This window comes from Streptomyces kronopolitis (assembly GCF_014646275.1).
Classification (GTDB): domain Bacteria; phylum Actinomycetota; class Actinomycetes; order Streptomycetales; family Streptomycetaceae; genus Streptomyces; species Streptomyces kronopolitis.
On the sequence record NZ_BMND01000024.1, the window covers coordinates 1 to 57,230 of the forward strand.

The window sequence follows — 57,230 nt, forward strand, 5'->3', positions numbered from 1 at the left end:
CGCCCGGCGCGGGGGCGGCGGCCTGCGGGGGCATCGGGGCCGACCACGGGGGCCGGGGCGGGTGTGCGGGGGCGCCGGGTGCCGTCCGCGGGGTGGCGGGGGCGGGTTCGCCGGTGGCCGGCGGGGCGCCCCGGCCGCTCCAAAGGTCCTGGCTGTGGGCCAGGTGGAAGGCGGCGGTGTCGCGGAAGGCATCGGGACGGGCGTCGGGGCGCGGCGGGGCGGCGGGGGCCGGCACACCGGGCGCGCGGTCCGGGCGGGGCGGCAGCGGGGCACCGGCGGCGGGCGGCGGGGCGGTGGGACGCGGCGGCACGGAGGGGGCGCCCGGCGCGGGTCGCCGGGGCGGCTGCGGGGGCGGCTGCGGAATGCGTCGTGCGTCGGCGAATTCGGCGTCGGTGCTCACCCGCGCTCCCCCCTGCACCGCTGGCTGCCGTGCCCCGATCCGGAATCGGGGCACGGCGGTTCGTATCCGGACAACACGCCGCTGACCTGGCGGTTGCGGTGTCGAGCCACTCTAAGGGCTGGCGGTGTCGGTGCTCCAACCCCCTGTCCGGTCTGTGGCCAACTCTCCCCCTACCCAGCGGTAGGCGGTCGTGGCAGGCTGCGGCCATGTCACCGCAGACCGCCGACGCACCGGGCGACGGGGACCTCCCCACCGCTCCCGGCCCCTCCCCCGCCCCCGGCGCCGCGCACGCGGCGCGGACCCCCCTCGACCGGGCGACCGCGCACCTCGACGCCCCGCTGGCCGTCGTCGACCTGCGGGCCTTCGACGCCAACGCCGCCGATCTGGTGCGCCGTTCGAAGGGCAAGCCGATCCGGGTGGCGAGCAAGTCGGTGCGCTGCCGGGCGCTGCTGGAGCGGGTGCTGGCGCGCGAGGGCTTCGCGGGGATCATGAGCTTCACGCTGGCCGAGTCGCTGTGGCTGGCCCGCTCGGGCTTCCGCGACGTGCTGCTGGCCTATCCGACGGCGGACCGGGCGGGCCTGGCCGAGCTGACCGCCGATCCCGAACTGGCCGCCGCGGTCACGGTGATGGCCGACGACCCCGCGCAGCTGGATCTGATCGACGCGGCCCGCCCGGACGGCGGGCGCGGCGGCGCGCGGGTGCGGGTGTGCCTGGAGCTGGACACCTCCTTCCGGCTGCTGGGCGGGGCGGTCCGGGTCGGCGCGCGCCGCTCCCCGCTGCGCACGCCGGACCAACTGGCCGCGCTGGCCCGGGCGATGGTGCGCCGCCCCGGGTTCGAGCTGGTGGGGCTGATGGCGTACGAGGGGCATCTGGCGGGGGTGGGCGACGATGTCGCCGGCAAGCCGGTGTTCTCGCGGACGGTGCGGGTGATGCAGGCGGCGGCGCGCAAGGAGCTGGCGCGGCGGCGCTGGGAGGCGGTGCGGGCGGTGCGGGCGGTGGCGCCGCGGCTGGAGTTCGTCAACGGCGGCGGGACCGGCAGTGTGCAGCACACCGCGGCGGAGGCGGCGGTCACCGAGATCGCGGCCGGTTCGGGGCTGTACGTCCCGCGGCTGTTCGACAACTTCCGCTCGTTCAGCGGGCGTCCGGCGGCGCTGTTCGCCCAGCCGGTGGTGCGCCGCCCCGGCCCCGGCGTGGTGACGGTGCTGGGCGGCGGCTATCCGGCGTCGGGGGCGGCGGGCGCGGACCGGCTGCCGGTGCCGTATCTGCCGGCCGGGCTGCGCTACGACCCGCAGGAGGGCCCCGGCGAGGTGCAGACCCCGCTGCTGGGGCCGGCCGCCGACGGGCTGGGGATCGGCGACAAGGTGTGGTTCCGGCACGCGAAGGCCGGTGAGCTGTGCGAGCGGTTCACCGCGCTGCACCTGGTCGACGGGGACCGGGTGGTGGACACGGTGCCGACGTACCGCGGGGAGGGCCGCGCCTTCCTCTGAGCGGCGCGGCCCTCCCCGGTGAGCGGTGTGTTCAGTACACCGTGTCCTCAGTACACCGTGTCCTTCTGGTCCGGGATCACCGAGCCGTCGGGGCGGCGGGCCGGCGCGAGGGTGCCGTCCGGCCGGGTGTATCCCTCGCTCGCGCACGGGTACGGGTCGGCCTGCTTCTTCTTCGGCGCGATGAACATCGGGTTGACCAGCCAGCGGTGGTCGCCGTTGTCGTACGCCCGGCACATCAGCTCGGCCTTGTTGCGGTTGATGGCCAGGTGCCCGGAGGTGGCGTCGCCGACGAAGGTCACATCGGTCTCGGCGTCGCCCGCCGCGAAGGCGGGGCGGTGCGCCGGGTCCTGCTGCTGCCAGGCCTTGGCGCCCTTGACGTGGTAGATCTCCTGGTTGATCCAGCAGCGCTTGCCGTCCATGTACGTCAGGACCTCGCCGTTGGTGTCCTTGACGTCGCCGCAGCCCTGGACGCCGGTGGTGAGCCGGCCGTCGCGGACGAGGTTGCGGATGCCGATGGTGTGCGCGCGGTCGATGCCCACACCGGGCGCCCAGGCGCGGACCAGCGGCTCGGAGGAGGCGGAGACGATGTAGACGTCGAAGTCGGCCTTCTTGAGGGTGCGGATGAGGTCGCGCTGCTGTGCGTAGTAGCGGACGTACCCCTCCATCGTGTGCGTGCCGACCTTCTGCTGCGTGCCGACCGGCGCGGCGAGGTTCTGGGCGCGGGCGGCGCGGGCGTACTCGGTCAGCTTCGCGGGGCTGTGGCCGGCGAACAGCTGGGTGATCCAGACGTACGAGGGCACCGTGCGGCGGTGGTTCCACTCGCCGGCGAACGCGGTCTTGCCCGTAGAGGTCTTCTCGTCCTGGTAGATGTCGAGGATCTCGTCGGTGCAGCCGGTGTCGGTCGAGGTCGGCAGCGGGCGGCCGGCCGGCACGGCGGTGCCGCAGGCCTTGGTGAGCGCGCGGGCCGCGTCCTCGGTCAGCCACTTGTTGGTGGCCTTCCAGCTGGCGGGGCGCAGCACCTTGTCGTGCCGCAGCATCCAGGCCAGGGTGGCGTCGGAGATGTCGTTCTTGACGACGGTGTTGTCCCAGTCGAAGGTCGCGACCGGCCGTGCGCCCCCGGCTCCGGAGCAGCTGCCGCGCTCGTTGATCATCTTCTGGAGCTTGGCCTTGTTGTCCCCGTACCAGCCCTTGGAGACCTGGAGGGTGGGGCACTTGCGGGGTGCCGGGCCGGCCATGGCCGTCTGGGCGGCCGCGACGCCGCCTCCCACCACCGCGAGGGCGGTACCCGCTGCGAGCCAGCGACGCTTGTTGAGCATGGAACGCACTCTCTCCTGTCGAACGAAGATCCGGAGTGGGACGCTAGCGCATGGTGGCCGGGCGTCGTGAGACGTCCGGCCACCAAGACGCTGCCGCGAGGTGAACAGCGGGTGGTCACACCGGGGTGACGTACGCGCCCGCGATCCCTCCGTCGACCAGGAATTCGGCGGCGTTGACGAACGAGGAGTCGTCGCTGGCGAGGAAGGCGACCGCGGAGGCGATCTCCTCGGGCTCGGCGAACCGGCCCACCGGGACGTGCACCAGGCGGCGCGCGGCGCGCTCGGGGTCCTTGGCGAACAGCTCCTTGAGCAGCGGGGTGTTCACCGGCCCCGGGCACAGGGCGTTGACCCGGATGCCCTCGCGGGCGAACTGCACGCCCAGTTCGCGGGACATCGACAGCACGCCGCCCTTGGAGGCCGTGTAGCTGATCTGGGAGGTGGCGGCGCCCATGACGGCCACGAAGGAGGCGGTGTTGATGATCGACCCCTTGCCCTGGCGCTGCATGTAGGGCAGGGCGTGCTTGCAGCAGAGGTAGACCGAGGTGAGGTTGACCTCCTGCACGCGCTTCCAGGCGTCCAGGCCGGTGGTGAGGATCGAGTCGTCGTCGGGCGGCGAGATCCCGGCGTTGTTGAAGGCGATGTCCACCGAGCCGTAGGTGTCGAAGGCGGTCTTGTAGAGCGCCTCGACCTGGTCGGAGTCGGTCACATCGACCTGGACGAAGGTGCCGCCGACCTCCTCGGCGGCGGCCTTGCCGGCCACCTCGTCGATGTCGGCGCAGACGATGTGGGCGCCTTCGGAGGCCAGTCGGCGGGCGGTGGCCAGGCCGATGCCGCTGCCGGCTCCGGTGATCACGGCGGTACGGCCTACGAGGCGGCGGCACACTGCGGTCTGGTCGGTCACTTCGGGGGCCCTTCTCTGGGGGTGGCGGGGAACGCTGCCGGGCGCGCGCCCGGACGGCTGGGGTCCGGGGTGTCAGCCCTCGGTGCTGAGGAAGATGTTCTTGGTCTCGGTGAAGGCGGTCAGCGCGTCCGGGCCGAGTTCACGGCCGAGGCCGGACTGCTTGAACCCGCCGAAGGGGGTCCAGTAGCGCACGGCGCTGTGGGAGTTGACGGAGAGGTTGCCGGCCGCGACGCCGCGCGAGACCCGCAGGGCGCGGCCCACGTCACGGGTCCACAGCGAGCCGGCCAGGCCGTAGTCGCCGGCGTTGGCGAGCCGGACGGCGTCGGCCTCGTCGTCGAAGGGCAGGACCACGGCGACCGGGCCGAAGATCTCCTCGACGGCCGTACGGTCCTCCGGGCGCCCCTCCAGGACGGTGGCCGGGTACCAGAAGCCCTTGCCCGCGGGCGCCTCGCCGCGGATGGCGGCCGGGGCGTCCTCGGCGACGTAGGACCGCACCCGCTCGCGCTGGGCGGCGGAGATCAGCGGGCCCATCTGCGTCTCCGGGTCCGCCGGGTCGCCGACGGTGAACGCCTTGACGGCGGGCTCCAGCAGCTCCAGGAAGCGGTCGTAGACGGAGCGCTGGACGAGGATGCGGCTGCGGGCGCAGCAGTCCTGGCCGGTGTTGTCGAGGAACGAGCCGGGGGCGGCGGCCGCGGCGGCCTCCAGGTCGGCGTCGGCGAAGACGATGTTGGGGCTCTTGCCGCCGAGTTCCAGGGTGAGCCGCTTGGTCTGCGCCGCGCAGCGGGCGGCGATCTGCCGGCCGGTGGCCGTGGAGCCGGTGAAGACGACCTTGGCGACGCCCGGGTGCTCGACCAGCGCGGTGCCGGTGACCGCCCCCTCGCCGGGCAGGACCTGGAAGAGGCCCTCGGGCAGGCCGGCCTCCAGGGCGAGTTCGGCGAGCCTGAGCGCGGTGAGCGGGGTGGTCTCGGCGGGCTTGAGGAGGACCGCGTTGCCGGCCGCGAGCGCGGGGGCGGTGCCCCAGGCGGCGATCGGCATCGGGAAGTTCCAGGGCGCGATGACGGCGACCACGCCGAGCGGCTCCTGGACGGTGATGTTCAGGCCGCCGGCGACCGGGATCTGGGTGCCGTTGAGGCGCTCCACTCCCCCGGCCGCGTAGTGCAGCAGGTCGCGGACGTTGCCCGCCTCCCACCGGGCGTTGCCCAGGGGGTGGCCGGCTTCCTTCAGTTCGAGCGCGGCGAGCGGCTCGATGTGGGCGTCGACGACCTCGGCGAAGCGGCGCAGCAGCCGGGCCCGGTCGCCGGGTGCCACCGCGGCCCAGGACTCCTGGGCGGCCGCGGCCCGGCGGACCGCCGCGTCGACAGCTTCGGGAGAGGTGGTGGGGACGGTGGCCACCACCTCCTCGGTCGCCGGATTGAGAATCGTCAGCTCGTGCAGACCATGGGACACGTGCGGGTTCCTTACATGCGCTCGAAGGAGCGGAAGCGCTCCCAGTCCGTGACGGCCGCGTCGTAGGCGTCCTGCTCGACGCGGGCCATGTGGCGGTAGTGGTCGACGACCTCGTCGCCGAAGGCCTCCCGGGCGATCGGGCTGTGCTCCCACAGCTCGGCGGCCTCGCGCAGGGTGGTGGGGACGTGGGCGGCGTCGCCGTTGTAGGCGTTGCCGGTGGTCGCCTCGGGGAGTTCCAGCTCGTGCTCGATGCCGTAGAGGCCCGCCGCGACCATGCCGGCGACCGCGAGGTAGGGGTTCACGTCGCCGCCGGGCAGCCGGTTCTCCAGGCGGTGGGCGCGGCCGTGGCCGACCACGCGCAGGGCGCAGGTGCGGTTGTCGGGGCCCCAGGCGACGGCGGTGGGCGCGAAGGAGCCGGGGCGGAAGCGCTTGTAGGAGTTGATGTTGGGCGCGTAGAGGAGCGTGAAGTCACGCATCGCGGCGACCTGGCCCGCCAGGAAGTGCTGCATGGTCTTCGACATGCCGTAGGGGCCGTTGTCGTCGGCCAGCACCGGCCGGCCGTCCTCGTCCTGCAGCGAGAGGTGGATATGACAGGAGTTGCCCTCGCGCTCGTCGTACTTCGCCATGAAGGTGAGCGACATGCCCTCCTGCGCGGCGATCTCCTTGGCGCCGGTCTTGTAGATGCTGTGCTGGTCGCAGGTGGTGAGCGCCTCGTCGTAGACGAACACGATCTCGTGCTGGCCGAGGTTGCACTCGCCCTTGGCGGACTCGACGGTCATCCCGGCCGCGCCCATCTCGTTGCGGATCCGGCGCAGGACCGGTTCGACGCGGCCGGTGCCGAGGACGGAGTAGTCGCCGTTCCACTGGTTGGCGGGGTTCATCTCGCGGTAGCCGCGGGACCAGGCGTTTTCGTAGGAGTCCTTGAAGAGCATGAACTCCAGCTCGGTGCCGGCGTACGCGCTCCAGCCCCGCTCGGCGAGCCGGTCGAGCTGGCGGCGCAGGATCTGCCGGGGCGAGGCGGCGACCGGGGAGCGGTCGTGCCAGGCGAGGTCGGCGGTGATCAGGGCGGTGCCGGCGTTCCAGGGGGTGCGGCGCAGGGTGGCGGGGTCGCCGTGCATGGCGAAGTCGCCGTAGCCGCGCTCCCACGAGGACATCGCGTAGCCCTCGACGGTGTTGAGGTCGACGTCGACGGCGAGGAGGTAGTTGCAGCCCTCCGTGCCGTGGTCGAGGACGGTGTCGAGGAAGTATCGGGCCGCGAACCGCTTGCCCTGGAGCCTGCCTTGCATATCGGTGAAGGCGAGGACGACAGTGTCGATCTCCCCGGCGTCGACGAGGACCCTGAGCTCCTCGACGGAGAGTGGGGGCGTGCGTTCTGCCACGGTGTTGCCTCCTGTCACTGCATCCGGAGGTCATAAGGTAGGCACACGAACCATTGATTGGGAAGGGGTGGCGATGGACGGTGCGGACGACGACCGGCTGGCACCCGTGCTGCGGCCGGTGCGGGCGGGCAATGGTTTCGAGGAGGCCCTGGAGCAGATACTCCAGATCGTCCGGCTCGGCCTGGTGCCCCAGGGCGAACGGCTGCCCGCCGAGCGGGAACTGGCGGAGCGGCTGCAGATCAGCCGGGTCACCCTGCGCGAGGTGCTCAAGGTGCTGCAGGACGAGGGCCTGGTGGAGAGCCGGCGCGGGCGCTACGGCGGCACCTTCGTCCGGGTGCGGACCGAGAATCCGGGCGAGGCCGAGCTGCGGCGCCGGATCCAGAAGGCCGATGTCGAGGACACCCTGCGCTTCCGGGAGGTGCTGGAGGTGGGCGCGGCCGGGCTGTGCGCCGCCCACGGGCTGTCCGACGTGCAGCAAGACCGGCTGCGGGCGGCGCTCGCGGCGACCCAGGAGGCCCCGCTGGCCGACTACCGGCGGCGCGACACCCTGCTGCACCTGACGCTCGCCGAGCTGTCCGGCTCCTCGTCGCTGGCGGCGCAGTACGCGGCGGTGCGGGCGCGCGTGAACGACCTGCTGGACTGCATCCCGCTGCTGGTGCGCAACCTGGAGCACTCCCAGGCCCAGCACGGCGCGCTGGTCGACGCGGTCCTGGAGGGCGACGCGGACGGCGCCCGCGAGGTGATGCGCGAGCACTGCTGCGGGACCGCGGCGCTGCTGCGCGGCTTCCTGACGGCCCCGGCGCCCTGAGCACCCGCCCCCGCGCCGTGAGGGCGCGTTCACCAATCTTTTACGCACAGGTCTTGCGCTCACGCGACCCGGCAGCAAAGGTATGCGGCTAAACCTTTGCTCGTTTTCCCCTCGTCGAGGCAGGAGCGGCTCATGGCCGACAGCACGGAATCGCAGACCGCACCCCCGGCGGGCCCGGGCGGCGCATCGCCCGACGAGACCTATCTGGAGCGGCGGACCCTGCGGCGCGGCAGCGCCGGCCCGCTGCTGCTCACGGGCCTGGGAGTGGCCTACGTCGTCTCCGGCGACTTCTCGGGCTGGAACAACGGCCTGGCCCAGGGCGGCTTCGGCGGCCTGGCCATCGCCGCCGTCCTGATGGGCCTGATGTACACCTGTCTGGTCTTCGCGCTGGCCGAGCTGGCCTCGATCCTGCCGACCGCCGGCGGCGGCTACGGCTTCGCCCGGCGCGCCCTGGGCACCTGGGGCGGCTTTCTGACCGGCACCGCGATCCTGATCGAATACGTCCTGGCGCCCGCCGCGATCTCCATCTTCATCGGTGACTACGTCGAGTCGCTCGGCCTGTTCGGGCTGCACTCCAGCTGGCCCGTCTACCTCGCCTGCTTCGTGATCTTCATCGGGATCCATCTGTGGGGCGTGGGCGAGGCGCTGCGCTTCAGTCTGATCGTCACCGCCATAGCGGTCGCCGCGATCGTCGTCTTCGCCGTCGCCGCGCTGACCGACTTCCATGTGGACACCCTCAACGACATCCCCGTCAAGGCCGGCGCCTTCGGGGCCAACTCCTGGCTGCCGTTCGGCATCCTGGGGATCTGGGCGGCGTTCCCGTTCGGCATGTGGTTCTTCCTCGGCGTCGAGGGCGTCCCGCTGGCGGCCGAGGAGACCAAGGACCCGGCCCGCTCGCTGCCCCGGGCGATGGCCGCCGCGATGGGCATCCTGCTGCTGCTCGCGCTGATCACCTTTGTCGCCGCGACCGGGGCGCGCGGCTCGGCGGCGATCCAGTCGGTGGGCGATCCGCTGGTGCAGGCGCTGCAGCCGCACGGCAAGCCGACCACCGTCGGCCGGGTCGTCAACTACGCGGGCCTGGCGGGCCTGGTGGCCTCCTTCTTCTCGCTGATCTTCGCCGGCTCGCGGCAGCTGTTCGCCCTCTCCCGGGCCGGCTACCTGCCCCGCTTCCTGTCCCTGACCAGCCGCCGCAAGGCCCCCTACCTCGGTCTGCTGGTGCCCGGCGCGCTGGGCTTCGCGCTGGCCGCGGCCACCGGCGACGGCGCGCGGATGCTCAATGTCGCGGTCTTCGGCGCCACCATCTCCTATGCGCTGATGGCGCTCTCGCACATCGTGCTGCGCCGCCGCGAGCCCGGCCTGCACCGCCCCTACCGCACCCCCGGCGGCATGCTGACCTCGTCCGTCGCCTTCGTCCTGGCCTGCTCGGCGCTGGTGGCGACGTTCCTGGTCGACAAGGACGCGGCGTTCATCGCCCTCGGCGTGTACGCGGTGGCGCTGGCGTACTTCGCCTTCTACTCCCGGCACCGGCTGGTGGCCGCCGCGCCGGAGGAGGAGTTCGCCGCGCTGGCCGCCGCGGAGGCCGAACTCGAACGCGCCTGACCGCCCCACCGGGAACCGCGGCGGCCGGCCGGGACCTCCCCGGCCGGCCCCGCCGCTCGTACCGCCCCGTCCCGCCCCATCCCCATGGAGGACCGCACCCCATGTCCCAGCCCCTCATCGGCATCAGCACCTACCAGGAGGACGCCCGGTGGGGGGTGTGGTCGCTGCCCGCCGCGCTGGTGCCCGCCGGATACCCCCGGCTCGTGCAGCGCTCGGGCGGGCTGGCCGCGCTGCTGCCGCCGGGCGATCCGGCCACCGCCGCCGCGGCCGTCGCCCGGCTGGACGGACTGGTGATCGCCGGCGGCGCCGATGTGGAGCCGGCCCGCTACGGCGCGGAGCCGCACCCCAGGACCGGGCCGCCCGCCCTGGACCGGGACGCCTGGGAACTGGCCCTGATCGAGGCCGCGTTGGCGGGCGGGGTACCGCTGCTGGGCATCTGCCGCGGCCTCCAGCTGCTGAACGTGGCGCTGGGCGGGACCCTCGTCCAGCACCTCGACGGCCATGCCGGCGCCCCCGGGGTCTTCGACCGGCACGACATCAAGCCGGTCCCCGGGACGCTGCTGGGCCGCACGCTGCCCGAGCCGGTCGCCGTACCGACCTACCACCACCAGGCCGTGGACCGGCTCGGCCGCGGGCTGCTCGCCTCGGCCTACGCGGAGGACGGCACCATCGAGGCGCTGGAGCTGCCGGACGCGCCCGGCTTCACGCTGGCGGTGCAGTGGCACCCGGAGGCCGGCGACGACACCCGGGTGATGGACGCCCTGGTGGCGGCGGCCGCGGAAGCGTGATCCGCCCGGGGACGCCGCGTCGCGCGAGCGCCGCTCAGGCCGTCGCGCGGGTCAGCCCCAGCAGCTGGCGGGCCGGGCCGACCGGGCGCTGACCGGCCGGCCACACGGCGCGCAGCTCCCGGCCCAGCCGCAGCCCGCCCACCGGGATCTCCACCAGCCGGCGCGCCGTCAGCTCCTCACCGACGGCGAGTTCGCTCAGGACGGACGGCGCCGCCTCGCTCACCACCGCCGCCTTCACCGCGGTGGTCGAGGCGAGTTCGAGCAGCGGCGCGGCCAGGCCGCCGTGGCGGGCCAGCGCCGCGTCCAGCACCGCGCGGGTGCCCGAGCCGCGCTCGCGCAGGATCAGCGGGGTGGCGGCGAGTTCGGCGGCGGTCAGCTCGGTGCGCCGCCGGGCCCAGGGGTGGGACGGCGCGGCCACCACGAGAAGCCGGTCGTGCCCGATGACCGTCCCGTCCAGCCCCGCCGGCACCTGGAGCCCCTCCACGAACCCGAGGTCGGCCGCGCCGGCCAGCAGCCGTTCGGCGACCGCGCGGGAGTTGCCGGCGAGCAGCGAGACGGCGGTCCCGGGGCGCTGGGCGCGCAGCGCGATCAGCCAGCCCGGCAGCAGGTACTCGGCGATCGTCATGCTGGCCGCGACCCGCAGCCGCGAATCGCGCCGCCCGCGCAGCGCCTGGGCCCCCGCGTCGAACGCCTCGGCCGCCTCCACCACCCGCCGGGCCCAGTCCGTCACCAGCACCCCGGCGTCCGTCAGCCGGGAGCCGCGCGGCGAGCGTTCGACCAGCCCGACCCCCAACTGCCGCTCCATGGACCGGATCCGGCTGCTCGCGGCGGGCTGGCTGATGCCCTGCGCACGGGCGGCCCGGCCCAGGCTGCCGAGCCGGGCGACGGCGAGCAGCAGCTCCAGCGCGCCGAGATCCGGCACCCGGTGCGCCAGCGGCACGGCCGGCTCGTCCTCGTCGGGCCCCACTCCCCCACCACCTGCTCCATGCTCCCTGCTCATAACCCCAGCTTATGCCCTCATAGACATGATGCCCCTGGTGACGGCCGACCCGGGCGACAATCCTGAAGGCATGGCAACCCTCGCGCACGCACCTTCCCGCACCGCCACCGGATCCGGAGCCCCGGACTCCGGCACCGCCGGTCCCGGAGCTCCCGACTCCGCGGCCTCGGTCCGCCATCTCGGACCCAACTGGTACGCCGCCGTCATGGGGACGGCGATCGTCGCCAACGCCGGCGCGGTCCTCCCGTTCACCGGAACCGCCCCCCGCGTCGCCTACCAGGCCGTCTGGGCGCTGTCCGCGCTGATGCTGCTGACCCTGCTGGCCGCCCGGGTGGTGCACTGGGCCCGGCACGGCGACCAGGCACGCCACCACTTGGCGGACCCCGCGACCGCGCCCTTCTACGGCTGTCTGGCGATGGCGCTGCTGGCGGTCGGCGGCGGCACACTGGCCGTGGGCCGCGGGGTCATCGGCGAGGGGGCCGCGGTGGCCGCCGACGCCGTGCTGTGGAGCCTGGGCACGCTGGTCGCCGTCGTGGTGGCCGCGGCGATCCCGTATCTGATGGTGACCCGGCACCGCGTCGAGCCCGGCAGCGCCTCCCCGGTCTGGCTGCTGCCGCTGGTCGCCCCGATGGTCGCGGCGGCGCAGGGCCCGGCCCTGGTGCCGTACCTGCCGGCCGGCCAGGCGCAGCAGACCCTGCTGTTCGCCTGCTACGCGCTGTTCGGGATGTCCCTGCTGGCCACACTGGCCTTCCTGCCGCTCGTGGTGTCCCGGCTGATCCACCACGGCCCGCTGCCGCTCGCCCTGACCCCCACCCTGTTCCTCGTCCTGGGCCCGCTGGGCCAGTCCACCACCGCGGTCAGCAACCTCGCCCACCTCGCCCCGGGCGTCGTGAGCGCGCCCCTGGCACACGCCATGAGTGCCTTCGCGGTGCTCTACGGCGTCCCGGTGATGGGCTTCGCGCTGCTCTGGCTGGCGCTCGCGACGGCGATGGTGGTGCGCGCCTTCCGCCGGGGCATGGGCTTCGGGATGACCTGGTGGGGCTTCACCTTCCCGCTGGGCACCTGCGTCACGGGGGCGGCGGGACTCGCCCGGCAGACCGGGCTCGCCGCCTTCGACGGGCTCGCGGTGGCCCTCTATGCCCTGCTCGTGACGGCGGTGGCGGTGGCCTTGACCCGCACCGCGCTCGGCCTGGCCCGCGGACAGCTGCTGGCGCCGCCCCGGCCGGTCACCCCGTAAGGTCCCGCACGGCACGCCCCGGGGCCGCGCTCACCGCGCCGCGGCCAGCGCCTCGGCCAGCACCGCCGGCGCCTCCACCAGCGAGGGCCCGTACCAGGTCAGATGCCGGCCGCTGAGCAGTGCGGCCGGCAGGGCGGGAAACGCCTCGGGGCCGTCGTCGGCGGTGAAGCGGTACGGCTCGTCGGGCAGCACGACGAGGTCGGCGCCCGCGGCGCGGAGGTCCTCCAGCGCGATCCGGGGGTAGCGCTCGGCGTGGTCCGCGTAGCGGTTGCGCACCCCGAGCCGGGCGAGCAGGTCGCCGGCGAAGGTGTCCCGGCCCAGCACCATCCACGGCCGGCGCCAGATGGGCACCACCGCCGTGCGCCACGCGTCCGGGGCGGGCAGCGCGCGCCAGGCGTCCTCGGCGTCCGCCAGCCACCCGGGCCGCGACAGCCCGCAGCCGTCCACCATCACCCGGGTCAGCTCGCGCCACGCCTGGTCCAGCGTCCGCACCTCGGTGACCAGGACCGTGATTCCGGCGGCGCGGAGTGCGGCGAGGTCCTGCGGGCGGTTCTCCTCCTCGTTGGCGAGGACCACCGCGGGCGCCAGCGAGGCGATCGCGCCCAGGTCGGGATTCTTGGTGCCGCCGACGCGGGCGGCACCGAGCCCGGCGGGATGGCTGCACCAGTCGGTGATCCCGACCAGCAGCTCGGGCGCCGAGGCCGCCACCGCCTCGGTGAGGGAGGGCACCAGGGACACCACGCGCCGGGGGGAACGAGGACCGGTCATCCGCCCACGGTACCCGCCCGCCGCCGACCGGGGCGGGATCCGGCGCCCGGTGCGAGCCGGACAACTCGCGCCCGGTCAGCGCCTGTTGGCGGTGCGGCGCAGCCAGTACGCCGCACCCCCGGCCAGCGCGAACAGCGCCAGGCCGCCGACCGCCTGACCGGCGTCGACCCCGTCGACCCGGCCGTCGCGCACGGTGACGGTCTCGGTGAACCGCGTCCCGCCCGGCCCGCATTCGACGGTGACCGGGTAGCGGCCCGGGGCCGCCCCCGCGGCGACCTCGGTCTCGGCGGCCATCCCGCGCCGCCCGGGCCGCAGCACCACCGACCCGAACAGCGGCGAGGACGCGCGCGCCGCGGCGGCCGCGGCACACCGGCTGCCGTCGCTGATGTGCACCCGCTGCCCGGCGACCACGGGGTCCGGCTCGACGCGGGCCCACGCGGCGGGCGCGGCGAGCCCCAGGACGGTGGCGCCGAGCAGGGCGGCAGCGGCGGTGTGCGCAGGCGTCACGATCCTCTCCTCCGGCGTCCGCGACCGCTGCGGCCGTGGGCGGACCACGGCGACCGCCTGGGGATTACCGTCATACATCCGAGCGAATCACCCGCCCCGTTCCGCCGCGCAGCACACGCGGCCGGTCAGGTGAGCCGCGCGGCGATCCGCCGGACCGTCCGCGCGCGCCCGGCGGCGGACCCGCCCCGCCCGCCGCCGAACGGGTCACCCGGCCCGGGCGACCACGCGAAGGGCCCCGCCGCCCGGCCGCTGCCGGGGACGGGGCCCACCGCACCACGAGGTGGCGGACGCGTGCGGCGTGCCGGGCACGCCGCACCCGCCTACTTCACCGGCGCCATCTTGTCGACGATGCCCGGGTGGTCGCCGATCCACTTCTCGACGCCCTTGTTCTCGTTGCCCTTGCCGGCGTCCTGGATGTCCTTCTCCAGGCTGCCGAGCTGCTCGGCGTCCATCTTCCAGTTCTTCAGCCAGCCGGCGAACTCCGGGAACTTCTTCGGGAAGCTCTTGTTGCCGAGTGTCTTGATCTGGTTGTTGGCGCCCCAGGTGCCCTTGGGGTCCGCGAGCTTGGTGAGCTTGTACTTGCTGTAGGCCCAGTGCGGCGACCACAGCACCACCGCGATGGGCTCCTTCTTGCGGTACGCCCGGTCCAGCTCGGTGAGCATGGCGCTGGTGCCGGCCGAGGTGACGTCGAAGCCCTTGAGGCCGTACGCCGGGGCGACGGTGTCCTTGAGGCGCTTCATCTCGCCGGTACCGGGCTCGATCCCGATGATCTTGCCGCCGAACTCGTCCTTGTGCGTGCGCAGATCGTCGAGGGTCTTGACGCCCTTGACGTAGGACGGGACCGCGATCTCCAGCGAGGTCTTGTCGTACCAGGCCCCGATGTCGACGAGATCCTTCTTGTACTTGTCCCAGTACTGCTTCTGCGCGACCGGTAGCCAGCCGTCGGTCTCCACGTCGATCTGGCCCGTGGACAGCCCGGTCCACATCGGCCCGACGTCGAGGTTGCGGATGTTCGGCTTGTAGCCGCGCTTCTCCAGGACGTTCTTCCACAGGTACGTGGTGGCGATGCCCTCGTCCCACGCGGGGTAGCCGATGTTCGGCGCCTTGCCCGCGTCCTTGCCCTTGGCGTAGGAGGCGTCGGCGGACGGGGCGACCTTGTCGACCAGGCCGGGGTTCTTCTTGAGCCAGGTGCGCACGCCGTCCTGCTCATGGCCCTCACCGGCGCTCTTGATGTCGCCCTCGAGGCTGGTGAGCTGCTTCTCGTTCAGGTGGAAGTTCTTCATCCACTTGGCGACCTGGGGCTCGTCCTTGGCGAAGCCCTTGCGGCCCAGCATGTGCAGGCTGTCCCCGGAGCCGAAGGAGCCCTTGGGGTCCTTGAGCTTGGTGAGCTTGTACTTGTCGTACGCCCAGTGCGGCGACCACAGCGTGACGGCGATCGGCTTCTTGGCGCGGACCGAGCGGTCCAGCTCGCTGAGCATCGAGGCGGTGCTGGACTCCTGGACCTTGTACTCGCCGCCCAGGCCGTAGTCCTTGAGGACCTTGTCCTTGAGGATCTTCATCTCGCCGGCGCCCGGCTCGATGCCGGTGATCTTGCCGCCGAACTCGCCGGCCTTGCCCTTGAGGTCGTCGAGGGACTTGATGTCCTTCATGTACGACGGGACCGCGATCTCCAGCGAGGTCTTGTCGTACCAGGCCCCCAGGTCCTCCAGCTTGTCCTTGTACTTCTTCCAGTACGAGGCGTGGGTGGTCGGCAGCCAGGCGTTGGTCTGCACGTCGATGTCCCCGCGGGCCTGCCCGGCGAACAGCGGGCCGGCCTCCAGGGCCTGGACCTTGGGCTTGTAGCCCCGCTGCTCCAGGATCTCCTTCCACAGGTACGTGGTGGCCTTGCCCTCGTCCCAGTTGACGTAGCCCAGGCTGATCGGCCGGCCGTTGCCGCCGCCGGAGCCGGAGCCCGCCTTGTCGAAGTAGCTCATCCCGCCGGCGCACAGCGCGAGGACGACCACCCCGACCATCGCCACGGAGGTGGCGGGCCGCCAGTGCAGGAACTTCCATCCGCCCAGCGCCGCCTGTGCCTTGGCCAGCGCGCGCCGCCCGAGCGGGGAGACCCGCTCGTTGAGCGCGCCGGTCATCCGGTCCAGGTACATGGCGAGGATGACGACCGCGAGTCCGGCCTCGGCGCCGAGCGACACATCGACCGAGCTGATCGCGTTGTAGACGGACGCGCCGAGTCCGCCGCCGCCGACCATGCCGGCGATGACGACCATGGACAGCGCCAGCATGATGACCTGGTTGATACCGGCCATGATCGTGGGCAGCGCCAGCGGCAGCTGCACCCGGAAGAGCGTGCGCCGCGGCGGCGTGCCGAACGCCTCGGCCGCCTCGACCAGTTCCTCGTCGACCTGCCGGATGCCGAGTTCGGTCATCCGGACCGCGGGCGGCATGGAGAAGACGATGGTGGCGACGATGCCGGGCACCACGCCGAGGCCGAAGAAGAGGATGCCGGGGATGAGGTAGACCATCGCCGGCATCGTCTGCATCAGGTCCAGGACCGGGCGCAGCGCCCCGCCGACGACCCGGCTGCGGGCCGCCCAGATACCGAGCGGCACGGCGACCACGACGGTGATCAGGCAGGCCACCAGCACCAGGGAGAGCGACTCGATGGTCGGGCCCCACTGCTCGACCGACTCGATCAGCGCGAAGCCGAGGAAGGTGAGGACGGCGGCCGGCAGCCCGCGCAGCCACCACGCGAGCACCGCGAGGATGCCGGCCAGCAGCAGCGGTTCGGGCCCGGACAGGACCGTGTGAATGCCGTCGTAGAGGCCGTTCAGCACCTTCGTGATGAGGGTGAACAGCCAGTCGAGGTTGTCGCGGAGCCAGTTGACGGCGTCCTCGGCCCAGCTGCCTATCGGGATCCTAGGCACCGGCGATCACCTTGTCCTCGGGCTCGTCGTCCCCGTCCGCGGTCGCGGAGTGCTCCGCCGCCGGGTCCTGGGCGGGCTGCTTGTCGAGCCGCGCCGCCGTGGCGGACGCGGCCGAGTCCTGGGCGGGGACGCCGGGGGCCGGCTCCGGCTCCGCGGACTCGCCGAGGACGGCGAGCAGCCGCTCGGCCGGTACGGCGCCGGCCAGCTCACCGTGCTCGTCGAGCACGGCGACCGGCACGGTGCTGGTCGAGCAGGGGGCGAACAGCTCGGCGAGCGGGGTGTCGACACCGACCGTCGCGGGGGCCGCGGCGCGGAACTCCGCGGCGGTGGCGAGCGTCCGGCCGTCGGGGGCGGTGGCGCCGAGTACGGTGCCGACCTCGGCCATCACCGCGCCGGCGGTGAGCACCCGGCTGCGGTCGACGTCCTGGATGAAGGAGGCGACATAGTCGTTGGCGGGCCGCAGGAGGATGTCCTCGGCGCTGCCGATCTGGACGATCCGGCCGTCCCGCATCACCGCGATCCGGTCGCCGAGGCGCATCGCCTCGTTGAGGTCGTGGGTGATGAAGACGATGGTCTTCTTGAGGCTCTTCTGGAGTTCCAGCAGCTGGTCCTGCATGTCCCGCCGGATCAGCGGGTCGAGGGCGCTGAAGGACTCGTCCATCAGCAGCAGATCGGCATCGGTGGCCAGCGCCCGGGCCAGGCCCACGCGCTGCTGCATCCCGCCGGACAGCTCGTCCGGCCAGGACTTCTCCCAGCCCTTGAGCCCGGTGAGCTCCAGCGCCTCGGTGGCGCGCCGGGTGCGCTCGGCGCGGGGTATGCCCTGCACCTCCAGGCCGTAGGCGGCGTTCTCCAGCACGCTGCGGTGCGGGAAGAGCGCGAAGTGCTGGAAGACCATGGAGATCTTCTCGGAGCGGACCGCGCGCAGCTCCTTGTCGCTGAGCGAGGTGAGGTCCTGGCCGTCGATCCGCACGGTGCCCGCGGTGGGCTCCAGCAGTCCGTTGAGGGTGCGCAGCAGCGTGGACTTCCCGGACCCGGACAGGCCCATGACGACGAAGATCTGGCCCTCGTCCACCTCGATGGAGGCGTCGATCACGGCCGCGGTGGTGCCTTCGTCGCGCAGTTCCCCGCGGCCGGCACCGGCCTGGAGCCTGCGGACCGCTTCCTCGGGTCTTCTGCCGAACACCTTGTACAGATGCTCGGCTTGCAGCCTGGCCACATATGCCTCTCTTGTCGCACGAGAAACGACCTGTCTCCCCCATCGACAGGTCGTGGAGCGACAACGGGGTCGGCCCGCCATGCCCGGTGGAATGCCTGCATCCGTATCCGGACAGCTCCGCGTGCGCGCCTGCCCGCCTTTATCTGGCCTAAACGCGACGGTGTCTTAGATCACATCGATGTGACGTATGGGGCATACGGCATCATGCGGGGTGTGACTCGACGCCTGATGCTTCTCGACACCGCCTCGCTCTACTTCCGCGCCTATTTCGGGGTACCGGAATCGGTCAAGGCTCCGGACGGCACTCCCGTGAACGCCGTACGCGGACTGCTGGACTTCATCGCCCGGCTCGTCCAGGACCACCACCCCGACGACCTGGTCGCGTGCATGGACTTCGACTGGCGCCCGCAGTGGCGGGTCGACCTGATCCCCTCGTACAAGGCGCACCGGGTCGCCGAGGAGGCCCCGGCCGGGTCCGCGGAGCCCGACGAGGAGGAGGTCCCCGACACCCTCTCGCCGCAGGTCCCGGTCATCGAGGAGGTCCTGGACGCCCTGGGCATCGCCCGCGTCGGCGCGGCCGGCTACGAGGCCGACGACGTCATCGGCACCCTGGCCGCGCGGGCGAAGGGGCCGGTGGACATCGTCACCGGCGACCGCGACCTCTTCCAGCTCGTCGACGACCGGCGCGGCATCCGCATCCTGTATCCGCTCAAGGGCGTCGGCACCCTCCAGCTCACCGACGAGGCCCTGCTGCGCGAGAAGTACGGCGTCGACGGCCCCGGTTACGCCGATCTGGCGCTGCTGCGCGGCGACCCCAGCGACGGCCTGCCGGGCGTTCCGGGCATCGGCGAGAAGACCGCCGCCAAGCTGCTGGCCGCCTACGGCGACCTGGCGGGCATCATGGCGGCCGCCGCCGACCCCGCCTCGAAGGTGACGCCCGCACAGCGCACCCGGCTGATGGAGGCCCGCCCGTACCTGGCGGTCGCCCCGAAGGTCGTGCAGGTGGCCACCGACGTGCCCGTCCCCGCGGTCGACCACGCCCTGCCCGCCGAGCCGGCCGATCCCGAGCGGCTGGAGGCCCTGGCCGCGCGGTGGGGCCTGGGCGGGGCGCTGCAGCGGCTGCTCCTCACGCTCCGCCGATGAACTGTTAGGTTAGGTAGACCTAACAACATCAGATCAGGGGAGATTGCCGTGGCTGCCGAGCGTCCGTCCCGCCAGAAGCCCGTCGTGCACCACGCCCGGGTGCTGCGCACCGAGCACCTCACCCCGCACATGGTCCGCGTGGTCCTGGGCGGGGTGGGTCCGGCGGAGTTCGCGCCCGGCGAGTTCTCCGACCACTACATCAAGCTGCTGTTCCCGGTGCCCGGCGTGGCGTACCCCGAGCCGTTCGACATCGCCCGGATCCGCGCCGAGTTCCCGCGCAACCGGTGGCCCCGGACGCGTACGTACACCGTGCGCGCCTGGGATGCCGCCGCCGGTGAACTCACCGTGGACTTCGTGGTGCACGGCGACGAGGGCCTGGCCGGGCCCTGGGCGGCCGCGGCGCGGCCGGGCGACGAGATCCGCTTCCTCGGCCCCGGCGGCGCCTACGTCCCGGAGGCAGGCGCCGACTGGCATCTGCTGGCGGGCGACGAGAGCGCCCTGCCGGCCATCGCGGCCTCCCTCGACCGGATGCCCGCGGGGGCGCCGGTGCACGCCTTCATCGAGGTGGCCGACGCCCGGGAGCGCCAGGACCTGCCGGCCCCGGAGGGCGCCCGGATCCACTGGCTGTACCGCGGCGACGCCCCCGTGGGCCGCGAACTGGTCGCGGCCGTCCGGGCGTTGGAGTTCCCGGCCGGCCAGGTCCAGGCGTTCGTGCACGGCGAGGCCGGCTTCGTGAAGGAGCTGCGCCGGCTGCTGCGCGTCGAGCGGGAGATCCCCCGCGAGGCACTGTCCGTCTCCGGCTACTGGCGGGCCGGCCACGACGAGGACGGCTGGCAGGCCTCCAAGCGGGAGTGGAACCAGCGCGTCGAGGCCGAGCAGGAGTCCCCGGCGGCGACCGCCTCCTGACCCCCGGGGCGAGCACCCCGCCACGACGAGGTCCCGCACGAACGAGGGCCACCCCCGCCACCCCCCGAGGGCCCGGAGCGACGCACCCACGCTCCGGGCCCTCGGCGTGCCCGGACACGGATCCCGGGCCTGCCCACCGGGTCCCGTGGCTTGCCCGCACGCCAGGTCTCCCGCATGCCCCACGCCGGACCTCCGGCATGCCCGCACGCCGCCGCGACCACCCCACCTCCGCTCCCCGGCCCCCACTCCCCCGACAACTTCCCCCTCCTTGACAACAATATTTGTCGGTCGCATCCTGGTGGGGTGATCGATGTAGCAGTGATCGACGATCCGGCCGCTGCCGGGGTCTCGCTGGATCCGGTGCGGGCGCGCCTGCTGGCCGTGCTCGCCGAGCCCGGTTCGGCGACGACGCTGGCCGCGCAGGTCGGCCTGTCCCGGCAGAAGGTCAACTACCACCTGCGGGCCCTGGAGCGGCACGGCCTGGTCGAGCTGGTCGAGGAGCGCCGCAAGGGCAATGTGACGGAGCGGATCGTGCGGGCCACGGCCGCGTCCTATGTGATCTCGCCCGCCGCGCTGGCCTCCGTCGCGCCCGACCCCGGCCGGGCGCCGGACCAGCTCTCCGCCCGCTGGCTGCTGGCCCTCGCGGCCCGGCTGGTGCGCGAGGTGGGCGAACTCCTCACGCGTTCGGCCAAGGCGCGGCAGCGGCTGGCGACCTTCGCCGTCGACGGGGAGATCCGCTTCGCCTCGGCCGCCGACCGGGCCGCCTTCGCCGAGGAGCTCGGCGCGTCCGTGAACCACCTCGTCGCCAAGTACCACGACGAGAAGGCGGCCGGCGGGCGCCCGCACCGGCTGATCGTCGCCCTCCACCCCAGCCTCACCCGCGCCGCCGACGAGCCCGCTCCGGACCCGGCGCAGGGGCCCACCGCACCGACCGAGGAGTAGCCATGCCCAAGGAGTTCGAGATCCGCCGCGAGGTCGTGCTGCCGGCCTCCCCCGAGGATGTCTTCGCGGCCGTCACCAGCGGTACGGGGGCGTGGATGTTCCCCAAGGAGAAGGTCGCCGCGGTCGGGGGCAGTGACGCGGAGGACGACGCGGTCACTGCCTGGGAGCCGCCGCACCGCTTCGAGGTCCGCGTGGACGGCGAGGACGGCTGGTTCAACGCGCTGGAGTACGTCATCGAGGCCCGCGACGGCGGCACCGCCGTGCTGCGGTACGTGCACAGCGGCGTCATGAGCGACGAGGACTGGGACGGCCAGTACGACGGCGCCCGTCTGCACACCGACTTCTATCTGCACACCCTCGGGCAGTATCTGCGGTACTTCACCGGCCGCCCGGCGGCCTTCGCCGATGTCCAGGGCCCGGCGGCCTCCCGCACGCCCGACGGCTTCGGGACGCTGCTGCGCGCCCTCGGTGCCACTGCCACGACGGCCGTGGGCGACCGGCTGCGCCTCGAACTGCCGGGCACCGCCCCGCTGGACGCGGTCGTCGACTACCGCACCGAGCACTTCCTCGGACTGCGCACCGACGGCGGGCTGTACCGCTTCTTCGGCCGCAACGCCTTCGGGGCGCCGGTCGGCCTCACGCTCCACCTCTTCGAGGGCGACACCGACGCCGAGAAGGCCGGCCGCGCCTGGCAGCACTGGCTGGACGGGCTCTACCCGGCGGAGACCGCCGGCTGACCGCCCGTCACGCACACGGCGCCGCGCCCCTCCCGGACGGAGGGGCGCGGCGCCGTGCACGGGCCCTGAGGGCCGTACGCTCAGCCCACCGACGAATAGGCCACCACGCCACGCAGCACCCCGTCCACGGCGCGGCGTGCCGCGCGCGAGACCGTGCCCTCGGGCGGGGCCGCCGCGGCGATCTGACCGAGCACATCGATCAGCTGCTTGCACCAGCGGACGAAGTCGCCGGCGGGCATCTCCGCCTCGCGCAGCACCTCGTCGAGCCCGAAGCCGGAGGCCCAGCGGTACGCGGCCCAGGCGAAGCCCAGATCGGGTTCGCGCTGGCCGACGCCCTCGGCCTGGTTGATCCGGTGGTCCTCCTCCAGGGCGTCGAGCCGGCCCCAGATGCGGACCATCTCGCCCAGGGCGTCCCGGGCCTTGCCGGCCGGCAGCTTGGGCGCCACCGCGTCGTCGGCCTGGCGCGACTCGTACACCAGCGCCGAGGCGCAGGCCGCCAGCTCCGCCGGGCCCAGCCCCTCCCAGACGCCGTCGCGCAGGCATTCGCTCGCCAGCAGGTCGAGTTCGCCGTAGAGCCGGGCGAGCCGGCGGCCCTCGTCGGTGACGGTGTCCCCTTCGAGGTAGTCCAGCTCGGTGAGCAGGGCGCAGATCCGGTCGAAGGTGCGGGCGATGGTGTTCGTCCGCCCCTCGATGCGGCGCTCCAACTGGCGGGTGTCGCGCAGCAGCCGGTGGTAGCGCTCGGCCCAGCGGGCGTGGTCCTCGCGCTCGTCGCAGCCGTGGCAGGGGTGCGCGCGCAGGGCCGCCCGCAGCCGGGAGATCTCCCGGTCGTCGGCCGCCACCGAGCGGGGCTTGCGGTGCCGCGACGGGACGAGATGGCCGGCCTTGGTCCGCAGCGCGGACGCCAGATCCCGGCGCGACTGCGGACTGCGGGCGTTGAACGACTTGGGGATGCGCATCCGGTCCAGCGCCTCGACCGGCACCGGGAAGTCGATCGAGGCCAGCCGCTTGACCTGCCGCTCGGCGGTCAGCACCAGCGGCCGCGGGCCGTCCTGCGCGTCGAAGCCGCGGTGGCCGTTCGTCCGTCCCGAGGGCATCCCGGGGTCGAGGACCAGGGCCAGGCCCGCGAACTTGCCGGTCGGCACATGGATGACATCACCGGGCTTGAGCTTCTCCAGTGCGGCCGCGGCCGCCACCCGGCGCTGGGCCGCGCCCTGCCGGGCCAGCTCCGTCTCACGGTCCTTCAGCTCCCGCCGCAGCCGGGAGTACTCCTCGAAGTCGCCGAGGTGGCAGGTCATCGAGCCGCGGTAGCCGGTGAGCCCCTCCTCGTTCTTCTGCACCTGCCGCGTGATCCCGACCACCGACTTGTCGGCCTGGAACTGCGCGAAGGACATCTCCAGCAGCTCCCGCGAACGGTGCCGGCCGAACTGGGAGACGAGGTTGACGGCCATGTTGTACGACGGTTTGAAGGAGGACCGCAGCGGATACGTACGCGTCCCGGCGAGCCCGGCCACCGCCCCCGGATCCATGCCGCGCTGCCACAGCACGACCGCATGGCCCTCGATGTCGATGCCGCGGCGCCCGGCCCGGCCGGTCAGCTGCGTGTACTCGCCGGGGGTGATGTCGGCGTGCTGCTCGCCGTTCCACTTCACCAGCTTCTCCAACACCACCGACCGCGCGGGCATGTTGATGCCCAGCGCCAGCGTCTCGGTGGCGAAGACGGCCTTGACCAGGCCCTTGACGAACAGCTCCTCGACGACCTCCTTGAACGTCGGCAGCATGCCGGCGTGGTGCGCCGCGATGCCCCGCTCCAGGGCCTCCAGCCACTCGAAGTAGCCCAGCACATGGAGGTCGTCGTCGGCGATCCCGGCCGTCCGTGCCTCGACTATGCGGCGGACCTCCTCGCGGCCCTCCTGGTCGTTGAGCCGCAGGCCCGAATACAGGCACTGCTGGACGGCGGCCTCGCAGCCGGCGCGGCTGAAGATGAAGGTGATGGCGGGCAGCAGGCCCTCGTTGTCGAGGCGGTCGATGACCTCGGGCCGGCTCGGCGTCCAGATCCGCGACCGCTGGCGCCGCTCGCGCTCGCGGTCCGCCTCGCGCATGGTGCGGCCCCGGCGCTTGTCCCGGCCGAACGTCGGCCGGGAGTTCTCCATCCGCGCCAGCCGCTCCAGATCCGGGTTGACCGCGCGGCGGCTGCCGCTCTGCCCCTCCCGCTCCTCGAACAGGTCGTAGATGCGGCGGCCCGCGAGGACGTGCTGCCACAGCGGGACCGGGCGGTGCTCGGAGACGATCACCTCGGTGTCCCCGCGGACGGTGTCCAGCCAGTCGCCGAACTCCTCGGCGTTGGAGACCGTGGCCGACAGCGAGACCAGGGTCACCGAATCGGGGAGATGGATGATCACCTCCTCCCATACGGCACCCCGGAAGCGGTCGGAGAGGTAGTGCACCTCGTCCATGACCACATAGCCGAGGCCGGTCAGCGAGCGGGAGCCGGCGTAGAGCATGTTGCGCAGCACCTCGGTGGTCATCACGACCACCGGGGCTTCGGAGTTGACGCTGTTGTCGCCGGTCAGCAGACCGACCTTGTCGGCGCCGTAACGCTTGACCAGATCCTGGTACTTCTGGTTGGACAGCGCCTTGATGGGCGTGGTGTAGAAGCATTTGCGGCCCTGCTCCAGGGCCAGGTGGACGGCGAATTCGCCGACGATCGTCTTGCCGGATCCAGTGGGGGCCGCGACCAGCACGCCCTTGCCGGCCTCCAGGGCCTCGCACGCCTCGATCTGGAACGGATCCAGGCCGAAGTCGTACATCTCTCGGAAAGGGGCGAGTGCGGTGGCCTGCTCGGCCGCCCGGAGCTTGGCGGCGGCATAGCGCTCAGCAGGGGACATGTCCTCGGTCATCGTGTCTACGAGCCTACCGGCCACCTCTGACAACGACCCGATCTTTATGGCGGCCCTTTACCCGGCGGTCCCGCGGCGCCGGTCCGCCGGCCTCCTCTGCGGCGCGCCGGGCCGCCCGGAACACCGGCGGCCCCCGGCGCATCGCGCACGGGGGCCGCCGGGGACCGGCCGGGCCGCCCCGGATCACACCGGGTAACGATCCATCACGCCAGGTCACGACCGATCATGGCCGTTCGCCCCGGGTCAGGTCACGTCGTCGTAGCCGCCGGGGCGCCGCGGCCCGTCGTCGGCGCGGTCGCCGGCGGCCTGTTCGGGCAGCATCCGCCCGGAGGCGACCGGCTCGGCCTCCCCGAGCGCGGACGGCGTCAGATCCAGCTCCGAGGCCTCGTCGTCGTCCAGTCCGGCGTCCGGGTTGCCCAGCTTGCGGCGGCGGTCGTTGAACAGGCAGATGCCGGCGGCGCCGAAGTACAGCACCACGATCGGCGCGGCCAGCAGACTCATGGTCAGCGGGTCACCGGTCGGGGTGGCGATGGCCGAGAAGATCGTGATGCCCAGCACCATGAACCGCCACCAGCTCATGATCCGGCGGCCGGTGACCACACCGCCGAAGTTGAGCAGCACCAGGAGCAGCGGGAGTTCGAAGGCGAGGCCGAAGACCACGACCATGCGCGTGACGATGTCGAAGAACTCGTCGGCCGGGAAGAGGTTGGCCCAGTCGTCGGGGGTCAGGCCGACCAGGGCGCCCGCGGTGGTCGGCAGCACCGCGTAGGCGAGGTAGGCGCCGCCGAGGAAGAGCGGGACGCCGGCGGCGACGAAGCTCAGCGCGTACTTCTTCTCGTGCCGGTGCAGACCCGGCGCGAGGAAGGCCCAGAGCTGGTAGAGCCAGATCGGGCTGGCGCCGACGACGCCCACCGTGAGGGACAGCTTGAGCAGGATGGTGAAGGGCGCCAGCAGACCGTTGGCGGTGACCTCCGCGCAGGGGTGGCTGCGCGGCCCGGTGGTCGCGGTGCCCCGGGGGCAGCCGACCGCGTCGATCACCGGCCCCGTGATGAAGTGGGCGATCGCGTCGTACTGCCACATCGCCACCGCGGTGATCACGCAGACGGCGAGCACCGACTTCAGCAGCCGGTTGCGCAGCTCACGCAGATGCGCGGCGAGGGGCATCCGCCCCTCGGGGTCCTTCTCCTGCTTGCGGGCAGACTTGGGCAACCCACGTCCTCGTCTCGTGCATCAGCCCTTGCCGGCCGGACCGGCCGACGGGATCGGTTCGGGTCAGCTCTGCTTGGTGGTGTGCTGCGGCTCGGCCACGGGGCGCGAGCTGTTCACATCACCGGGAGCCGCCTGGATCGTGCGAGGGGCCTGCTGGGCACCGTCGGAGGCCTCGGACGAGCCGGCACCGGCACCGCCCTCGGTCTCGCCCTCCTTCTTCATGGCCTTGGCCTCGCTCTTGAGGATGCGGGCCGACTTGCCGAGCGAACGCGCCATGTCCGGAAGCTTCTTCGCGCCGAACAGCAGCACAATAACGACGAGGATCAGAATGATCTCGGAGGGCCTCAGGTTGCTGAGCATGTGCGACTACCTTCTCGCCGGGGCGGCGTCTGCTGTGGTGCCTGCCGATAGGGTCGGACTGGCGTCCTGGTGCTCACTCGATCGTAACGTTCGGTGGTGAACGCCGGGCAATGCCCGTGCGTCGTCCCGATTGCCTCGACCGCCGCTCTGTACGCACCGCGAATCAGCGTACCCCTCCGGCCGCCGGGGCAGCAGAGCGCCGCCGCCCCCGGCGACGTCCCCGCGTCCCGCGGTCAGTCCCGGCCGGTGCCGGGCGCCCGGGAGGCGAGCGGGGTCGCCGCCCGCTCCAGGTCCTCGGCGGCCCGCTGGATCCGCTCGGAGGACGCCCCGACCTGCCGGGCCAGCCGCCGCACCTCCGCGAAGACGCGGACGGCCAGGACGCCGAGCACGGCGATCCCGGCGAAGCCGAGGGCGATTGCGATCATGGGCCAGAGCATGCGGCGAGCCTACCCGTCAGCCCGTGTGCAGCCGCAGCGTGCGGACCCCGCCGCCGGTGAGCAGCTCGATGATCCGCTCACCGGCCGGCTTGCGCACCGCGTGCCGGCAGTCGGGGCAGGTGAAGGAGTAGAAGGTGGTGCGGCTGCTGGCGCCGATCGCCAGCCGGAAGGCGTCGGAGGCCAGCTCGAAGCGGCCCCGGCAGTCCGGGCAGGCGGCCTTGAAGAACACCGGGCCGGCCAGGCCCACCAGTCCGGCGGCCGTCTTGGTCGTCGTCATCCCTCGCTGCCTCCTGCTTCGTCCCCCGGCGGTGCGGGGCTCACTCGCCGTATGCCGCGAGTGCCTGGTCGGCGGCCTGCCGTGCGCTGTCCGCCAGGGCCTGCGGCGCCACGATCCGGCCGTCCCGGCCCAGCCGCAGCGCCAGCCGCCGCAGCGAGGCCGGGTCGGGGGTGCGCAGGGTGATCCGCAGACCGCCGTCGGGAAGCTCCTCGGCGCTGTCGTGCGGGTAGTACTCGGCGACCCAGCGGCCGCCGGGCCCGACCTCGATGCAGACCTCGGGGTCCTCGGCCGCGGGCTGCACCAGGCCCTCCGACAGATCGCGCAGCTCGACCGGGGGCGGGTCGGCCGCCGCGTCCAGCAGCTTGATCTCGGCGACCCGGTCGAGCCGGAAGGTGCGGCGGGCCTCCGAGAGCCGGCACCACGCCTCCATATAGGTGTGGCCGACGGCGAACAGCCGGATCGGGTCGACCTCGCGCTCGGTCAGCTCGTCGCGCGCCGGTGAGTAGTAGCGCAGCCACAGCCGGCGCCGCTCGGCGATGGCGCGGTCGACGTCGGCGAAGACCCCGCCCTCGGACTCGAAGGTCACCGAGAGCCGGGAGCTGGCGCCGGCCGCCTCGCCGGCCGCCGCCTCCAGCTTGGCGGTGGCGCGCAGCAGCGCCTGGCGGTCGCCCTCGCGCAGCCCGGGCAGGGTGGCCACCGCGCGGGCCGCGACCAGCAGCGCGGTCGCCTCGTCGGCGGCCAGCCGCAGCGGCTCGGCGACGTCGTCGGGGTTGTGCCACCAGATGCGGTCGCCGTCGGTGTCGATGTCCAGGAGGTCGCCGCCGCGGAAGCTCGTCCCGCACATCGGCAGGACGTCGAGGTCGGCGATCAGCTCGTCCTCGGTGATGCCGAAGGCACGGGCGACGTCCCCGACGCGGGCACCGGGGCGCTCGCGCAGATAGGTCACCAGGGACAGCATCCGGCGGGTCTGGTCGATCGCGTTCGTCGCCATGGGTCTCGTATCCCTCTCAGCCCTTGGCCACGGCGCGCAGCCGGTCGATGACCTCGGCGCGCAGTTCCGCGGGTTCCAGTACGACCACGTCGGGCCCGAACTCCACGAGCCAGGCGTCGAGTCCGTGGCCGTTGGGGATCTCCAGCTCGTCCCAGCCGTCGCCCAGCGCGCGGACGGTGCGCGCCCGGGCGCGCAGCGGATAGCCGTGCTCGGCACGGAGCTTGATGCGGGCGGTGCCGGTGGCGGTCTCCCCGGCCCAGCTCTCGACGGTCTCGCGGACCGTGACGTGGTCGGGCACCGGAGCGGTGAACTTCCCTTGCCGGGAGCGGACCTTGCCGGTGATGCGGGAGAGCCGGAAGACCCGCTCCGCCGCGCGCTCGCGGTCCCAGCCGGCGACGTACCAGTGGCCCCGCCAGCACTCCAGGATCCAGGGTTCGACCTGCCGCTGCTCGGGGTGGGCCGCGGTGGACTTGCGGTAGTCGAAGACGACCGGCCGGCGGTCGCGGCAGGCCAGCATCAGCGGCTCGAACGCGGCCTCGTGGGCGGGGATCCGCGGCTCCAGCGCGCTGTGCGGCTGCCCGGCGTCGAGGTCCGCGCCCTCGCCGGCCAGCGGCATCCCGGCCGCGCGCAGCTTCTGCAGCGCGCCGGAGGCGGCGCCGGCCAGCCGGGCCTGCTGCCAGATCTTCGCGGCGAGCCCGAGGGCGGCGGCCTCCTCGGCGTCCAGCGTGATCGGGGGCAGGCGGTTGCTGTCGCGCCGGGCGAGGTAGCCGATGTCGCCGTCGATGCCCTCGACGGTCTCGATGACCAGTCCGAGCTCCCGCAGATCATCCTTGTCCCGCTCGAACATGCGGTTGAACGAGTCGTCGTTGCCGGCCTCGATATAGGCCTCGATGGACGACCTCAGCTCACGCTTGGTCAGCGGGCGTCGCGTCCCCAGCAGGCACAGCGCCAGGTTCATCAGCCGCTCGGCCTTGGCAATGGCCATCGACGCCCTTTCTCGTTGAACTCCCGATCGTTGACCGTACCGCTCGGGGTGGTCAGGGCAAAAGCCGAGGGCCCGTGCCATGGCGGCACGGGCCCTGGGGTGCGTCAGCCGTGGCCCCGAGGGGCGGCCGGCGTGGTCTCAGACCGAGACCAGGTCGCAGACGAAGATCAGCGTCTCGCCCGGGGCGATCCGCCCGCCGCCGGCGCCGCGGTCGCCGTAGGCGAGGTGCGCGGGGATGGTGAGCCGGCGGCGGCCGCCGACCTTCATGCCCTGCACGCCCTGGTCCCAGCCGGCGATGACCTGGCCGGCGCCCAGCTGGAACTGCAGCGGCTTGCCGCGGTTCCAGCTCGCGTCGAACTCCTCGCCGGTGCTGAAGGACACGCCGACGTAGTGGACGGAGACGGTGTCCCCGGCCTTGGCGACCGGCCCGTCGCCCTCCGTCAGGTCCACGATCTCGAGCTCGGTGGGAGCCGGGCCCTCAGGAAAGTCGATCTCGGGCTTGTCGATGCTCACGGATGTGCTCCTACTTACGAATCTTTACGATTACCGGGCCAGTCTTGCAGATCTTGCCGGTGCCGCTGTCAGACCGTGCCGACGATGTCGACCGAGAAGACCAGGGTGTTCTTGTCCAGCCCGCTCTGCGGGTTGCCGCCGTAGGCCAGCTTCGGCGGGATCACGATCTCGACCCGGTCACCGACGTGCTTGCCCACCAGCGCCTTGTCCCAGCCCGGGACGACCTGGCCGGCGCCGATCTGGAACGCGGTCGCGCCACCGTGGTCCCAGGAGGAGTCGAACTTCTTGCCGTCCTCCCACTTCACGCCGGTGTACTGCGCGATCAGGCCCTGGCCGGCCTTGACCTCGGGGCCCTTGCCCTTGATCAGGACCTGCTGCTTGAGGTCCTTGGGCGCCTTCTCCCCCTTGGGCACGGTGATCTTCGCGGCCTTCGCGCCCTCGGCCGACACCTCGGGCATCCCGCTCTCCGGAGCCGCCTGCTTGCCCTCCGCCTTCGCCTTCTTGTCGACCTTCTTGGCCCCGACGACATCGAGGACCCACACCAGGCCGTCGGTCGGCTTGATGCCGATCTTCGGGTTCAGGCCCGCGCCGATCAGCGCCTTGGCAGTGCCCTCGACCTCGACGCGGCTGCCGACCTTCTGCCCGGCGACCGCGGCCAGCACCTTCGGCGGCAGCTGCTGCTGCTGGGCCTGGTCGCTGGCCTCGGCGACGATCTGGGGACGCGGGCCACCGGGCTTGGCGCCCGGCTGCGGCGTCCAGCTGCTGCCGAGGTTCTGGCCCTTCATCGACTGTCCCGAGTAGTCCAGGCGGACCAGGTCACCCTTGTTGACGGTGGCACCCTTGCCCTCGCTGAGGGTCTTGGTGACGACCTTGTCGGCCGGCTTGGCGCCCTTGGGCACCGTGATCTTGGGCTTCGCCCCTGCCTTGCCATCGACCTTGACGACCGCGTCGCCCGCCGAGCCCTTGCCGTCGTCGTTCCCGCAGGCGGCGGTGAACAGCAGGACGGGCACGGTCAGCGCCGCCGCGGCGGCGCGGCAGGTGTTCTTCGTGAGGTTCATCAGTCCAACTCGGGCTCGTGGGGAAATGGGCAATGCCCGCCACTCTACGACCTGTGCCGCCGGGCGCCTCCCGGCACAACAAAGCGATGTGCCGGGAGCCGCGAGGGCTCCCGGCACACCTCCGCATTCCCCGCGGGTCACATACCGGCGATCAGCTTCTCCACCCGGTCGTCCACGGACCGGAAGGGGTCCTTGCACAGGACCGTGCGCTGCGCCTGGTCATTGAGCTTGAGATGCACCCAGTCGACCGTGAAATCACGGCGTTGCTCCTGGGCACGGCGGATGAAGTCGCCGCGCAGCCGCGCGCGGGTGGTCTGCGGGGGCACCGACTTGCCCTCGAAGATCTTCAGGTCGTTGCAGATCCGCGCGGCCTGCCCCTTCCGCTCCAGGAGGTAGTAGAGCCCCCGGCGGCGGTGGATGTCGTGGTACGCGAGGTCTATCTGCGCCACCCGTGGGTGGGACATGGTGATGTTGTTCTTTGTCCGGTACCGCTCGATGAGCTGATGTTTCATCACCCAGTCGATCTCGGTGGAGATGCGGTCCAGCTCCTGGTCCCGGATCGCCTCCAGCGTCCGGCCCCACAGCTCCAGCACCTGCTCGACGATGCCCGTGCGGATGCCGCGGCGGTCGACGAAGTCCACGGCCTTGTCGTAGTACTCCTGCTGGACCTCCAGCGCGGAGGCCTCGCGCCCGCTGGCCAGCCGCACCTTGCGCTGCCCGGTGATGTCGTGACTGACCTCACGGATGGCCCGGATGGGGTTCTCCAGCGTCAGATCGCGCATCACCGTGCCCGCCTCGATCATGCGCAGCACGAGATCGGTGGCACCGACCTTCAGCATCATGGTCGTCTCGGACATGTTGGAGTCGCCGACGATGACGTGCAGGCGCCGGTAGCGCTCGGCGTCGGCGTGCGGCTCGTCGCGGGTGTTGATGATCGGCCGGGACCGCGTCGTCGCCGAGGAGACGCCCTCCCAGATGTGCTCCGCGCGCTGGCTGACGCAGTAGACGGCGCCCCTGGGGGTCTGCAGCACCTTGCCCGCGCCGCACAGCAGCTGACGGGTGACCAGGAACGGGATGAGGATGTCCGCGAGCCGGGAGAACTCACCATGACGGGCGACGAGATAATTCTCGTGACAGCCGTAGGAGTTACCCGCCGAATCGGTGTTGTTCTTGAAGAGGTAGACGTCGCCCGCGATTCCCTCCTCGTGCAGGCGGCGCTCGGCGTCGACGAGCAGGCCTTCGAGAATGCGCTCGCCGGCCTTGTCGTGCGTGACCAGCTCGGTCACGTTGTCGCACTCGGGAGTTGCGTATTCCGGGTGCGAACCCACGTCCAGGTACAGGCGGGCGCCGTTCCGCAGGAAGACATTGCTGCTGCGGCCCCATGACACGACACGGCGGAAGAGGTAGCGCGCCACTTCGTCAGGCGACAGTCGGCGCTGTCCCCTGAACGTGCACGTGACGCCGTACTCGTTCTCCAGCCCGAAAATGCGGCGGTCCATGACTGAACATTACGCCTGACGGCCTGCTCTGAAACCGGGTTCGGCCGCCCCGTTTCGATCATTTTCCGTCGTGTGCGTATCAGCTGTGGGCTGGACGGGATCCCCGAGGAATCGCTTCGTCGACAAAAGGACCACTACCGCGGCGAGTCCGCCGGCCGCGGCGACCGCGAATCCCGCCACCGCGCCACCGCGCTCGACCGCCGGCCCCACCAAGGAGGCTCCCATCGCCGAGCCGACCCCGAACGTCGTCACCAGCCACGAAAACGCCTCCGTCACGGTCCCCTTGGGCGCATGCCGGTCCACGACCACGAACGCGCAGGCCAGCGCCGGTGCCAGGAACACCCCGGCGACCCCGGTCAGCAGCGTCATCCCGACGACATCCGGCACCAGCACCAGCGGCAGATAGCCCAGCGCCAGCATGCCGATCAGCAGCCGCAGCCGCCCCTCCGGCCGCCCGGGCCACTCGCGGGCGCCGTAGACCACTCCGCCGACCAGCGCACCGGCGCCCAGCGCGGAGAGCAGCCAGCTGGAGACCATGCCGCCGCCGTGCTCATCGGCGTACGCCACCGCCGCGACCGCGATCGACCCCAGCGCCAGCCCCACGAAGAAGAACGCCCCGATCAGCACCAGCAGCCCCTTGGAGCGCAGCGCCCCCAGCCAGTGCGCCTCACGCGGGCCGCTGCGCCACTGCCGCGACGGCTCCGAGACCACGACGGAGAGCGCGCCGAGCACCCCGATCAGGTTGATCACCAGCAGCGCGGCGCTCTCCGACCAGACCGCCACGCACAGCGTCACCAGCAACGGGCCCACCGCGAACATGACTTCCTGCGCGACCGCGTCCAGCGCGTAGGCGGCGTGCACCCGGTCCGCGCGCCGCAGCACACCGGGCCACAGCGCCCGCAGACCGCCCTCCAGGGGCGGGGTGAAGAAACCGGCGATCACCATGGCGGCGTAGGCCGGCCAGAGCACGTCCAGGCCGACGGCCGTGAGCAGCGCCGCGCCGAGCGCCGAGACGACCGAGGCGGGCAGCATCACCCGCGGCTGGCCCCAGAGGTCCACCGCCCGGCCGAGCAGCGGCTGGCCGACGGCGTTGCACAGGCCGTAGACCGCGGAGAGCGCGCCGGCCAGGGCGTAGCTGCCGCCCTCGGCCCGTACGAAGAGGACCACCGCCAGCGCCGCGGTGGCGTTCGGCAGCCGCCCGGCCAGCGTCCCCGCCAGGAGCCGGGCCGCGTGCCGGGTTCTGAGCAGCTCCGCATATCCCGCGGCCATCCCCGCCCCTCTCGGTCCGGCCCGGCCGGACGTGATACGTATAACTTCCGGGGTTATACGTATCATGACGGCACTCCGGGGTCCACCCGGGCCGCCGCACACAAGGAGCGAAACAGCCGGTGACCAGCGACGAGGCCCCCACACCGCCCGGTGCGAGCGCCGTTCCCCACCCTCCCGGATCCGCTCGGGCAGAGGGGGCGCCCGTCACCGGAGCGGCCGGCGCCGCGCACCCCGGCGGCCGGGCCGCCGCCCGCACCACCAGCCGGGACGTCGCCCGCCTCGCCGGCGTCTCCCAGGCCGCGGTCTCGCTGGTGCTGGGCGACAAGTGGCACGGCAGGGTCTCCCCCGGCAAGGCCGAGGCCGTCCGCGACGCCGCCCGCGCGCTGGGCTACCGCCCCAATCTCGCCGCCCGCAGCCTGCGCATGGGCCGTACCCGCACCGTGCTCCTCGTCGTCCCCGCCCTGACCACCGAGTTCTTCGCCCGCGTCTACACCGGCGCGGCCCGGGTGGCCGCCGCGCACGGCTTCGGTGTCGTCCTCTACCCCTCCCCCGAGGGCATCGGCCCGGCCCGCGACCCCTTCGACTCCGCCGCGGCCACCCTCGACGGCGTGATCGCCTCGTCCATGGCCGCGGACGCCCTCACCACCCTCCGCGACGCCGGCCTGCCGCTGGTCATGCTGGACAGCGACCCCGGCGACCACCGGGCCACCGCCACCGTCAACCTCGACATCGCCGACGGCGTACGGCAGCTGACCACCCATCTGGTCGCCCTCGGGCACCGCCGCATCACCCATCTCGCGGCCGAGGTGCGCTCCTGGACGTTCGAGGTCCGCTCCCGTGCCCTCGCCGACGCCCTCCACGGTGTCCCCGGGGCACGGCTGCGGCGCGAGCCGGCCGCCCTGGACATCGACGCCGGACTGCGGGCCGCACACGCCGCACTGACCGGCCCCGGGCCCCGCCCCACGGCCCTGCTCTGCGACGACGACATCATCGCCGCGGGCGCCTGCAAGGCGGTGCGCCGGCTCGGGCTGCGGATCCCCGAGGACGTCTCCGTGACCGGATTCGACGATCTGGCCCTGGCGGTCGCCGTCGAACCGGAGCTGACGACCGTGCGGCTGCCCGCCGAGGAGTTCGGCCAGGCCGGCATGCGGGCCCTGATGGCGGTGCTCGACGGCCACCCTGCCCCGGCCCCCGCCCTGCCGGTGGAACTGGTCACCCGCGGCTCCACCGCCCCGCCCGCGGACGCCCCCGGCAACGCCGCGCGCCCCGGCGGGCGATGACCCACCGGGGCGCGCGATCCGGATACCGGTCCGGAAACCGTGTCTCAGAGCAGCGGGCCGGACTCCCCCTCGGAGTCGTCCTTGCCGCCCGCCTTCCCGCCCTTGGCGCCCTTGCCGGACGCCCCGGACTCCCCGGCACCGGCACCCGCGTCCGACTCCGCGCCGGCCGCGTCCCCGGCAGTGCCGGCGTCCCCGGTGGCGGGCTCGTCCAGCAGCCGGGAGAGCTGCCGGCCCAGGATCCGCTTGAACTTGCGCTGCTGGGGCCGCGTGCGGTCCAGCGTCGCGACCTCCAGCTGCTCGGCGGTCAGGGTGCGCTCACCGCCGTTGGTGTCCCGCGACAGCGAATCCACCGCCAGCTTGAGCGCCTCGGCCAGCGTCATGCCGTCGCGGTGGCGCTGGTCGAGATAGCTGCTGATCTGGTCGGCGTTGCCGCCCACCGCCACCGAACCGTGCTCGTCCACGATCGAGCCGTCGTGCGGCAGCCGGTAGATCTGGTCGTCCTCGGGGGCGCTGCCCACCTCGGCCACGATCAGCTCGACCTCGTACGGCTTCTCGGCGGCGCTGGAGAAGATCGTGCCGAGCGTCTGGGCGTAGACGTTCGCCAGGCCCCGCGCGGTCACGTCCTCACGGTCGTACGTGTAGCCGCGCAGATCCGCGTAGCGCACGCCGCCGATCCGCAGATTCTCGAACTCGTTGTACTTGCCGACCGCCGCGAAGGCGATGCGGTCATAGATCTCGCTGACCTTGTGCAGGGCGCGGGAGGGATTCTCGGCGACGAAGACCACGCCGTCGGTGTACTGCAGCACCACGACGCTGCGCCCGCGCGCGATGCCCTTGCGGGCGTACTCGGCGCGGTCGGCCATGGCCTGCTGGGGTGAGACATAGAACGGCGTCGACACCGGCTATCCGTCCCTTCCTGTCAAAAGCTCTCTCACTGGCGAATGCATAGCGGACCATCCGTCCCGTCAGAGCAGCGCCGCGCGCGGGCCGTCGGGCTGTTCCAGGCGGCGCTCGTAGACGGCACGGGCGATCTCCGAGACCTCCGTCTCGGCCAGCCGACGGAAGCCGTCCTCGGTGATCACCGTGACGATGGGGTAGATCCGCCGCGCCATATCGGGTCCGCCCGTCGCCGAGTCGTCGTCCGCGGCGTCGTAGAGCGCCTGGACGACGGCCGTGGCCGCCTGATCCTCCGTGAAGTCTTCCTTGAACAGCTTCTTGAGGGCACTGCGCGCGAACACCGAGCCGGAACCCGTCGCCGCGAAACCGTGCTCCTCCGAGCGCCCGCCGGTCACGTCGTACGAGAAGATACGGCCCTTCTCGCGGTCGAGGTCGTAGCCGGCGAACAACGGCACCACGGCCAGGCCCTGCATGGCCATGCCGAGGTTGCTGCGGATCATCGTCGACAGGCGGTTCGCCTTGCCCTCCAGGGAGAGTTGGGCGCCCTCGACCTTCTCGAAGTGCTCCAGCTCCAGCTGGAAGAGCTTGACCATCTCCACCGCGAGGCCCGCCGTGCCCGCGATACCGACCGCCGAATACTCGTCGGCCGGGAATACCTTCTCGATGTCCCGCTGCGCGATGACATTGCCCATCGTCGCCCGCCGGTCGCCGGCGAGCACCACGCCCCCCGGGAACGCCGCGGCCACGATCGTCGTGCCGTGCGGCGCCTCGATGGCACCCTGCACCGGCGGCAACGGGCGGCTGCCCGGCAGCAGAGCAGGTGAGTGTTCACCGAGGAAATCCATGAAGGACGAGGATCCAGGCGTCAGGAAGGCAGCTGGTAGACGCCCGGTGCTTCGAGTATTGGCTTCCACACGTTTCCTTCCAGATATGCGATGGCCCTGCGCATGGCGTCGGGGTCATCCCTCAACTTGCCGAGTGCCGAGTTGCAGTTGAAGCACAGTACGCCTCGGACCTTACCCGTATCGTGGTCGTGATCCACATGCTTGGGACCTGGCTCTAGACAGATCGGGCAGATACCGAACTGCTCCTTGAGCATCGTGTCCCGCTCGGCCACGGTGAGGCCGTAGTGACGCTTGAGGTGGCTTGCTCGGCTTTGGACGGCCCGGCACGCCTTGCAGCGTGTCGAAAGGCCGTCGGAGGCGGTCGCATTACGGTGCCATTCACCGTGTGGCTTGATTTCCCCGCAGGTGCGGCACAGCTTGTGTCCGTGCGGGACATCCACCCTCTCCCGCACGGTCTTCCCCAGAGCCTTGCGGCGGCGCCGGTAGTACGTGGCTCCGTACTCCGCCACGCACTCCCGACACCGCACCTGGAGTCCATCACGCCGGTTCTTGTCCGCAGCGAACGAGGGCAGCGGTAAACGGCGTTTGCACCCGGTGCATCCCTTGCCGACCGAGTCGGACATATACCCTACTGTCCGCCTTTTTGCACGAAACTCCGCACGAAATCCTCTGCGTTTTCCTCAAGTACGTCGTCGATCTCGTCCAGGACGGAATCCACGTCGTCCGACAACTTCTCCTGGCGTTCCTTGAGGTCGTCCGTGGCCTGCGCGTCCTCGGTCTGCTCCTCGACCTCTTCGGTGGAACGCGTGGCCTTGGCCTGTCCGCCGCCGCTGTCCTTGGTCGCCATGTCCCTCACCCCGCTCGGTTCGCCCCGCTCGATGTGACCTTCAAGATCCGACCCTACAAGCAGGGTCCGACATCGGCCCTGCACTTGCTGCAACGCCCGGGAGTCACCTCGATGATTCCCGCACCGCGGCGATTTCAGCCCCGGATCGGCTGCGGATCGTCGGGAATTTTGTCGTGCCCCTGCCGTGGTTCAGCGGCCGGAAAGCGTCCTCACCAGCTCTTCTGCGGTGCGGCAGCGGTCCAGGAGCTCCTTGACGTGCTTACGGGTCCCCCGCAGCGGCTCCAGCGTGGGAACCCGTTGCAGAGAGTCACGACCGGGCAGGTCGAAGATGACCGAATCCCAGGAGGCGGCCGCGACGTCGTCCGCGTACTGCTCCAGGCAGCGGCCGCGGAAATACGCCCTGGTGTCCTCTGGAGGCTTCTGCTCGGCCCGCTCGACCGTGGGCTCGTCCAGCAGCCGCTTCATCTTGCCGCGGGCCGCCAGACGGTTGTACAGGCCCTTGTCCGGCCGTACGTCGGCGTACTGCAGGTCGATGAGGTGCAGGCGGGCGGCGTCCCAGTCCAGGCCGTCGCGGCGGCGGTAGCCCTCCATCAGCTCGCGCTTGGCGACCCAGTCCAGCTCGCCCGACAGGCTCATCGGGTCGTTCTCCAGCCGGCCGAGCACGTCCTCCCACCTGGTCAGGACGTCCTTGGTCTGCTCGTCCGCATCCGCTCCGTAACGGTCCTCGACATATTTGCGGGCCAGTTCGAAGTACTCCATCTGGAGCTGTACGCCCGTGAGAGTGCGGCCGCTGCGGAGCGTGATCAGATGTTGCAGACCGGGATCGTGCGAGACCTGGTGCAGGGTGCGGACGGGCTGGTCGACGGCCAGGTCGACGGCGATGAAACCGTCCTCGATCATGGACAGCACCAGTGAGGTGGTGCCCAGCTTCAGATACGTCGAGATCTCGGAGAGGTTCGCGTCCCCGATGATCACGTGGAGCCGGCGGTACTTCTCCGCGTCCGCGTGCGGCTCGTCACGGGTGTTGATGATGGGCCGCTTGAGGGTCGTCTCGAGACCGACCTCCACCTCGAAGTAGTCGGCGCGCTGGCTGAGCTGGAAGCCGTGCTCGTGGCCGTCCTGGCCGATGCCGACCCGGCCGGCGCCGGTGATCACCTGACGGGACACGAAGAACGGCGTCAGGTGCCGCACGATGTCCGAGAACGGGGTCTCCCGCTTCATCAGGTAGTTCTCATGGGTGCCGTAGGAGGCGCCCTTGTTGTCGGTGTTGTTCTTGTAGAGGTGGATGGGCTGGGCGCCGGGGACCTGGCCGGCCCGTTCGGCGGCCTCGGCCATGATCCGCTCGCCGGCCTTGTCCCACAGCACGGCGTCCCGCGGATTGGTGACCTCCGGGGCGCTGTACTCCGGGTGGGCGTGGTCGACGTAGAGCCGGGCACCGTTGGTGAGGATCACATTGGCCAGGCCGATGTCCTCGTCGGTGAGCTGGCTGGAGTCGGCGTTCTCCCGTGCGAGGTCGAAGCCGCGGGCGTCCCGCAGCGGGTTCTCCTCCTCGAAGTCCCAGCGGGCACGGCGTGCCCGGTGCATCGCGGCCGCGTAGGCGTTGACGACCTGGGATGAGGTGAGCATGGCATTGGCGTTCGGGTGGCCGGGGACGGAGATCCCGTACTCCGTCTCGATTCCCATTACTCGCCGTACGGTCATGCGGCCCTCCTAGCCCGGCGGCGCCCCTGGATGGGGACGGCGCTCACGTACCGCGGTGCCTCCGGTCCCTGTGCGTGCCCCACGCCCGCACAGCGTGACGTAGCGGTAGTACCGAAGAGCCTAGAACGCCTTAGCGGCGCTGGGGAGATCATTACAGTCATTGCTCCAGTCCGGTTTTCCCTGATCCATCGCGCTCATTTGGGGAGCGGTTCCGGTGCTCCCGGAAATGCGTCCGGCTGCGGACGCCCCGTGCAGGACATCCGCAGCCGGAGAGCGGTGTTACAGGTATTGGCCGGTATTCGCCACCGTGTCGATGGAGCGGCCGGTGTCCGCGCCCTGCTTTCCGGTGACCAGCGTGCGGATGTATACGATCCGCTCGCCCTTCTTTCCGGAGATCCGGGCCCAGTCGTCCGGGTTGGTGGTGTTGGGCAGGTCCTCGTTCTCCTTGAACTCGTCCACGCAGGCCTGGAGGAGATGGGAGACCCGAAGGCCCTTCTGATTGTGTTCGAGGAAGGCCTTGATGGCCATCTTCTTCGCGCGTCCCACGATGTTTTCGATCATCGCACCGGAGTTGAAGTCCTTGAAATAGAGGACTTCCTTGTCACCATTGGCGTAGGTGACCTCCAGGAAGCGATTCTCCTCGGATTCCGCGTACATCTGCTCGACCACGGACTGGATCATCCCGCTCACCGCGGCCTTCCGCGATTCGCCGTGTTCGGCGAGATCGTCGGAGTGCAGCGGCAGCCTTTCCGTGAGGTACTTCGAGAAGATGTCCTTGGCGGCCTCCGCGTCCGGACGCTCGATCTTGATCTTCACGTCGAGACGGCCGGGGCGCAGGATGGCCGGGTCGATCATGTCCTCGCGGTTCGAGGCACCGATCACGATCACGTTTTCCAGGCCCTCGACGCCGTCGATCTCGGAGAGCAGCTGCGGGACGATGGTGTTCTCCACGTCCGAGCTGACACCGGATCCACGGGTGCGGAAGAGGGAGTCCATCTCGTCGAAGAAGACGATGACGGGGGTGCCCTCGCTCGCCTTCTCCCTGGCGCGCTGGAAGACCAGCCGGATGTGCCGCTCCGTCTCGCCGACGTACTTGTTGAGCAGCTCGGGGCCCTTGATGTTGAGGAAGAAGCTCTTCCCCGCGGGCTGCCCGGTCACCTCGGCGACCTTCTTGGCAAGGGAGTTGGCGACCGCCTTGGCGATGAGGGTCTTGCCGCAGCCGGGCGGGCCGTAGAGCAAGACGCCCTTGGGCGGGCGGAGTTCGTGCTCCTTGAAGAGGTCGGGGTAGAGGTACGGAAGCTCGACCGCGTCCCGGATCAGCTCGATCTGGCCGCCCAGACCACCGATCTTGGTGTAGTCGATGTCCGGGACCTCTTCGAGGACGAGCTCCTCGACCTCGCTCTTCGGGATGACCTCGTAGACGTAGCCGGAGCGGGGCTCCAGCAGCAGGGCGTCGCCGGGGCGGATGGTGATGTCCAGCAGCGGCTCGGCGAGCCTGACCACCCGCTCCTCGTCGGTGTGGCCGATCACCAGGGCCCGCTCGCCGTCCTCGAGGATCTCCTTGAGGGTGACGATGTCGCCGGCGCTCTCGAACTCCATGGCCTCGACCACGTTGAGCGCTTCGTTGAGCATGACCTCCTGGCCGCGCCGGAGGTCCTCGGTCTCCACACTCGGGCTGACATTGACCCGGAGTTTTCTGCCTCCGGTGAAAATGTCGACCGTGTCGTCCTCGTTCGTCTGCAGGAAGACACCGAAGCCGGCCGGCGGCTGTGCGAGCCGGTCGACCTCCTCCTTGAGCGCGACGATCTGGTCGCGCGCCTCGCGGAGAGTATTGGCGAGACGCTCGTTCTGTGCCGAGACGCCGGCCAGGTTGGTCTGCAACTCGACGATCCGCTCTTCGAGAATCCTCGTGTGCCGCGGAGAGTCGGCGAGCTTGCGTCGCAGGACGGCGATCTCCTGCTCGAGATAGGCAACCTGGCCGGCGGGATCTTCAGACCCCCGCCCCGGCCGGATGCCGCGGTTGATGTCGTCGTCGTGGGCTGCCACGGTCCTCACCTCCTCCAAGGAGCTGGACGCTTCCTGACCCTACCTGGGCCGGTGCAGGTTGAAACCCCTAGATCGAAAAGACTGTCGGGGCGTGTCCGATCTTCACCCTTGCGCACGTCCTCACGCCAAGGGAATACCCACCCAACAACATCGGAAAGCGAGCGGTTGTATCGTCGACTCGGTCAACACCCGTCAGGGCTGGCGCCACTTAGGCAAAAACGGTTCACGTAGGCAGGACGGCAGGCGAGATGAGCGCGCAGGACGAAGCCCCAGAGCTGGAAGTATGGATCGATCAGGATCTGTGCACCGGGGACGGCATCTGTGCGCAGTACGCGCCGGAGGTCTTCGAGCTCGACATCGACGGGCTGGCCTATGTGAAGAGCCCCGACGACGAGCTGCTCCAGGACGAGGGGGCGACCACGCCCGTCCCGCTGAAACTGCTCGCCGACGTGCGGGACTCGGCGAAGGAGTGCCCCGGGGACTGCATCCACGTCCGCCGGGTCACCGACCGCGTCGAGGTCTACGGCCCGGACGCGGAGTAGCCGGCGGGGCGCGGAACGCGTCCGCCGGCCACATCATGTGACAGATCACGCACGCGCGGTGCCCAGGGCCGCGGGGAGATCGCTCTGAACGAACTTCCCGCCCTTCCATTGCCACTTGAGCCCCTTGTGCACGTCCGGGCAGCAGCGGGGCACGTCGAGGGTGGAGTAGCCCAGGAACGCCGCCGAGATCGCGCCATCCCTGACCGTGAGGGTTTGGACGGTGAGCTGCCGGGCGGGGGCGACCAGGGTCGCCACGACCCGGGGCGCCGCGCCGGCCTTTTCCGGCCCGGCCAGGACGTAGACGCCGGTGGGCGGGGTGCCGGTGCCGCTGTGGCAGCGGACGGCGGCGACCGTCTCGGTCGTCCCGTCGCCGTCGAGGTCGGCGGAGGCCTTCTTCACCACGTCGAGGCGGTTGGGTCCGCAGTCGACCGGAAAGCTGGCTCTGGCCGGATCGGGGGCCGCCGCGGGGGGCCGGCCGCCGGCGGCGTCGTGGGAGGTGGTGGCCGTGGCGGCGGCGGGCTGGAGGAGGGACGCGGCCGCGACGACCGCCGAAATGGCGGTGGCGGTGGCGAGCCAGTGCATGGGGCGCGGCTGGGTGTGCAAGAGGTCCTGGCCTGCCATGGGCTGCACGCGGGGTAACTCCTGTGAGGTGCTGTGGCGGTGGGAGTGTGCAGCATCGTTCCACAGGAGGGGGCACCAAGGAACCGGCCGGACGGGAGTTTTCCGTGCCGATCCGGCGGAGTTTTCCGGGCGGATCCCGGGGGGAATCGCAACGGCGCCGCCGGCGGGTGCCCGTACGGGAACTCGTCGGCGGCGCCGGAAGATTCGATGGCCGGATCCGCGCGGTCGGCCGGGGTGCGGCGGGTCGGTCAGCCGCGCTCGGCGGTGGTGTCGCCGGAGGCCGCCGCCCGGTCCTTGCCCGGTCCTGCGTAGTCCTCGCCGTAGGCGCCCTTGGCGGGGCGGCGGCGGCGCAGCGGGGGCTCGACGCCGTCGGCGAGGCGGCGGGCGGTGAGCAGGAAGCCGGTGTGGCCGATCATCCGGTGGTCGGGGCGGACCGCGAGGCCCTCGACGTGCCAGGTGCGGACCATGGTCTCCCAGGCCGACGGCTCGTTGAAGGTGCCGTGCTCGCGGATCGCCTCGACGGTGCGGGCCAGCTGCGTGGTCGTGGCGACGTAGGCGCAGAGGATGCCGCCGGGGACCAGGGCCTTGGAGACGGCCTCCAGGCACTCCCAGGGGGCGAGCATGTCGAGGATGACGCGGTCGACGTCGGCGTCGGCGAGGTTGTCCTGGAGGTCACCGACGGTCAGCGTCCACGCGGGGTGCGGGCCGCCGAAGTAGCGCTCGACGTTCTGGGTGGCGATCTCGGCGAAGTCGGCGCGGCGCTCGTAGGAGTGCAGCATGCCGTCGTCGCCGATGGCGCGCAGCAGGAAGCTGCTGAGCGAGCCGGAGCCCACACCCGCCTCGACGACGCGGGCGCCGGGGAAGATGTCGGCCATCGCCAGGATCTGCCCCGCGTCCTTGGGGTAGACCACGGCGGCGCCGCGGGGCATGGACAGGACGTAGTCGGGGAGCAGCGGGCGCAGCGCGAGGTAGGCGACGTTCCCGGTGGTACGGACAACACTGCCCTCGGGAGCACCGATCAGCTCGTCGTGGGGGAAGGCTCCCTTGTGGGTGTGGAAGCTTTTTCCCTCTTCGAGCGTGAAGGTGTAGTGGCGTCCCTTGGGATCGGTGAGCTGGACCTGGTCCCCGACCTTGAAGGGCCCGCGACGGCGGGCGGCACCGGTCGGTTCGGACATGTGACCAGCCTACCGGCCCGTGGGCGCGCCGCGGACCAGTGGTCGGCCGCCGGACGGCCCGGGGGACGGCGGGCGGGGCGCGCGGGAGGTCAGGGGCGGCGGGCCATGGCGGAGACGAAGGCCCGCTCGACGTCGGCGGTGGACAGCACCCCGTAGATCTCGCCGGTCTCCTCGACGACGAGGTACTCCGTGGCGGGGGTGGCGCGCAGGTACTCCAGGAGGTCCTCGCCGGCGAGTTCGGCGGAGACCCGCATCCCCTCCCGGAGGTCCTGGGCGAGGGTGCCCACGGCAACCCAGGGGCGGCGGTGGTCGGGGACGCCGACGATGGCGGCCTCGCGGACGAGGGCGGTGGGCCGGCCCTGCCGGTCGACGACGACCAGGGCGCGGGCGCCGGAGTCGTTGGCCCGGCGGAGTCCTTCGGAGAGCGGGGTATCGGCCTCGACGGGGACGGCACGGCGGGTCAGGGTGCGGGCGGTGAGGTCGGGGAGGCGTTCGCGCAGCCGGGCCATGCGCAGGCTGTTGCCGGCGCCTGTCCAGATGATGGCGGCGAGGATCGCGGCGAGCAGGGCGTCGGTGAGCGAGTCGGCGCCGCCGATCTCGGGGCGGGCGGTGCCCAGGGCGCCGGTGTGGGTGAGCAGCGGCAGGCCGATCAGGACGGTGACGGCGAGCGCGCGGCCGACCCAGGCGGCGGCGACCGTGCCGCTCATGGGGCGGCCGGTGATCTTCCAGACGACGGCGCGCAGCATCCGGCCGCCGTCCAGCGGGAGGCCGGGCAGCAGGTTGAAGATCGCGACGATGAGGTTGGAGAGCATCAGGCCGGCGAGCAGCACGCCGGGGACCGTGTCCGGTTCGACCAGGGCCATCCCGGCGTAGAAGACGCCGGCGAGGACGAGGGAGAGCAGCGGGCCGACGAAGGCCAGGACGAACTCCCGGCCGGGCGTCTCGGTCTCCTTCTCGATCTCCGAGACGCCGCCGAAGAACTGGAGCTGGATGCGGCGTACGGGCAGCTTGAAGCGGAGTGCGGCGACGGTGTGCGCCAGCTCGTGGACCAGCACCGAGGCGTAGAAGGCGACGGCGAAGAAGAGCGAGACGAGGTAGCGCAGGGCGCCGAGCTCGGGCAGCACCCGCTCCAGCTGGCCGCCGAAGACCCAGGTGATCAGGGCGGCGACGAGGAACCAGCTGGGGGCCACGTACACCGGCACGCCGAAGGGACGGCCCATCAGGATGCCGCCTCCGCCGCCCTTCCTGCCCGGCGCGGGTGCCTTGGGCGGGTCAGGCTGCTCGGGCGGTTCGGGCGGCTGAGGCCGCACGGACTCCTGGGGGTCCTGCGACTTCCCGCTCTGGTCCACGGCGTCCCCTCATCGACTACGGCATTCGCCCTGTCCGGCCTGGTGTCTCGATCATGCAGGGCGAAAGGGTCCAGCGTCGATGGTATGCGGAGTGCCCCGGCCCGACCTGCTGCGGGGCCCGTGCGGCTACCGCGGCGTCACGGCCTGTCAGTGGCGGGCCGTAGGGTTTTGCGGCATGGGATGGAGTGCGGAGCAGACCGAGGCGGGCACGCGGGGCGAGCCCGGCGGGCCGGGGACGGACACCGCCGGGGCGGGGACGGGCACCGCCGGGGCGGGGGCCGGGGCTGCCGGGGCGGCGGAGGAGACTGCCGGGCCGGGGGCGCAGGCCGCCGGGGCCGGGAGCGGGGAGGGGCCGCGGGCGCCGGTGGCGCTGTCGCCGTCGCGGGCCGGCGATTTCATGCAGTGCCCGCTGCTGTACCGCTTCCGGGTGATCGACCGGCTGCCGGAGAAGCCGAGCCCGGCGGCGACGCGCGGCACGGTCGTCCACGCGGTGCTGGAGCGGCTCTTCGACGCCCCGGCGGCGGAGCGTACGGCGGCCGGGGCGCGGGCGATGGTGCCCGGCGAGTGGGAGAAGCTGCTCGCCAAGCGGCCGGAGCTGGCCGGACTGTTCGCGGACGCCACCTCGGATGCCGCCTCGGTTGACGCGGGCGGCTCGGTCGCCGCGGACGGCACCGCGCCCGCCGCCCCGGACGGGGCCGCGGCCGAGCGGCTGGCGACCTGGCTGGCCGAGGCCGAGGCGCTGGTGGAGCGGTGGTTCACGCTGGAGGATCCGACGCGTCTGGAGCCGGCCGACCGTGAGCTGTATGTGGAGACGGAGCTGGAGTCGGGGCTGCGGCTGAGGGGGATCATCGACCGGGTGGACGTCGCGCCGACCGGCGAGGTGCGGATCGTCGACTACAAGACCGGCAAGGCGCCGCGGCCGCAGTTCGCCGAGGGCGCGCTGTTCCAGATGAAGTTCTACGCGCTGGTGATGTGGCGGCTGCGCGGGGTGGTGCCGCGCCGGCTCCAGCTGGTCTATCTGGGCAGCGGCGACGTGGTGACCTACGACCCGGGCGAGGCCGACCTGCGGGGCGTGGAGCGGAAGTTGCTGGCGCTGTGGGAGGCGATCCAGCGGGCCACGGCGACGGGCGACTGGCGGCCCCGGCCGACCAAGCTGTGCGGCTGGTGCGACCACCAGGCGCACTGCCCCGAATTCGGCGGCACTCCCCCGGTGTACCCCCTGGAGGTGCGCCCGCCGGACGGCGCGGTGGTGCCGCAGGGCAGAATGGAACAGATCTAGTGAACCGCTCCGGGCGCTCGCGACTCGGCTCGCGAGCGCCCGGAGGGGGCCTGACGAAGGAGAGCTCGTGGCCATCCGCGTCCTGCTGGTCGACGACCAGCCCCTGCTGCGTACGGGATTCCGGATGATTCTGGAGGCGGAGCAGGACCTGGCGGTGGTCGGGGAGGCCGGTGACGGGCTCCAGGCGCTGGAGCAGGTGCGTGCGCTGCAGCCGGACGTGGTCCTGATGGACATCCGGATGCCCCGGATGGACGGGGTCGAGGCGACCCGCCAGATCACCGGCCCGGCGAAGGACGGCCCGGCGAAGGTACTGGTGCTCACGACGTTCGACCTGGACGAGTACGTCGTCGAGGCGCTGCGCGCGGGCGCCAGCGGCTTTCTGCTCAAGGACGCGCCGGCCGATGAGCTGGTCCAGGCGATCCGGGTGGTGGCCGCGGGCGAGGCGATGCTCGCGCCGAGCATCACGCGCCGGCTGCTGGACAAGTACGCGGGCCATCTGCCCTCAGGCGAGGAGTCCGTGCCGGACACCCTGCACACCCTCACCGAGCGTGAGGTGGAGGTGCTGAAGCTGGTGGCGCGCGGGCTGTCGAACGCGGAGATCGCGGCCGATCTGTTCGTGAGCGAGACCACCGTCAAGACGCATGTGGGGCATGTGCTGACGAAGCTGGGGCTGCGCGACCGGGTGCAGGCGGCGGTGTACGCGTACGAGAGCGGGCTGGTGCGGCCCGGCGCGCAGTAGCGGCCGCGCTCCGGCGGAGGTACTACGGCAGCGGGGCCGGCCCGGGAGTTCCCGGACCGGCCCCGCCGTCGTGTGTGCGGAGCGCTCAGGCCCCGGCGGACTTGCTGATCTCCCAGAACCGGAAGACGGTCGAGGAGTCCAGGGTCCATTGCAGGCCTGTGACGCCGTCGCGGGCGACCGCGTACTGCTTGCCCTGCCATATCGGTATGACCGGCACGTCCTGGGCGATGATGTTCTGCAGCTCCCGGAAGGCGGGCTTGGTGGCGCCGCGGTCCGGCTGGTCGGCCGTCTTGGGCAGCAGGCGGCCGGTGATGGTGGGCGAGCTGTAGTGGTTGGACAGGACGTTGTCCTTGCCGAAGAACGGCTGGGTGAAGTTGTCCGGGTCCGGATAGTCGGGGATCCAGCCCTTGACGTAGACGCCGAACCGGCCGGCCTCCACGCCCCGCTCGTACTCCTTGGTGGGCACGCTGCGCACCTTGGCGTCGAACAGGCCGCTGGCGTTGAGCTGTTGGGCGATCTCCTGGAAGGCGGGGACGGTGCCGGGGCCGAACCGGTCGGGGGTCGCCCACAGGGTGAGCGGCACCTTGCCCCGGAAGCCGGCGGCGCGCAGTGCTTCCTTGGCCTTGTCGGGCTTGGGCTGGTCGCCGTAGGTGTCGAAGAAGGCGGTGCTGTGGCCCGTGATGCCGGCCGGGACGACCGAGTACAGCGGCTCGGCGGTGTGCTGGTAGACGTCCCGGACCAGCGAGGAGCGGTCCAGGAGGTAGGCGATGGCCTTGCGGACCCCGAGCTTGCCGGCGACCGGGTCGTGGAGGTTGAAGACCAGGTGCATCACCTCGGCGCTGCCGCCCTCGACGACCTCGGTGCCGTGCTGCTGGTGCAGGGAGGCGCCGTCCAGCGCGGCGATGTCCTTCATGGACAGGCCGCGGTAGGCCAGATCGACGTCGCCCTTCTCCACGGCGGTCTTGAGCTTCTCGGCGCCGTTGAAGAACTTCACGGTCATCCCGGAGTTCTTGGCCTTCGCGGGGCCCTTGTAGGAGCCGTTGACCGCGAAGACGGCCTTGTGGGGGCCGTACTCCTTGAGCGTGTAGACGCCGGACCCGGTGGCCTTGCCGTCGCTGCGCAGCCGGTCGGCCGGGTAGTCGGCGTGGTCGACGATCGAGCCGGCACCCGAGGCGATCTTCATCGGGAAGGTGGCGTCGGGCGACTTCAGCCGGAAGACCACGGTCTTGGCGTCCGGTGTCTCGACCCTGTCGAGCGCGGAGAACATCACGGCGGGGCCGTCCTTGTCCTTGATGCGCCGGGTGCGGTCGAAGGAGAACTTGACGTCCTTGGAGGTCAGCGCGTCACCGTTGCTGAACTTCAGACCGTCCTTGAGGGTGCACCGGTAGGTCGTGCTCCGGCCGTCGGTGAAGGAGCAGTGCTGGGCGGCCTCCGGCTCGGGGGTGGTGCCGCCCTTGGGGAAGCTCAGCAGCGACTGGAAGACGTTGTTGAACAACAGCCAGGAGTCGGGGTCGTAACCGGCTGCCGGGTCGGTGGCCATGGTGGTGTTCGTCATCCCCATGACCACGGGCTCGCCGGTGCCGGCCGCTTCCGGGTCGTCCGTGCCGCACCCGGCGAGCGCGAGCAGAGCTGTCGCCAGCCCCGCTCCGATCGGGGCAGCCAGCCGCGGGTCACGCTTCCTCACTAAGTGTTCCTCACGTTCTGGGTGGTGCCTGTCGGGCCGCGGTGCGGGGACCGCGGCGGATTTCTGCCCGCTCGGCCTGCTGCGCATGGTCAGTCGGCCACGCCGCGGCCGAGCTCCCACATCTGCAGCGACGAGGAGGAGTTGAGGGCCCATTCCACGCCGGTGACGTCGTCGCGGGCGGCGACGTACTGCTTGCCCTGCCACAGCGGGAGGATCGGGACGTCGTCGGCGAACGTGTCCTGCGCCTGCTTGAAGCCGGCCGCGGCGGCGTTGCGGTCGGTCTGCTGGCGGGTCTGGGGGATGACCTGGGACTCGATCGTGGAGCTGCGGTACGGGGAGTTGAGGAAGTTCCCCTTGCCGACGAACGGCGCGATGTAGTTGTCCGCGTCCGGGAAGTCGGGGAACCAGCCCATGCCGTAGGCGGCGTACTTGCCGGCCGTGGAGTCCGTGCGGAACTGCTGCCAGCCGTCGATGCCCTTGATGTCGACGTCGAAGAGCTTGCTCTGGTTGAGCTGGCGCTGGAGCGTACGGAACTCCTTGACGGTGCTGGAGCCGTAGTGGTGGGTGGTGTACGTCAGCGTGAGCTTCACCGGGGTGTCGATGTGCGCCTGCTGGAGGGTCTTGCGGGCGGCGGCGACGCTGGGGTTCCCGTACTTGGTGAAGAAGGAGTTGATGTGGCCGGTGAGGCCGGTGGGGACGATCGAGTAGAGCGGGTCACCGGTGTAGGAGTAGACGTCCCGGACCAGCTCGGAGCGGTTGACCAGCTGCGCCATCGCCTGCCGCACGGCCTTGTTGGACACCGCCGCGGCCTTCGTGTTGAAGGCGAGGTAGCGGATCTCCTGGCCGGGCATCTCCTGCAGCACGATGTGGTTGTCGCGGGAGTTCTCCAGGCCCCTGACCTGGGTGGGCGACAGACCGCGGTTCATCAGGTCGATGCCGCCCGAGCGCAGCGCCTTCTCCATGGCGGCGGAGTCGTCGAAGAAGCGCATCTCGACGGTCTCGCTCTTGGGCTTCTCGCCGCCCTTGTACGAGGGGTTCTTGGTGAAGACCGCCTTGGTGACGCGGCCGTTCTTGCGCTGGGTCTTGAGGGTGTAGGGGCCGGAGCCGACCACGTTGAAGCCGTTGTAGAGGCGGGCCTTGGGGTAGACCTCGCTGTCGACGATGGCGGCGGCCGGCGTCGCGAGCTTCTGCGGGAAGGTGGCGTCCGGCTTCTTGAGGTGGAAGACCACCTCCGAGTCGCTGGGCGCCTCGACCTTGTCGATGCCGCTGAGCAGCGACACCGGGCCGTTGCCGTCGTTGATGGCGCGCATCCGGTCGATGGAGAACTTCACGTCCTGCGCGGTCAGGGCGTGGCCGTTGGAGAACTTCAGGCCGCTGCGCAGGGTGCAGCGGTACTGCTCGTTCTGGGTGTCGCGGAACCCGCAGGACTCGGCCGCCTCGGGCACCGGGGCGGTGCCGGTCCGGGGCAGGCGCATCAGGGTCTGGAGGGTGCTGCGCAGCACGTTCCAGGCGTCGACGTCATAGGCCTGTGCCGGGTCGAGAGGTGCGGGCGCTGCCTTGGTCGCCTCGATCTGGGAGGCGACTCCCACGACGATGGGATTGCCGCCGTCGCCCGCGCCGCCGCTGCCGCCGCAGGCAGCGAGGACGGGGGCCAGGAGTCCGGCCAGCGCCGGCAGCACCAAGGTCTTGCGATTCATCGTCGGCAGGTTCCTTATCAGCGCAGAGGTGTTGCTCGCGTCGAGATTAGTAGGAACGGCCAGCCGCGCTGAGACACAAAGGAGTTGAATCGATATGGCGTATGGATAACGGAGGCGGCAGAACCGATATCCGGATGGGGGAACGATTCGCGCGTTGCTCCACCAATCCGGACACTTACCCCCGTAGAAGCCCCCCGAGAAGCCCCCTGGAGCACCAGATGGCCCCGCTGTCGACGGGCTGGCGCGTGAGAAACGTCACGCATTCATGGTTCCGCGGTGCTGCCGCAATTCGATCAGCGCATTCGTCACGGAAAATGAGCGGGCCGTTCCCCTCGGTTCCCGGGGGCTTTCTCCGGGACACGCTCAGTGCACGGTCCGGCGGCTTTCCGTGATGAGCGTCCGGAGAAATGGGAGATCCACTTCTTCCAGCGACGGCACGATCGTGCGGCCGGCGGCCGGGGGCACCGGCGCCACCGACGGCACCGCGACGACCGGGCAGCCGGCCGCCTCACCTGCGGCCACGCCGGTCATGGTGTCCTCGATGACCGCGCAGCGCGCCGGGTCCACGCCCAGCCGCGCGGCGGCGGTCAGATACGGGTCCGGGTGCGGCTTGGTGCGCGGCAGGTCGTCGCCCGCCAGGGTCAGCCGGAAGTTCTCCGGGCCCAGGGAGCGCAGCATCTGGTCGACGATGGCGCGGTGCGAGGCGGAGACCAGCGCGGTGGGCACGTCGTGGGCGGCGAGTTCGGCCAGCAGCCGGCGGGCACCCGGCATCAGCGGGACGCCGCGGCCGATCCGGGCCAGGAAAGCGGCGTTGAGCAGCACGCTCAGCTCGGTCAGGCTGAGGTCGACGCCGGTGACCTGGAGGAGGTAGCCGGCGCTGCGGGTCATCGGACCGCCGACCACGACCTCGCGGTGGGCGTCGTCGAGGATGTGCCCGAGTTCGGCGAAGACTTCCGCCTCCGCCTCCCACCAGAAACCCTCCGTGTCGACGAGGGTCCCGTCCAGATCGAGGAAGACGGCCTGGAGGGTCGCGGCTTCGGCCGTTCGGGTGCCGACTGCGGGGATGCTGCTGGTCATCCATCCACCTCCGTTGCCACGTCCCCGAAGGGACGAAAGGGCCGGCCGTCCACCCCGGTGAGGGGAACGACCGGCCACTACCGGACCGACAAGTGTACGACGGCCCGCTCCGGAATGCGCGGTGTGCCTGGTCACAGCACTCCGGGGACGGCCGCGGCCCGGGCACGCGGCGCCGGTGCGCCGTACGGCAGCCCGGACCGCCTCCGTGCCCGGCCGGCTACCGCGCGTTGAAGTACTTGGCCTCCGGGTGGTGGATCACGATGGCGTCGGTGGACTGCTCGGGGTGGAGCTGGAACTCCTCGGAGAGCTCGACGCCGATCCGCTCCGGCCGCAGCAGGTCCGCGATCTTCGCGCGGTCCTCCAGGTCGGGGCAGGCGCCGTAGCCCAGCGAGAAGCGGGCGCCGCGGTACTTGAGCGCGAACATGTCCTCGACGTCGGCCGGGTCCTCGCCCGCGAAGCCCAGTTCCGCGCGGACCCGGGCGTGCCAGTACTCGGCGAGCGCCTCGGCCAGCTGGACCGACAGGCCGTGCAGTTCGAGGTAGTCGCGGTAGGAGTTGGCCTCGAAGAGTTCGGCGGTGGCGGCGCCGATCCTCGATCCGACGGTGACGACCTGGAGCCCCACGACGTCCGTCTCGCCGGACTCCTCCGGGCGGAAGTAGTCGGCCAGGCACAGCCGGCGGCCGCGGCGCTGGCGGGGGAAGGTGAAGCGGGTGCGCTCGGTGCCGTCCTCGTTCAGCAGGATCAGGTCGTCGCCCTTGGAGTGGCAGGGGAAGTAGCCGTGGACGACGGCGGCTTCGAGGAGGTTCTCGGTCTGCAGCTTGTCCAGCCAGCCCCGCAGCCGCGGCCGGCCCTCGGTCTCGACCAGCTCCTCGTACGTCGGGCCGTCGCCGGTGCGGGCCTGCTTGAGGCCCCACTGGCCCTTGAACAGCGCGCCCTCGTCCAGCCAGGACGCGTAGTCGGCGAGCTGGATGCCCTTGACCACCCGGGTCCCCCAGAACGGCGGCTCGGGGATCGGGTTGTCGAGGGCGACGTCGGAGCGCACCGCGCCCTCGGGCTCCTCGATCTCCGGCACCGCGGTGTCCCGCTTGGGCACCCGGCGCTGCTTGAGTTCGGGGAGAGTGGCGCCGGGCACTCCGCGCTTGACGGCGATCAGGGCGTCCATCAGGCGCAGGCCCTCGAACGCGTCGCGGGCGTAGCGGACCTCGCCCTCGTAGATCTCGTGGAGGTCCTGCTCGACATAGGCGCGGGTGAGGGCGGCGCCGCCGAGGATGACGGGGAAGTCGGCGGCCATCTTGCGCTGGTTGAGCTCCTCCAGGTTCTCCTTCATGATCACCGTGGACTTCACCAGCAGGCCGGACATCCCGATGACATCGGCGCGGTGCTCCTCGGCGGCCTCCAGGATCGCCGAGACCGGCTGCTTGATGCCGAGGTTGACCACGTTGTAGCCGTTGTTGGAGAGGATGATGTCGACGAGGTTCTTGCCGATGTCGTGCACATCGCCGCGGACGGTGGCCAGCACGATGGTGCCCTTGCCCTCGTCGTCGGACTTCTCCATGTGCGGCTCCAGATGCGCCACCGCGCTCTTCATCACCTCGGCCGACTGGAGCACGAACGGCAGCTGCATCTGGCCGGAGCCGAACAGCTCGCCGACGACCTTCATGCCCTCCAGCAGCGTCTCGTTGACGATGTCCAGCGCGGGGCGCTCCTCCAGGGCGGTGTCGAGGTCGGCCTCCAGGCCGTTCTTCTCGCCGTCGATGATGCGGCGCTGGAGGCGCTCGTCCAGCGGCAGGGCGGCCAGTTCCTCGGCCTTGCCGGCCTTCAGCGACTTGGCCGTCGCGCCCTCGAACAGCTCCATCAGCTTCTGCAGCGGGTCGTAGGCCGGCTCGTCGCCCTGGGCGGGGCGGCGCCGGTCGTAGACGAGGTCGAGGGCGGCCTGGACCTGCTCCTCCTCCAGCCGCGCGATCGGCAGGATCTTCGAGGCGTGCACGATCGCGGAGTCCAGACCGGCCTTGACGCACTCGTCGAGGAAGACGGAGTTCAGCACGATCCGGGCGGCCGGGTTGAGGCCGAAGGAGATGTTGGACAGGCCCAGCGTGGTCTGCACGTCGGGGTGGCGCTTCTTCAGCTCGCGGATCGCCTCGATGGTGGCGATGCCGTCGCCGCGGGACTCCTCCTGGCCGGTACAGATGGTGAACGTCAGGCAGTCGATGAGGATGTCCGACTCGTGGATGCCCCAGTTGCCGGTCAGGTCCTCGATCAGCCGCTCGGCGATGGCGACCTTGTGCTCGACGGTGCGGGCCTGGCCCTCCTCGTCGATGGTCAGCGCGATCAGCGCCGCGCCGTGCTCGGCGGCCAGTGCGGTGACCTTCGCGAAGCGCGACTCAGGTCCGTCGCCGTCCTCGTAGTTGACGGAGTTGAGGACCGCGCGGCCGCCGAGCTTCTCCAACCCGGCCTGGAGGACGTCGAGTTCCGTGGAGTCCAGCACGATCGGGAGGGTGGAGGCGGTGGCGAACCGGCCGGCCAGCTCCTCCATGTCCGCGACGCCGTCCCGGCCCACGTAGTCGACGCACAGGTCGAGCATGTGCGCGCCCTCGCGGATCTGGTCGCGGGCCATCTCGACGCAGTCGTCCCAGCGGGCTTCCAGCATCGCCTCGCGGAACTTCTTCGAGCCGTTGGCGTTGGTCCGCTCGCCGATCGCCAGGTACGAGGTGTCCTGGCGGAAGGGCACCGTCTGGTAGAGGGAGGCGGCGCCCGGCTCGGGGCGCGGCGCACGCGCGGGCGGGGCGATGCCGCGCACCCGCTCGACGACCTGCCGCAGATGCTCCGGCGTCGTCCCGCAGCAGCCGCCGACCAGCGAGAGGCCGTACTCGGCGACGAAGGTCTCCTGGGCGTCGGCCAGCTCACCGGCCGTCAGGGGATAGTGCGCGCCGTTCTTGCCCAGCACGGGCAGGCCCGCGTTCGGCATGCACGCCAGCGGGATGCGCGAGTGGCGGGCGAGGTAGCGCAGGTGCTCGCTCATCTCGGCGGGGCCGGTGGCGCAGTTCAGGCCGATCATGTCGATGCCCAGCGGCTCCAGCGCCGTCAGCGCCGCCCCGATCTCCGAGCCCAGCAGCATGGTGCCGGTGGTCTCGACGGTCACCGAGCAGATCACCGGGAGGTTGCTGCCGGTGGCCTTCAGGGCGCGGCGGGCGCCGAGCACGGCGGCCTTGGTCTGCAGCAGGTCCTGCGTGGTCTCCACCAGCAGCGCGTCAGCGCCGCCGGCGATCATGCCCTCCGCGTTCTGCTGGTAGGCGTCGCGCAGTGTCACGTAGGGGGCGTGGCCCAGGGTCGGCAGCTTGGTGCCCGGGCCCATCGAGCCCAGGACGTAGCGCTGCTGGCCGGTGGAGGCGGTGAACTCGTCCGCCACCTCGCGGGCCAGCCGGGCGCCGGACTCGGACAGCTCGAAGACCCGCTCGGGAATGTCGTACTCGGCCAGCGCGGCGAAGTTCGCGCCGAAGGTGTTGGTCTCGACGCAGTCGACGCCGACCGCGAAGTACTCCTCGTGCACCGACCGCACGATGTCCGGCCGGGTGATGTTGAGGATCTCGTTGCAGCCCTCCAGCTGCTGGAAGTCCTCCATGGTCGGGTCCTGCGCCTGCAGCATGGTGCCCATCGCGCCGTCCGCGACGACCACCCGTGAGGCGAGGGCCTCGCGGAAGGATTCGACGCGGGTGCTGCTGATGGGCGATGGCGTGTTCGAGGCCATGGAGATGCTCCCGTGGTTGCGACGGCTGTCGGCTTTGCACCCTCCTCCAGAGAGCGCACCCGGCCAGCCTAGCTGCCGGTCCGGTACACGTGTTCCCCGTTCCACGCCCTGGACAGCACTGCGCCACCCCACTGCGGGCACCGGGCGTGATCGTTGGCAGACTCCAGCTTCTCCACCGAGTCGCGTCAGTTCGCTGACTCCAGTCGGCATGGACCGATATCGTTCAGCATTGTCGAACCGCTCACTTCGGAGGTTGCCCGATGGCACGCACCATCCAGTCGCTGGAGCGCGCCGCAGCGATGCTGCGGCTGCTCGCAGGAGGGGAACGGCGGCTGGGTCTCTCCGACATCTCCTCCTCGCTGGGACTGGCCAAGGGCACGGCCCACGGCATCCTGCGCACGCTCCAGCAGGAGGGCTTCGTCGAGCAGGACGCCGCCTCCGGCCGCTACCAGCTGGGCGCGGAGCTGCTGCGGCTGGGCAACAGCTACCTGGACGTGCACGAGCTGCGCGCCCGCGCCCTGGTGTGGACCGACGACCTGGCCCGCTCCAGCGGCGAGGCGGTCTACCTGGGCGTGCTGCACCAGCAGGGCGTGCTGGTCGTCCACCACGTCTTCCGGCCGGACGACAGCCGGCAGGTGCTGGAGGTGGGCGCGATGCAGCCGCTGCACAGCACCGCGCTGGGCAAGGTGCTCTCCGCGTACGACCCGGTCGCGCACAGCGAGGTCGTCGAGGCGGAGCGGGCGGCGTTCACCCCGCGCACGGTGACCGGCCTGGGGGACTTCGAGGGGCTGATGGGCCTGACCCGGGCGCGCGGCTGGGCGGCGGACGTGGAGGAGACCTGGGAGGGCGTGGCCTCGGTGGCCGCGCCGATCCACGACCGGCGGCGGATGCCGGTGGGTGCGGTGGGGATCACAGGGGCGGTCGAACGGGTCTGCCAGGACGGCGAACTGCGGCCGGAAATCGTCGCTGCTGTGAGGGATTGCGCACGCGCGGTGTCCCGGGATCTTGGTGCAGGGCGATTCTGACCGGATTCGCCCCATAAGTTCACCTAAGTTTTTGGCCACGGAACCCTTGACGGGGTTCTGACGGTGAACAAAACTGCCGTTCGTCGGTCGGCATTGTCGAACACCTAACGGCAATATTCGCTATGGTGGGGCATTGCCGCGGGCCGACCACCGCCCTCTAGGAGGGCGCGGACCACCGGACGGGACCCGGGGTCCGCCTTCCCCTGGACGAAGGACAAAGGAGTCGCGGGTGTCCAGCTCCGACATCTTCATCAGCGAGACCATCGGTACCGCTGTTCTGATCTTGCTCGGCGGTGGCGTCTGCGCCGCCGTCACATTCAAGCGCTCCAAGGCGTTCAACGCCGGATGGGTCGCCATCGCCTTCGGGTGGGGCTTCGCCGTCCTCACTGGTGCCTACATCGCCGCGAAGTCCGGCGCCCACCTCAACCCCGCGGTCACCATCGGACTCGCCATCAAGGGCGCGATCCAGTGGAGCCAGGTGCCGGTGTACTTCGGCGGCGAGATGCTCGGCGCCATGATCGGCGCCGTGCTGGTGTGGATCGTGTACTACGGGCAGTTCCGTGCACATCTGACCGACCCCGAGGTGCTGGCCGATCACACCGGCCACGAAGGCCTGGTCGACCAGGCCACCGCGCCGCAGGCCGGCCCGGTGCTGGGCATCTTCTCCACCGGCCCGGAGATCCGCAACGCCGTGCAGAACCTGGCCACCGAGATCATCGCCACCGTCGTGCTGGTGCTCTCGATCCTGACGCTCGGTCTGAGCGACAACGGCAAGGGCGTCGGCGTCATCGGCACGCTGCTGGTCGCGCTGGTCGTCACCGGCATCGGTCTGTCGCTGGGCGGCCCGACCGGGTACGCCATCAACCCGGTCCGCGACCTCGGTCCGCGCATCGTGCACGCGTTGCTGCCGCTGCCGAACAAGGGCGGTTCAGACTGGGGCTACGCCTGGATCCCGGTCGTCGGCCCGCTGATCGGCGGCGCCATCGCCGGAGGCATCTACCAGGTGGCGTTCGCCTGAGCCGCCTGACCGCCCCGACCGCCCGCACAGACTTCTTGGAGCACACACCATGAGCGAGAACCCCAGCACCGCCTCCCACGGGCACGGCGCTTCCTCCCACGGGCACGGCCCGTTCATCGCGGCCATCGACCAGGGCACCACGTCCAGCCGCTGCATCGTCTTCGACAAGGACGGCCGGATCGTCTCGGTCGACCAGAAGGAGCACGAGCAGATCTTCCCGAAGCCGGGCTGGGTCGAGCACGACGCCACCGAGATCTGGACCAACGTCCAGCAGGTCGTCGACAGCGCGGTCCACAAGGCCGGGCTGAGCGCCGCCGACGTCAAGGCCATCGGCATCACCAACCAGCGCGAGACCACCGTAATGTGGGACCGCACCACCGGTGAGCCGGTCCACAACGCCATCGTCTGGCAGGACACCCGCACCGACGCGCTCTGCAAGGAGCTGGGCCGCAACGTCGGCCAGGACCGCTTCCGCCGCGAGACCGGCCTGCCGCTGGCCTCGTACTTCGCCGGCCCGAAGATCCGCTGGCTGCTCGACAACGTCGAGGGCCTGCGCGAGCGCGCCGAGCGCGGCGACATCCTCTTCGGCACGATGGACTCCTGGGTCATCTGGAACCTCACCGGCGGCGTCGACGGCGGTGTGCACGTCACCGACGTCACCAACGCC

49 protein-coding genes and 1 pseudogene (1 of these 50 running past the window's edge) are annotated in these 57,230 nt (G+C 71.5%); 16 read left to right on the forward strand and 34 right to left on the reverse strand.

Features of this window, described 5'->3' with window-relative positions:
* Positions 1-400, reverse strand: a pseudogene (locus IEY78_RS23435) (hypothetical protein); the annotation flags it as partial.
* A 206-nt stretch (positions 401-606) separates the two neighbouring features.
* On the opposite strand from IEY78_RS23435, the gene IEY78_RS23440 reads away from it, so the two are divergent.
* The gene (locus IEY78_RS23440) at positions 607-1,887 is read left to right on the forward strand and encodes an amino acid deaminase/aldolase (RefSeq protein WP_189101357.1); all 1,281 of its coding nucleotides are present in this window, start codon (positions 607-609) and stop codon (positions 1,885-1,887) included.
* A 47-nt stretch (positions 1,888-1,934) separates the two neighbouring features.
* Here the strand turns inward: IEY78_RS23440 and IEY78_RS23445 are convergent, their stop codons facing one another.
* From IEY78_RS23445 to IEY78_RS23460, 4 genes are all read right to left on the reverse strand, one after another.
* Positions 1,935-3,203 carry an HAD family hydrolase gene (locus IEY78_RS23445; protein WP_189101359.1) on the reverse strand — a complete coding sequence of 423 codons (1,269 nt, stop codon included), beginning with the start codon at positions 3,201-3,203 and terminating at the stop codon, positions 1,935-1,937.
* 115 nt (positions 3,204-3,318) lie between these two features.
* The gene (locus tag IEY78_RS23450; protein WP_189101361.1) at positions 3,319-4,104 is read right to left on the reverse strand and encodes a 3-oxoacyl-ACP reductase; all 786 of its coding nucleotides are present in this window, start codon (positions 4,102-4,104) and stop codon (positions 3,319-3,321) included.
* Between the two features lie 72 nt (positions 4,105-4,176).
* The gene (locus tag IEY78_RS23455) at positions 4,177-5,550 is read right to left on the reverse strand and encodes an aldehyde dehydrogenase family protein (protein ID WP_189101363.1); all 1,374 of its coding nucleotides are present in this window, start codon (positions 5,548-5,550) and stop codon (positions 4,177-4,179) included.
* A gap of 11 nt (positions 5,551-5,561) precedes the next feature.
* Entirely contained in the window at positions 5,562-6,929 is a 1,368-nt protein-coding gene (locus tag IEY78_RS23460; RefSeq protein ID WP_189101365.1) for a glutamine synthetase family protein, read from the reverse strand.
* Positions 6,930-7,002: 73 nt separating this feature from the next.
* Between IEY78_RS23460 and IEY78_RS23465 the strand changes: the two genes are divergently transcribed.
* The 3 genes from IEY78_RS23465 to IEY78_RS23475 all read left to right on the forward strand — a co-directional run bounded on the left by IEY78_RS23465 (position 7,003) and on the right by IEY78_RS23475 (position 10,124).
* Positions 7,003-7,737 (forward strand): FadR/GntR family transcriptional regulator, encoded by a 735-nt coding sequence (locus IEY78_RS23465; RefSeq protein WP_189101367.1) that lies wholly within the window; start codon positions 7,003-7,005, stop codon positions 7,735-7,737.
* Between the two features lie 132 nt (positions 7,738-7,869).
* Positions 7,870-9,336, forward strand: coding sequence for an ethanolamine permease (eat, locus tag IEY78_RS23470; RefSeq protein WP_189101369.1), 1,467 nt, complete (start codon positions 7,870-7,872; stop codon positions 9,334-9,336).
* Positions 9,337-9,437: 101 nt separating this feature from the next.
* Entirely contained in the window at positions 9,438-10,124 is a 687-nt protein-coding gene (locus tag IEY78_RS23475) for a gamma-glutamyl-gamma-aminobutyrate hydrolase family protein (protein ID WP_189101370.1), read from the forward strand.
* A 34-nt stretch (positions 10,125-10,158) separates the two neighbouring features.
* On the opposite strand, the gene IEY78_RS23480 is transcribed toward IEY78_RS23475, so the two are convergent.
* A complete protein-coding gene (locus IEY78_RS23480) occupies positions 10,159-11,124 on the reverse strand; it encodes a LysR family transcriptional regulator (protein ID WP_229700133.1) in 966 nt (321 codons plus the stop codon).
* 70 nt (positions 11,125-11,194) lie between these two features.
* Here IEY78_RS23480 and IEY78_RS23485 point away from each other — a divergent pair, with 70 nt between their 5' ends.
* A complete protein-coding gene (locus IEY78_RS23485; RefSeq protein ID WP_189101371.1) occupies positions 11,195-12,361 on the forward strand; it encodes a TDT family transporter in 1,167 nt (388 codons plus the stop codon).
* Between the two features lie 30 nt (positions 12,362-12,391).
* Here the strand turns inward: IEY78_RS23485 and IEY78_RS23490 are convergent, their stop codons facing one another.
* From IEY78_RS23490 to IEY78_RS23505, 4 genes are all read right to left on the reverse strand, one after another.
* Complete coding sequence (locus tag IEY78_RS23490; protein ID WP_189101372.1) at positions 12,392-13,129, reverse strand: helical backbone metal receptor; 738 nt, start codon at positions 13,127-13,129, stop codon at positions 12,392-12,394.
* Between the two features lie 75 nt (positions 13,130-13,204).
* Positions 13,205-13,636, reverse strand: coding sequence for a hypothetical protein (locus IEY78_RS23495; RefSeq protein ID WP_189101373.1), 432 nt, complete (start codon positions 13,634-13,636; stop codon positions 13,205-13,207).
* A gap of 320 nt (positions 13,637-13,956) precedes the next feature.
* On the reverse strand, positions 13,957-16,557 hold the full coding sequence (locus tag IEY78_RS23500) for an ABC transporter permease/substrate binding protein (protein WP_189101374.1): 2,601 nt from the start codon (positions 16,555-16,557) through the stop codon (positions 13,957-13,959).
* Positions 16,550-17,773: a quaternary amine ABC transporter ATP-binding protein gene (locus tag IEY78_RS23505; protein WP_189101375.1), complete on the reverse strand. Its 1,224-nt coding sequence runs from the start codon at positions 17,771-17,773 to the stop codon at positions 16,550-16,552. Before IEY78_RS23505 ends, IEY78_RS23500 begins: the two co-directional genes overlap by 8 nt.
* Positions 17,774-18,001: 228 nt before the next feature.
* On the opposite strand from IEY78_RS23505, the gene IEY78_RS23510 reads away from it, so the two are divergent.
* The 4 genes from IEY78_RS23510 to IEY78_RS23525 all read left to right on the forward strand — a co-directional run bounded on the left by IEY78_RS23510 (position 18,002) and on the right by IEY78_RS23525 (position 21,501).
* Positions 18,002-18,916 (forward strand): 5'-3' exonuclease, encoded by a 915-nt coding sequence (locus IEY78_RS23510; RefSeq protein ID WP_189101500.1) that lies wholly within the window; start codon positions 18,002-18,004, stop codon positions 18,914-18,916.
* A gap of 48 nt (positions 18,917-18,964) precedes the next feature.
* Positions 18,965-19,822: a siderophore-interacting protein gene (locus tag IEY78_RS23515; protein WP_189101377.1), complete on the forward strand. Its 858-nt coding sequence runs from the start codon at positions 18,965-18,967 to the stop codon at positions 19,820-19,822.
* A gap of 303 nt (positions 19,823-20,125) precedes the next feature.
* Complete coding sequence (locus IEY78_RS23520; protein WP_189101379.1) at positions 20,126-20,764, forward strand: ArsR/SmtB family transcription factor; 639 nt, start codon at positions 20,126-20,128, stop codon at positions 20,762-20,764.
* Positions 20,765-20,766: 2 nt separating this feature from the next.
* Positions 20,767-21,501 carry an SRPBCC family protein gene (locus tag IEY78_RS23525; protein WP_189101381.1) on the forward strand — a complete coding sequence of 245 codons (735 nt, stop codon included), beginning with the start codon at positions 20,767-20,769 and terminating at the stop codon, positions 21,499-21,501.
* Between the two features lie 80 nt (positions 21,502-21,581).
* On the opposite strand, the gene IEY78_RS23530 is transcribed toward IEY78_RS23525, so the two are convergent.
* The 11 genes from IEY78_RS23530 to IEY78_RS23580 form a co-directional block, all read right to left on the reverse strand.
* Positions 21,582-24,398, reverse strand: coding sequence for a DEAD/DEAH box helicase (locus tag IEY78_RS23530; RefSeq protein ID WP_189101383.1), 2,817 nt, complete (start codon positions 24,396-24,398; stop codon positions 21,582-21,584).
* 243 nt (positions 24,399-24,641) lie between these two features.
* The gene (gene tatC, locus IEY78_RS23535; protein ID WP_229700134.1) at positions 24,642-25,607 is read right to left on the reverse strand and encodes a twin-arginine translocase subunit TatC; all 966 of its coding nucleotides are present in this window, start codon (positions 25,605-25,607) and stop codon (positions 24,642-24,644) included.
* Positions 25,608-25,670: 63 nt separating this feature from the next.
* Positions 25,671-25,967, reverse strand: a complete 297-nt coding sequence (gene tatA, locus IEY78_RS23540; RefSeq protein WP_189101385.1) for a Sec-independent protein translocase subunit TatA — start codon at positions 25,965-25,967, stop codon at positions 25,671-25,673.
* 233 nt (positions 25,968-26,200) lie between these two features.
* Positions 26,201-26,404 (reverse strand): hypothetical protein, encoded by a 204-nt coding sequence (locus IEY78_RS23545; protein WP_189101387.1) that lies wholly within the window; start codon positions 26,402-26,404, stop codon positions 26,201-26,203.
* Between the two features lie 16 nt (positions 26,405-26,420).
* Positions 26,421-26,681, reverse strand: a complete 261-nt coding sequence (locus tag IEY78_RS23550; protein ID WP_189101389.1) for a hypothetical protein — start codon at positions 26,679-26,681, stop codon at positions 26,421-26,423.
* Between the two features lie 40 nt (positions 26,682-26,721).
* A complete protein-coding gene (locus tag IEY78_RS23555) occupies positions 26,722-27,672 on the reverse strand; it encodes a helix-turn-helix transcriptional regulator (protein WP_189101391.1) in 951 nt (316 codons plus the stop codon).
* 16 nt (positions 27,673-27,688) lie between these two features.
* Positions 27,689-28,657 (reverse strand): helix-turn-helix transcriptional regulator, encoded by a 969-nt coding sequence (locus tag IEY78_RS23560; protein ID WP_189101393.1) that lies wholly within the window; start codon positions 28,655-28,657, stop codon positions 27,689-27,691.
* A 138-nt stretch (positions 28,658-28,795) separates the two neighbouring features.
* The gene (locus IEY78_RS23565; RefSeq protein ID WP_018087767.1) at positions 28,796-29,170 is read right to left on the reverse strand and encodes an FKBP-type peptidyl-prolyl cis-trans isomerase; all 375 of its coding nucleotides are present in this window, start codon (positions 29,168-29,170) and stop codon (positions 28,796-28,798) included.
* A gap of 68 nt (positions 29,171-29,238) precedes the next feature.
* Positions 29,239-30,228, reverse strand: a complete 990-nt coding sequence (locus IEY78_RS23570) for an FKBP-type peptidyl-prolyl cis-trans isomerase (protein WP_189101395.1) — start codon at positions 30,226-30,228, stop codon at positions 29,239-29,241.
* 137 nt (positions 30,229-30,365) lie between these two features.
* Positions 30,366-31,727, reverse strand: a complete 1,362-nt coding sequence (pafA, locus tag IEY78_RS23575) for a Pup--protein ligase (RefSeq protein ID WP_189101397.1) — start codon at positions 31,725-31,727, stop codon at positions 30,366-30,368.
* A gap of 9 nt (positions 31,728-31,736) precedes the next feature.
* A complete protein-coding gene (locus tag IEY78_RS23580; RefSeq protein ID WP_189101399.1) occupies positions 31,737-32,996 on the reverse strand; it encodes an MFS transporter in 1,260 nt (419 codons plus the stop codon).
* Between the two features lie 119 nt (positions 32,997-33,115).
* Here IEY78_RS23580 and IEY78_RS23585 point away from each other — a divergent pair, with 119 nt between their 5' ends.
* The gene (locus IEY78_RS23585; protein WP_189101400.1) at positions 33,116-34,276 is read left to right on the forward strand and encodes a LacI family DNA-binding transcriptional regulator; all 1,161 of its coding nucleotides are present in this window, start codon (positions 33,116-33,118) and stop codon (positions 34,274-34,276) included.
* Positions 34,277-34,320: 44 nt separating this feature from the next.
* Here IEY78_RS23585 and prcA read toward each other — a convergent pair whose 3' ends face one another.
* The 6 genes from prcA to arc all read right to left on the reverse strand — a co-directional run bounded on the left by prcA (position 34,321) and on the right by arc (position 40,612).
* Positions 34,321-35,175 carry a proteasome subunit alpha gene (gene prcA / locus IEY78_RS23590; protein WP_189101401.1) on the reverse strand — a complete coding sequence of 285 codons (855 nt, stop codon included), beginning with the start codon at positions 35,173-35,175 and terminating at the stop codon, positions 34,321-34,323.
* A gap of 66 nt (positions 35,176-35,241) precedes the next feature.
* The gene (prcB, locus tag IEY78_RS23595) at positions 35,242-36,087 is read right to left on the reverse strand and encodes a proteasome subunit beta (RefSeq protein WP_189101402.1); all 846 of its coding nucleotides are present in this window, start codon (positions 36,085-36,087) and stop codon (positions 35,242-35,244) included.
* Positions 36,039-36,641 (reverse strand): endonuclease VII domain-containing protein, encoded by a 603-nt coding sequence (locus IEY78_RS23600; protein WP_189101403.1) that lies wholly within the window; start codon positions 36,639-36,641, stop codon positions 36,039-36,041. Before IEY78_RS23600 ends, prcB begins: the two co-directional genes overlap by 49 nt.
* 5 nt (positions 36,642-36,646) lie before the next feature.
* Positions 36,647-36,865: a ubiquitin-like protein Pup gene (locus IEY78_RS23605; protein ID WP_189101404.1), complete on the reverse strand. Its 219-nt coding sequence runs from the start codon at positions 36,863-36,865 to the stop codon at positions 36,647-36,649.
* Positions 36,866-37,054: 189 nt separating this feature from the next.
* A complete protein-coding gene (dop, locus tag IEY78_RS23610; RefSeq protein WP_352231928.1) occupies positions 37,055-38,566 on the reverse strand; it encodes a depupylase/deamidase Dop in 1,512 nt (503 codons plus the stop codon).
* Positions 38,567-38,845: 279 nt separating this feature from the next.
* The gene (gene arc, locus IEY78_RS23615; RefSeq protein ID WP_189101405.1) at positions 38,846-40,612 is read right to left on the reverse strand and encodes a proteasome ATPase; all 1,767 of its coding nucleotides are present in this window, start codon (positions 40,610-40,612) and stop codon (positions 38,846-38,848) included.
* A 248-nt stretch (positions 40,613-40,860) separates the two neighbouring features.
* Here arc and IEY78_RS23620 point away from each other — a divergent pair, with 248 nt between their 5' ends.
* Positions 40,861-41,154, forward strand: a complete 294-nt coding sequence (locus IEY78_RS23620) for a ferredoxin (protein WP_189101406.1) — start codon at positions 40,861-40,863, stop codon at positions 41,152-41,154.
* Between the two features lie 45 nt (positions 41,155-41,199).
* On the opposite strand, the gene IEY78_RS23625 is transcribed toward IEY78_RS23620, so the two are convergent.
* From IEY78_RS23625 to IEY78_RS23635, 3 genes are all read right to left on the reverse strand, one after another.
* A complete protein-coding gene (locus IEY78_RS23625; protein WP_189101506.1) occupies positions 41,200-41,775 on the reverse strand; it encodes a hypothetical protein in 576 nt (191 codons plus the stop codon).
* A 248-nt stretch (positions 41,776-42,023) separates the two neighbouring features.
* Positions 42,024-42,950: a tRNA (adenine-N1)-methyltransferase gene (locus IEY78_RS23630; RefSeq protein WP_189101408.1), complete on the reverse strand. Its 927-nt coding sequence runs from the start codon at positions 42,948-42,950 to the stop codon at positions 42,024-42,026.
* 89 nt (positions 42,951-43,039) lie between these two features.
* Positions 43,040-44,299: a site-2 protease family protein gene (locus tag IEY78_RS23635; RefSeq protein ID WP_189101409.1), complete on the reverse strand. Its 1,260-nt coding sequence runs from the start codon at positions 44,297-44,299 to the stop codon at positions 43,040-43,042.
* A gap of 175 nt (positions 44,300-44,474) precedes the next feature.
* Between IEY78_RS23635 and IEY78_RS23640 the strand changes: the two genes are divergently transcribed.
* Both IEY78_RS23640 and IEY78_RS23645 read left to right on the forward strand, forming a co-directional pair.
* Positions 44,475-45,578: a RecB family exonuclease gene (locus IEY78_RS23640; RefSeq protein WP_189101411.1), complete on the forward strand. Its 1,104-nt coding sequence runs from the start codon at positions 44,475-44,477 to the stop codon at positions 45,576-45,578.
* A gap of 67 nt (positions 45,579-45,645) precedes the next feature.
* Positions 45,646-46,317 (forward strand): response regulator, encoded by a 672-nt coding sequence (locus tag IEY78_RS23645; RefSeq protein ID WP_189101412.1) that lies wholly within the window; start codon positions 45,646-45,648, stop codon positions 46,315-46,317.
* An 85-nt stretch (positions 46,318-46,402) separates the two neighbouring features.
* Here IEY78_RS23645 and IEY78_RS23650 read toward each other — a convergent pair whose 3' ends face one another.
* The 4 genes from IEY78_RS23650 to metH form a co-directional block, all read right to left on the reverse strand.
* Entirely contained in the window at positions 46,403-48,001 is a 1,599-nt protein-coding gene (locus IEY78_RS23650) for an ABC transporter substrate-binding protein (protein WP_189101413.1), read from the reverse strand.
* Between the two features lie 89 nt (positions 48,002-48,090).
* Positions 48,091-49,698 carry an ABC transporter substrate-binding protein gene (locus IEY78_RS23655; RefSeq protein ID WP_189101414.1) on the reverse strand — a complete coding sequence of 536 codons (1,608 nt, stop codon included), beginning with the start codon at positions 49,696-49,698 and terminating at the stop codon, positions 48,091-48,093.
* A gap of 363 nt (positions 49,699-50,061) precedes the next feature.
* Positions 50,062-50,775 (reverse strand): HAD family hydrolase, encoded by a 714-nt coding sequence (locus IEY78_RS23660; RefSeq protein ID WP_189101415.1) that lies wholly within the window; start codon positions 50,773-50,775, stop codon positions 50,062-50,064.
* 217 nt (positions 50,776-50,992) lie between these two features.
* Positions 50,993-54,520, reverse strand: a complete 3,528-nt coding sequence (metH, locus tag IEY78_RS23665; RefSeq protein ID WP_189101416.1) for a methionine synthase — start codon at positions 54,518-54,520, stop codon at positions 50,993-50,995.
* 260 nt (positions 54,521-54,780) lie between these two features.
* On the opposite strand from metH, the gene IEY78_RS23670 reads away from it, so the two are divergent.
* The 3 genes from IEY78_RS23670 to glpK form a co-directional block, all read left to right on the forward strand.
* Complete coding sequence (locus IEY78_RS23670; RefSeq protein ID WP_189101417.1) at positions 54,781-55,545, forward strand: IclR family transcriptional regulator; 765 nt, start codon at positions 54,781-54,783, stop codon at positions 55,543-55,545.
* A gap of 229 nt (positions 55,546-55,774) precedes the next feature.
* On the forward strand, positions 55,775-56,563 hold the full coding sequence (locus tag IEY78_RS23675) for an MIP/aquaporin family protein (protein ID WP_189101419.1): 789 nt from the start codon (positions 55,775-55,777) through the stop codon (positions 56,561-56,563).
* Between the two features lie 49 nt (positions 56,564-56,612).
* Positions 56,613-57,230, forward strand: partial view of a glycerol kinase GlpK gene (gene glpK / locus IEY78_RS23680; protein WP_189101421.1) — the 5' end (the start) only. 954 nt of this gene lie beyond the right edge of the window; 618 of the gene's 1,572 nt are visible here — the first part of the coding sequence; it begins with the start codon at positions 56,613-56,615; the stop codon falls past the right edge of the window.

Coding starts and splice junctions, on each gene's coding strand:
- IEY78_RS23440 (WP_189101357.1), top strand. CDS start 607: ATGTCACCGCAGACCGCCGACGCACCGGGCGACGGGGACCTCCCCACC.
- IEY78_RS23445 (WP_189101359.1), bottom strand. CDS start 3,203: ATGCTCAACAAGCGTCGCTGGCTCGCAGCGGGTACCGCCCTCGCGGTG.
- IEY78_RS23465 (WP_189101367.1), top strand. CDS start 7,003: ATGGACGGTGCGGACGACGACCGGCTGGCACCCGTGCTGCGGCCGGTG.
- eat (WP_189101369.1), top strand. CDS start 7,870: ATGGCCGACAGCACGGAATCGCAGACCGCACCCCCGGCGGGCCCGGGC.
- IEY78_RS23475 (WP_189101370.1), top strand. CDS start 9,438: ATGTCCCAGCCCCTCATCGGCATCAGCACCTACCAGGAGGACGCCCGG.
- IEY78_RS23480 (WP_229700133.1), bottom strand. CDS start 11,124: ATGAGCAGGGAGCATGGAGCAGGTGGTGGGGGAGTGGGGCCCGACGAG.
- IEY78_RS23485 (WP_189101371.1), top strand. CDS start 11,195: ATGGCAACCCTCGCGCACGCACCTTCCCGCACCGCCACCGGATCCGGA.
- IEY78_RS23490 (WP_189101372.1), bottom strand. CDS start 13,129: ATGACCGGTCCTCGTTCCCCCCGGCGCGTGGTGTCCCTGGTGCCCTCC.
- IEY78_RS23510 (WP_189101500.1), top strand. CDS start 18,002: ATGCTTCTCGACACCGCCTCGCTCTACTTCCGCGCCTATTTCGGGGTA.
- IEY78_RS23525 (WP_189101381.1), top strand. CDS start 20,767: ATGCCCAAGGAGTTCGAGATCCGCCGCGAGGTCGTGCTGCCGGCCTCC.
- IEY78_RS23530 (WP_189101383.1), bottom strand. CDS start 24,398: ATGACCGAGGACATGTCCCCTGCTGAGCGCTATGCCGCCGCCAAGCTC.
- tatA (WP_189101385.1), bottom strand. CDS start 25,967: ATGCTCAGCAACCTGAGGCCCTCCGAGATCATTCTGATCCTCGTCGTT.
- IEY78_RS23545 (WP_189101387.1), bottom strand. CDS start 26,404: ATGCTCTGGCCCATGATCGCAATCGCCCTCGGCTTCGCCGGGATCGCC.
- IEY78_RS23550 (WP_189101389.1), bottom strand. CDS start 26,681: ATGACGACGACCAAGACGGCCGCCGGACTGGTGGGCCTGGCCGGCCCG.
- IEY78_RS23555 (WP_189101391.1), bottom strand. CDS start 27,672: ATGGCGACGAACGCGATCGACCAGACCCGCCGGATGCTGTCCCTGGTG.
- IEY78_RS23560 (WP_189101393.1), bottom strand. CDS start 28,657: ATGGCCATTGCCAAGGCCGAGCGGCTGATGAACCTGGCGCTGTGCCTG.
- IEY78_RS23570 (WP_189101395.1), bottom strand. CDS start 30,228: ATGAACCTCACGAAGAACACCTGCCGCGCCGCCGCGGCGGCGCTGACC.
- pafA (WP_189101397.1), bottom strand. CDS start 31,727: ATGGACCGCCGCATTTTCGGGCTGGAGAACGAGTACGGCGTCACGTGC.
- IEY78_RS23580 (WP_189101399.1), bottom strand. CDS start 32,996: ATGGCCGCGGGATATGCGGAGCTGCTCAGAACCCGGCACGCGGCCCGG.
- IEY78_RS23600 (WP_189101403.1), bottom strand. CDS start 36,641: ATGTCCGACTCGGTCGGCAAGGGATGCACCGGGTGCAAACGCCGTTTA.
- IEY78_RS23605 (WP_189101404.1), bottom strand. CDS start 36,865: ATGGCGACCAAGGACAGCGGCGGCGGACAGGCCAAGGCCACGCGTTCC.
- dop (WP_352231928.1), bottom strand. CDS start 38,566: ATGACCGTACGGCGAGTAATGGGAATCGAGACGGAGTACGGGATCTCC.
- IEY78_RS23620 (WP_189101406.1), top strand. CDS start 40,861: ATGAGCGCGCAGGACGAAGCCCCAGAGCTGGAAGTATGGATCGATCAG.
- IEY78_RS23625 (WP_189101506.1), bottom strand. CDS start 41,775: ATGGCAGGCCAGGACCTCTTGCACACCCAGCCGCGCCCCATGCACTGG.
- IEY78_RS23630 (WP_189101408.1), bottom strand. CDS start 42,950: ATGTCCGAACCGACCGGTGCCGCCCGCCGTCGCGGGCCCTTCAAGGTC.
- IEY78_RS23640 (WP_189101411.1), top strand. CDS start 44,475: ATGGGATGGAGTGCGGAGCAGACCGAGGCGGGCACGCGGGGCGAGCCC.
- IEY78_RS23655 (WP_189101414.1), bottom strand. CDS start 49,698: ATGAATCGCAAGACCTTGGTGCTGCCGGCGCTGGCCGGACTCCTGGCC.
- IEY78_RS23660 (WP_189101415.1), bottom strand. CDS start 50,775: ATGACCAGCAGCATCCCCGCAGTCGGCACCCGAACGGCCGAAGCCGCG.
- metH (WP_189101416.1), bottom strand. CDS start 54,520: ATGGCCTCGAACACGCCATCGCCCATCAGCAGCACCCGCGTCGAATCC.
- IEY78_RS23670 (WP_189101417.1), top strand. CDS start 54,781: ATGGCACGCACCATCCAGTCGCTGGAGCGCGCCGCAGCGATGCTGCGG.